56 protein-coding genes and 2 rRNA genes (2 of these 58 running past the window's edge) are annotated in these 55724 nt (G+C 72.5%); 30 read left to right on the top strand and 28 right to left on the bottom strand.

Translation table 11 applies throughout. The features are described from left to right. The 3 genes from STTU_RS14635 to STTU_RS14625 form a co-directional block, all read left to right on the top strand. A 23S ribosomal RNA gene (locus STTU_RS14635) occupies positions 1-1159 on the top strand; it begins 1966 nt to the left of the window's first position. Between the two features lie 101 nt (positions 1160-1260). Then, a 5S ribosomal RNA gene (rrf, locus tag STTU_RS14630) occupies positions 1261-1377 on the top strand. Between the two features lie 73 nt (positions 1378-1450). Beyond that, the gene (locus tag STTU_RS14625) at positions 1451-2026 is read left to right on the top strand and encodes a GNAT family N-acetyltransferase (protein WP_007824164.1); all 576 of its coding nucleotides are present in this window, start codon (positions 1451-1453) and stop codon (positions 2024-2026) included. A 4-nt stretch (positions 2027-2030) separates the two neighbouring features. Here the strand turns inward: STTU_RS14625 and STTU_RS14620 are convergent, their stop codons facing one another. The 6 genes from STTU_RS14620 to STTU_RS14595 all read right to left on the bottom strand — a co-directional run bounded on the left by STTU_RS14620 (position 2031) and on the right by STTU_RS14595 (position 9622). Then, positions 2031-3581: a type VI secretion protein gene (locus tag STTU_RS14620; protein ID WP_043255227.1), complete on the bottom strand. Its 1551-nt coding sequence runs from the start codon at positions 3579-3581 to the stop codon at positions 2031-2033. 130 nt (positions 3582-3711) lie between these two features. Continuing rightward, a complete protein-coding gene (locus STTU_RS14615) occupies positions 3712-5103 on the bottom strand; it encodes an ATP-binding protein (protein ID WP_007824160.1) in 1392 nt (463 codons plus the stop codon). A 272-nt stretch (positions 5104-5375) separates the two neighbouring features. Further along, a complete protein-coding gene (locus STTU_RS14610) occupies positions 5376-6929 on the bottom strand; it encodes an SCO6880 family protein (RefSeq protein ID WP_043255225.1) in 1554 nt (517 codons plus the stop codon). Next, positions 6926-8230, bottom strand: a complete 1305-nt coding sequence (locus STTU_RS14605) for a membrane protein (RefSeq protein WP_043255224.1) — start codon at positions 8228-8230, stop codon at positions 6926-6928. Before STTU_RS14605 ends, STTU_RS14610 begins: the two co-directional genes overlap by 4 nt. Further along, a complete protein-coding gene (locus tag STTU_RS14600; RefSeq protein WP_043255222.1) occupies positions 8220-9068 on the bottom strand; it encodes a hypothetical protein in 849 nt (282 codons plus the stop codon). Before STTU_RS14600 ends, STTU_RS14605 begins: the two co-directional genes overlap by 11 nt. Positions 9069-9313: 245 nt before the next feature. After that, a complete protein-coding gene (locus STTU_RS14595) occupies positions 9314-9622 on the bottom strand; it encodes a hypothetical protein (RefSeq protein ID WP_008746622.1) in 309 nt (102 codons plus the stop codon). 450 nt (positions 9623-10072) lie between these two features. Here STTU_RS14595 and STTU_RS14590 point away from each other — a divergent pair, with 450 nt between their 5' ends. Beyond that, positions 10073-11329, top strand: coding sequence for an NlpC/P60 family protein (locus STTU_RS14590; protein WP_007824151.1), 1257 nt, complete (start codon positions 10073-10075; stop codon positions 11327-11329). Between the two features lie 427 nt (positions 11330-11756). After that, on the top strand, positions 11757-12494 hold the full coding sequence (locus STTU_RS14585) for a phosphatase PAP2 family protein (protein WP_007824149.1): 738 nt from the start codon (positions 11757-11759) through the stop codon (positions 12492-12494). A 126-nt stretch (positions 12495-12620) separates the two neighbouring features. Here the strand turns inward: STTU_RS14585 and STTU_RS14580 are convergent, their stop codons facing one another. Then, the gene (locus STTU_RS14580) at positions 12621-12803 is read right to left on the bottom strand and encodes a hypothetical protein (RefSeq protein WP_007824147.1); all 183 of its coding nucleotides are present in this window, start codon (positions 12801-12803) and stop codon (positions 12621-12623) included. A 319-nt stretch (positions 12804-13122) separates the two neighbouring features. Here STTU_RS14580 and STTU_RS34930 point away from each other — a divergent pair, with 319 nt between their 5' ends. Continuing rightward, entirely contained in the window at positions 13123-13299 is a 177-nt protein-coding gene (locus tag STTU_RS34930) for a hypothetical protein (RefSeq protein ID WP_010277754.1), read from the top strand. A 224-nt stretch (positions 13300-13523) separates the two neighbouring features. On the opposite strand, the gene STTU_RS14575 is transcribed toward STTU_RS34930, so the two are convergent. Beyond that, on the bottom strand, positions 13524-13901 hold the full coding sequence (locus STTU_RS14575) for a metal-sensitive transcriptional regulator (RefSeq protein WP_007824143.1): 378 nt from the start codon (positions 13899-13901) through the stop codon (positions 13524-13526). Between the two features lie 336 nt (positions 13902-14237). Between STTU_RS14575 and STTU_RS14570 the strand changes: the two genes are divergently transcribed. The 3 genes from STTU_RS14570 (at position 14238) to STTU_RS14560 (ending at position 17041) form a co-directional block, all read left to right on the top strand. Continuing rightward, complete coding sequence (locus STTU_RS14570) at positions 14238-14858, top strand: DUF47 domain-containing protein (RefSeq protein WP_007824141.1); 621 nt, start codon at positions 14238-14240, stop codon at positions 14856-14858. A gap of 4 nt (positions 14859-14862) precedes the next feature. Further along, positions 14863-15861 (top strand): inorganic phosphate transporter, encoded by a 999-nt coding sequence (locus tag STTU_RS14565; RefSeq protein ID WP_043255219.1) that lies wholly within the window; start codon positions 14863-14865, stop codon positions 15859-15861. 172 nt (positions 15862-16033) lie between these two features. Next, positions 16034-17041, top strand: coding sequence for an SDR family NAD(P)-dependent oxidoreductase (locus STTU_RS14560; protein WP_007824139.1), 1008 nt, complete (start codon positions 16034-16036; stop codon positions 17039-17041). Positions 17042-17464: 423 nt separating this feature from the next. On the opposite strand, the gene pstB is transcribed toward STTU_RS14560, so the two are convergent. The 10 genes from pstB to STTU_RS14510 form a co-directional block, all read right to left on the bottom strand. Then, on the bottom strand, positions 17465-18241 hold the full coding sequence (gene pstB, locus STTU_RS14555) for a phosphate ABC transporter ATP-binding protein PstB (protein ID WP_007824138.1): 777 nt from the start codon (positions 18239-18241) through the stop codon (positions 17465-17467). A 104-nt stretch (positions 18242-18345) separates the two neighbouring features. Further along, positions 18346-19455 (bottom strand): phosphate ABC transporter permease PstA, encoded by a 1110-nt coding sequence (gene pstA, locus STTU_RS14550; protein WP_043255217.1) that lies wholly within the window; start codon positions 19453-19455, stop codon positions 18346-18348. Further along, positions 19452-20504, bottom strand: coding sequence for a phosphate ABC transporter permease subunit PstC (gene pstC, locus STTU_RS14545; protein WP_007824134.1), 1053 nt, complete (start codon positions 20502-20504; stop codon positions 19452-19454). The genes pstA and pstC overlap by 4 nt, the downstream gene beginning before the upstream one ends. A gap of 122 nt (positions 20505-20626) precedes the next feature. Further along, positions 20627-21781: a phosphate ABC transporter substrate-binding protein PstS gene (pstS, locus tag STTU_RS14540; RefSeq protein WP_007824131.1), complete on the bottom strand. Its 1155-nt coding sequence runs from the start codon at positions 21779-21781 to the stop codon at positions 20627-20629. 470 nt (positions 21782-22251) lie between these two features. Further along, positions 22252-23691, bottom strand: a complete 1440-nt coding sequence (locus tag STTU_RS14535) for a DUF2993 domain-containing protein (RefSeq protein WP_043255215.1) — start codon at positions 23689-23691, stop codon at positions 22252-22254. A gap of 149 nt (positions 23692-23840) precedes the next feature. Then, positions 23841-25295, bottom strand: coding sequence for a HAMP domain-containing sensor histidine kinase (locus tag STTU_RS14530; protein ID WP_009067601.1), 1455 nt, complete (start codon positions 25293-25295; stop codon positions 23841-23843). Further along, a complete protein-coding gene (locus STTU_RS14525; protein ID WP_009067602.1) occupies positions 25292-26026 on the bottom strand; it encodes a response regulator transcription factor in 735 nt (244 codons plus the stop codon). The genes STTU_RS14530 and STTU_RS14525 overlap by 4 nt, the downstream gene beginning before the upstream one ends. Positions 26027-26145: 119 nt before the next feature. Beyond that, the gene (locus STTU_RS14520) at positions 26146-27216 is read right to left on the bottom strand and encodes a S1C family serine protease (protein WP_007824124.1); all 1071 of its coding nucleotides are present in this window, start codon (positions 27214-27216) and stop codon (positions 26146-26148) included. A gap of 133 nt (positions 27217-27349) precedes the next feature. Further along, a complete protein-coding gene (locus STTU_RS14515; RefSeq protein ID WP_007824122.1) occupies positions 27350-28372 on the bottom strand; it encodes a LacI family DNA-binding transcriptional regulator in 1023 nt (340 codons plus the stop codon). A gap of 146 nt (positions 28373-28518) precedes the next feature. Continuing rightward, entirely contained in the window at positions 28519-29319 is an 801-nt protein-coding gene (locus STTU_RS14510) for a winged helix-turn-helix transcriptional regulator (protein WP_007824120.1), read from the bottom strand. A gap of 292 nt (positions 29320-29611) precedes the next feature. Between STTU_RS14510 and STTU_RS14505 the strand changes: the two genes are divergently transcribed. The 8 genes from STTU_RS14505 to STTU_RS14475 all read left to right on the top strand — a co-directional run bounded on the left by STTU_RS14505 (position 29612) and on the right by STTU_RS14475 (position 35309). After that, positions 29612-30742 carry an alpha/beta hydrolase gene (locus STTU_RS14505; protein ID WP_007824117.1) on the top strand — a complete coding sequence of 377 codons (1131 nt, stop codon included), beginning with the start codon at positions 29612-29614 and terminating at the stop codon, positions 30740-30742. 43 nt (positions 30743-30785) lie between these two features. Then, the gene (locus STTU_RS14500) at positions 30786-31040 is read left to right on the top strand and encodes a MoaD/ThiS family protein (protein WP_009067609.1); all 255 of its coding nucleotides are present in this window, start codon (positions 30786-30788) and stop codon (positions 31038-31040) included. A gap of 10 nt (positions 31041-31050) precedes the next feature. Next, a complete protein-coding gene (locus STTU_RS14495; RefSeq protein WP_007824111.1) occupies positions 31051-32415 on the top strand; it encodes a hypothetical protein in 1365 nt (454 codons plus the stop codon). 96 nt (positions 32416-32511) lie between these two features. After that, on the top strand, positions 32512-33246 hold the full coding sequence (locus STTU_RS14490) for a DUF2993 domain-containing protein (RefSeq protein WP_007824108.1): 735 nt from the start codon (positions 32512-32514) through the stop codon (positions 33244-33246). Between the two features lie 87 nt (positions 33247-33333). Then, positions 33334-33414, top strand: coding sequence for an Ms5788A family Cys-rich leader peptide (locus STTU_RS36195; RefSeq protein ID WP_356236317.1), 81 nt, complete (start codon positions 33334-33336; stop codon positions 33412-33414). A 195-nt stretch (positions 33415-33609) separates the two neighbouring features. Next, positions 33610-34455 carry a sulfurtransferase gene (locus STTU_RS14485; RefSeq protein WP_007824093.1) on the top strand — a complete coding sequence of 282 codons (846 nt, stop codon included), beginning with the start codon at positions 33610-33612 and terminating at the stop codon, positions 34453-34455. A 70-nt stretch (positions 34456-34525) separates the two neighbouring features. Continuing rightward, positions 34526-34813, top strand: a complete 288-nt coding sequence (locus STTU_RS14480) for a DUF1416 domain-containing protein (RefSeq protein WP_007824091.1) — start codon at positions 34526-34528, stop codon at positions 34811-34813. Positions 34814-35060: 247 nt separating this feature from the next. After that, positions 35061-35309 (top strand): DUF3099 domain-containing protein, encoded by a 249-nt coding sequence (locus STTU_RS14475; protein ID WP_007824089.1) that lies wholly within the window; start codon positions 35061-35063, stop codon positions 35307-35309. Between the two features lie 704 nt (positions 35310-36013). On the opposite strand, the gene STTU_RS14470 is transcribed toward STTU_RS14475, so the two are convergent. Beyond that, positions 36014-36376, bottom strand: coding sequence for a DsrE family protein (locus STTU_RS14470; protein WP_007824084.1), 363 nt, complete (start codon positions 36374-36376; stop codon positions 36014-36016). A 127-nt stretch (positions 36377-36503) separates the two neighbouring features. On the opposite strand from STTU_RS14470, the gene STTU_RS14465 reads away from it, so the two are divergent. The 6 genes from STTU_RS14465 to STTU_RS14435 all read left to right on the top strand — a co-directional run bounded on the left by STTU_RS14465 (position 36504) and on the right by STTU_RS14435 (position 41776). After that, positions 36504-37316: a hypothetical protein gene (locus STTU_RS14465; protein WP_007824082.1), complete on the top strand. Its 813-nt coding sequence runs from the start codon at positions 36504-36506 to the stop codon at positions 37314-37316. Next, positions 37313-38242 carry a hypothetical protein gene (locus tag STTU_RS14460; RefSeq protein WP_043255211.1) on the top strand — a complete coding sequence of 310 codons (930 nt, stop codon included), beginning with the start codon at positions 37313-37315 and terminating at the stop codon, positions 38240-38242. The genes STTU_RS14465 and STTU_RS14460 overlap by 4 nt, the downstream gene beginning before the upstream one ends. 277 nt (positions 38243-38519) lie before the next feature. Continuing rightward, positions 38520-39254: a hypothetical protein gene (locus STTU_RS14455; RefSeq protein WP_007824068.1), complete on the top strand. Its 735-nt coding sequence runs from the start codon at positions 38520-38522 to the stop codon at positions 39252-39254. A gap of 333 nt (positions 39255-39587) precedes the next feature. Further along, complete coding sequence (locus STTU_RS14445; protein WP_007824064.1) at positions 39588-40160, top strand: FABP family protein; 573 nt, start codon at positions 39588-39590, stop codon at positions 40158-40160. Positions 40161-40257: 97 nt separating this feature from the next. Next, entirely contained in the window at positions 40258-40761 is a 504-nt protein-coding gene (locus tag STTU_RS14440; protein ID WP_007824062.1) for a Fur family transcriptional regulator, read from the top strand. 34 nt (positions 40762-40795) lie between these two features. Beyond that, complete coding sequence (locus STTU_RS14435; protein WP_007824060.1) at positions 40796-41776, top strand: YgfZ/GcvT domain-containing protein; 981 nt, start codon at positions 40796-40798, stop codon at positions 41774-41776. A 10-nt stretch (positions 41777-41786) separates the two neighbouring features. On the opposite strand, the gene dtd is transcribed toward STTU_RS14435, so the two are convergent. After that, the gene (gene dtd / locus STTU_RS14430; RefSeq protein WP_007824058.1) at positions 41787-42212 is read right to left on the bottom strand and encodes a D-aminoacyl-tRNA deacylase; all 426 of its coding nucleotides are present in this window, start codon (positions 42210-42212) and stop codon (positions 41787-41789) included. Between the two features lie 320 nt (positions 42213-42532). Here dtd and STTU_RS14425 point away from each other — a divergent pair, with 320 nt between their 5' ends. The 4 genes from STTU_RS14425 (at position 42533) to STTU_RS14410 (ending at position 47594) form a co-directional block, all read left to right on the top strand. Beyond that, entirely contained in the window at positions 42533-43279 is a 747-nt protein-coding gene (locus tag STTU_RS14425; protein WP_043255209.1) for a hypothetical protein, read from the top strand. 98 nt (positions 43280-43377) lie between these two features. Next, positions 43378-44343, top strand: a complete 966-nt coding sequence (locus tag STTU_RS14420; RefSeq protein ID WP_007824051.1) for an asparaginase — start codon at positions 43378-43380, stop codon at positions 44341-44343. 53 nt (positions 44344-44396) lie between these two features. Continuing rightward, positions 44397-45623: a GNAT family N-acetyltransferase gene (locus tag STTU_RS14415; protein WP_007824049.1), complete on the top strand. Its 1227-nt coding sequence runs from the start codon at positions 44397-44399 to the stop codon at positions 45621-45623. A 129-nt stretch (positions 45624-45752) separates the two neighbouring features. Continuing rightward, complete coding sequence (locus STTU_RS14410; protein ID WP_007824047.1) at positions 45753-47594, top strand: bifunctional metallophosphatase/5'-nucleotidase; 1842 nt, start codon at positions 45753-45755, stop codon at positions 47592-47594. A 79-nt stretch (positions 47595-47673) separates the two neighbouring features. On the opposite strand, the gene STTU_RS14405 is transcribed toward STTU_RS14410, so the two are convergent. The 3 genes from STTU_RS14405 to STTU_RS14395 form a co-directional block, all read right to left on the bottom strand. Next, positions 47674-48399: a dienelactone hydrolase family protein gene (locus STTU_RS14405; protein ID WP_007824045.1), complete on the bottom strand. Its 726-nt coding sequence runs from the start codon at positions 48397-48399 to the stop codon at positions 47674-47676. Between the two features lie 178 nt (positions 48400-48577). Continuing rightward, a complete protein-coding gene (locus STTU_RS14400) occupies positions 48578-49012 on the bottom strand; it encodes a VOC family protein (protein WP_007824043.1) in 435 nt (144 codons plus the stop codon). A 43-nt stretch (positions 49013-49055) separates the two neighbouring features. After that, a complete protein-coding gene (locus STTU_RS14395) occupies positions 49056-49589 on the bottom strand; it encodes a PadR family transcriptional regulator (protein ID WP_007824042.1) in 534 nt (177 codons plus the stop codon). Positions 49590-49686: 97 nt separating this feature from the next. Between STTU_RS14395 and STTU_RS14390 the strand changes: the two genes are divergently transcribed. The 3 genes from STTU_RS14390 to STTU_RS36070 all read left to right on the top strand — a co-directional run bounded on the left by STTU_RS14390 (position 49687) and on the right by STTU_RS36070 (position 51434). Further along, positions 49687-50448, top strand: a complete 762-nt coding sequence (locus STTU_RS14390; protein WP_043255207.1) for an alpha/beta fold hydrolase — start codon at positions 49687-49689, stop codon at positions 50446-50448. 113 nt (positions 50449-50561) lie between these two features. Then, complete coding sequence (locus STTU_RS14385) at positions 50562-50894, top strand: hypothetical protein (RefSeq protein ID WP_007824040.1); 333 nt, start codon at positions 50562-50564, stop codon at positions 50892-50894. A gap of 339 nt (positions 50895-51233) precedes the next feature. Further along, on the top strand, positions 51234-51434 hold the full coding sequence (locus STTU_RS36070; protein WP_324607887.1) for a hypothetical protein: 201 nt from the start codon (positions 51234-51236) through the stop codon (positions 51432-51434). Positions 51435-51449: 15 nt separating this feature from the next. On the opposite strand, the gene STTU_RS14375 is transcribed toward STTU_RS36070, so the two are convergent. The 5 genes from STTU_RS14375 to STTU_RS14355 all read right to left on the bottom strand — a co-directional run. Next, positions 51450-52385 carry a serine/threonine dehydratase gene (locus tag STTU_RS14375; protein ID WP_007824036.1) on the bottom strand — a complete coding sequence of 312 codons (936 nt, stop codon included), beginning with the start codon at positions 52383-52385 and terminating at the stop codon, positions 51450-51452. Positions 52386-52473: 88 nt separating this feature from the next. Beyond that, positions 52474-52812 (bottom strand): NIPSNAP family protein, encoded by a 339-nt coding sequence (locus tag STTU_RS14370; protein WP_007824034.1) that lies wholly within the window; start codon positions 52810-52812, stop codon positions 52474-52476. A gap of 74 nt (positions 52813-52886) precedes the next feature. Then, positions 52887-53303 carry an NUDIX hydrolase gene (locus STTU_RS14365; protein WP_043255205.1) on the bottom strand — a complete coding sequence of 139 codons (417 nt, stop codon included), beginning with the start codon at positions 53301-53303 and terminating at the stop codon, positions 52887-52889. After that, positions 53300-54349 (bottom strand): CHAD domain-containing protein, encoded by a 1050-nt coding sequence (locus STTU_RS14360; protein WP_043255203.1) that lies wholly within the window; start codon positions 54347-54349, stop codon positions 53300-53302. Before STTU_RS14360 ends, STTU_RS14365 begins: the two co-directional genes overlap by 4 nt. Further along, a protein-coding gene (locus STTU_RS14355) for an RNA degradosome polyphosphate kinase (protein ID WP_043255202.1) crosses the window boundary here: on the bottom strand, positions 54330-55724 show its 3' portion. It continues 942 nt past the right edge of the window; the window shows 1395 of its 2337 coding nt (coding positions 943-2337); its start codon lies off the right edge, out of view; the stop codon is at positions 54330-54332. The genes STTU_RS14360 and STTU_RS14355 overlap by 20 nt, the downstream gene beginning before the upstream one ends.

Raw genomic sequence — 55724 nt, 5'->3', positions numbered from 1 at the left:
CCGCAGAGACCAGCGAGAAGCGACTGTTTACTAAAAACACAGGTCCGTGCGAAGCCGTAAGGCGATGTATACGGACTGACGCCTGCCCGGTGCTGGAACGTTAAGGGGACCGGTTAGCTGACTTTCGGGTTGGCGAAGCTGAGAACTTAAGCGCCAGTAAACGGCGGTGGTAACTATAACCATCCTAAGGTAGCGAAATTCCTTGTCGGGTAAGTTCCGACCTGCACGAATGGCGTAACGACTTCTCGACTGTCTCAACCATAGGCCCGGTGAAATTGCATTACGAGTAAAGATGCTCGTTTCGCGCAGCAGGACGGAAAGACCCCGGGACCTTTACTACAGTTTGATATTGGTGTTCGGTTCGGCTTGTGTAGGATAGGTGGGAGACTGTGAAGCGGCCACGCCAGTGGTTGTGGAGTCGTTGTTGAAATACCACTCTGGTCGTGCTGGATGTCTAACCCGGGTCCGTGATCCGGATCGGGGACAGTGTCTGATGGGTAGTTTAACTGGGGCGGTTGCCTCCTAAAGAGTAACGGAGGCGCCCAAAGGTTCCCTCAGCCTGGTTGGTAATCAGGTGGTGAGTGTAAGTGCACAAGGGAGCTTGACTGTGAGACCGACGGGTCGAGCAGGGACGAAAGTCGGGACTAGTGATCCGGCGGTGGCTTGTGGAAGCGCCGTCGCTCAACGGATAAAAGGTACCCCGGGGATAACAGGCTGATCTTCCCCAAGAGTCCATATCGACGGGATGGTTTGGCACCTCGATGTCGGCTCGTCGCATCCTGGGGCTGGAGTCGGTCCCAAGGGTTGGGCTGTTCGCCCATTAAAGCGGTACGCGAGCTGGGTTTAGAACGTCGTGAGACAGTTCGGTCCCTATCCGCTGTGCGCGTAGGAATATTGAGAAGGGCTGTCCCTAGTACGAGAGGACCGGGACGGACGAACCTCTGGTGTGCCAGTTGTTCTGCCAAGGGCATGGCTGGTTGGCTACGTTCGGGAGGGATAACCGCTGAAAGCATCTAAGCGGGAAGCCTGCTTCGAGATGAGTATTCCCACCTCCTTGAGAGGGTAAGGCTCCCAGTAGACGACTGGGTTGATAGGCCGGATATGGAAGCCCTGTAAGGGGTGGAGTTGACCGGTACTAATAGGCCGAGGGCTTGTCCTCAGTTGCTCGCGTCCACTGTGTTGGTTCTGAAACCACGAACAACCACACACTGCCCCCGCCTTTTGTGCGGTGTGGCGGGGTGGTTGACGGTTTTATAGTGTTTCGGTGGTCATAGCGCGTGGGAAACGCCCGGTTACATTCCGAACCCGGAAGCTAAGCTGCGTAGCGCCGATGGTACTGCAAGGGGGACCTTGTGGGAGAGTAGGACGCCGCCGAACAATTATTGTCGGGAAGCCCCGCACCATTCACTTGGTGCGGGGCTTTTTCGCGTTTACAGGTATCTTCGGCCGCATGAACGTCATACGCGTAGTGGGTGCCGACGACTGGCCGCAGGCGAAAGAGCTGCGGCTCGCCGCGCTGCGGGACCCCGTGGCCCACCTCGCCTTCCTGGACACGTACGAGAACGCTCTCGGGAAGCCGGACGTGCTCTGGAAGGAGCAGGCCGCGAACTCCGAGGCCGGGGTGAGCAGTCGGCAGTTCGCAGCTGTCGCGCCGGACGGGAGCTGGATGGGGTCGGTGGCCGGCATCGTCGAGGAGGCCGGGGCGCGGGATCACTTCGGGCTGCCCATCGAGGAGCGGCAGGCGCAGCTCGTCGGGGTGTACGTACGGCCCGAACACCGTGGTGGCGGGCGGGTACTGGGGCCGCTCGTCGCGGCCGTGCGCGAATGGGCCGCGGCGGTCGGGGCCGGGCGGTTGCGGCTCTTCGTGCACGCCGAGAACGGGCGGGCGGCGGCAGCGTACGAGAAACTCGGCTTCGTGCCCACCGGGCACCGGGTGCCGGACCAGACGGGGACGGGCGAGGAGCTGGAGTACGTGTGGGAGGGGCCCTTGGCCCGTACCGCCCCTGCCGCGAACGCCGACGGGTGAGGCGTCAGCCTACGAGGTCGGTGTCCGGCCACCTTGTGCGGGCCTGTTCCCGGGAGCGCAGGAGGGCCAGGGGGTGCAGTCCTGCGGCGGGGCCCGTCGTGAGGAGGGCCGGTAGCTCGGGGAACGGGGCGACCGCGGCGACGTCCTCCAGGACGAGGGTCAGTGGTGGGTCGAGCCGACCGGCGGGAGACCCTGCGGCCTCGCGGCGGCCGTGCTCGACCACGTCGGAGGCGAGCGCCGTCGTGAAAGGCATGGCACCGGGGTGCGCCTTGGGGTCCTCGACGGAGACGCCCACGAGGTAGAGCGTTCCCTCTTCGGCGAGGAAGGAATCCAGCCGGGCCGTGTCGGTGCGGTGCGGGGTGCAGGACTCGCGCAGGTGGACCTCGGTGAGACCGGAGAGGGCCCGAGCCGTCAGTTCCTGGGCCATGTCGCGGCGTTCCGGGTACGCGGTGAGCGCGGCCTCCAGCTCGCCCGCGGCACCGGGCGACGCGGTGGGGTGCGTGCGGAGGATGCGGACCGCCTCGTGGACGCGGGTGCCCTGGGCCCAGCGGTGGACGTGGGAGACCGGGCGGCCGTCCGTGTCGGCGGCGTGCAGGAAGCAGCGCAGGAGGGTCTCGGCCGTGTCGGCCGTCGCCGCGTCGAGCCGGGAGGCGGGGCGGACCGGGGCGAGGAGCGCTCTGGCCCGTACCGCAGCGGTCTTCGGGTCGACGCAGCCGGCGGACGGGGACCAGTGGAGTCGGTCGGGTGTGTCGCAGCGCAGCAGCGGGTCGTGGACGAGTACGGGGCCGAGCTTGGCGCGGGCGTCCTTCGTCTCCCGCCACAGCGCGGGCTGGGAGGTGACGACGAGGACGGGGCCCGCCGCCTCCCGTACCGCCTCGATCGCCTCGGCCAGACGGGCCGGGGCGTCGGCGAGGAGGAGCGGGGGGCGGCGCGGCGCGGGGACCGCGGGGGCCGCCAGCTCGGCGGGGGGTGACGGGGGCTCCTCCTTCGTGAGGTCGAGGGCCTCGCGACGGGTTTCGAGGGCCTTCTCGCGGCGACTGAGGGCTTCCTCCTCGCGGCGGGTGAGTTCCTCCTCCTCGCGGCGGAGGGCTGCCTCGCGGCGGCGCAGGGCCTCCTCCCGTATGCGCACGGACTCCTCCCCGGGGAGGAGCGCCGACTCGGGGGCGGCCTCCGGCGGGGGCGGATTCTTGCGGGCGGCGCGGAGGGCGCGGCGGCGGGCGAAGGCGGAGAGAACGAAGAGGACGAGGACGACGAGGACCATCGCGAGGCCGAAGAAGAGGCCCCAGAAGAGGCCGTAGCCGGAGAGCGCCGACGCGGGGGCGTCGGGCCAGGCGGCGTGGAGATCCTTCGGGTCCGTCAGCAGGGAGCGCAGGGCGAGCGGCGTGTTGCGGAGGCTGACCGCCGCGGGCCAGGCGCCGTGCGAGAAGAGGGCGGCGAGGCCGCTCGCGAGCCACAGCAGCAGCGTGATGCCGAGGGCCAGGACGAGGACGCCGAGGAGCACCCCGTCGGGGACACCGCCGGGGCGGCCCGGTGTCGCGTCCTTGCGGGGGCTCATCGGGGCTCGTCCTCTCGTACGACGCCGCTCCGTCTCCCGTACCACCGACGCGCGGACGAGGGACACGGGTGCGTACGACTCGCGTACGACCGTCTCCGGTACGACCCGGGTTCGTGCCGCTCGCGCATGGTCAGGCGACCCCGGAGTGGCGCTGTTCCATGAGTGCCGCGCGTTCGGCGGTCTCGCGTTCGGCGGCGAGGAGTTCCTCGGGGTAGGGCTCGGAGGACTCGGTCATGGCGCGGTCGGTGAAGACGAGGGGGCGTTCGGCCTCGGTGATGAGGTGTTTGACGACCTGGACGTTGCCGTTGACGTCCCACACGGCGATGCCCGGGGTCAGCGTGGGGATGATCTCCTGGGCCCAGCGGGGCAGGCCGAGGACGGTGCCGGTGGCGCGGGCCTCGTCGGCCTTCTGCGCGTAGATCGTGCGCGTCGAGGCCATCTTGAGGATCGCGGCGGCTTCCTTCGCCGCGGCGCCGTCGACGACGTCGGAGAGGTGGTGGACGACGGCGACGAAGGAGAGGCCGAGGCGGCGGCCGAACTTCAGGAGGCGCTGGAAGAGCTGGGCGACGAAGGGGCTGTTGATGATGTGCCATGCCTCTTCGACGAGGAAGATGCGCTTCTTGCGGTCGGGCCTGATCCAGGTGTGTTCGAGCCAGACGCCGACGATCGCCATGAGGATCGGCATGGCGATGGAGTTGCGGTCGATGTGCGAGAGGTCGAAGACGATGAGGGGCGCGTCGAGGTCGATGCCGACCGTCGTGGGGCCGTCGAACATGCCGCGCAGGTCGCCGTCGACGAGGCGGTCGAGGACGAGTGCGACGTCGAGTCCCCAGGCGCGGACGTCCTCCAGGGCGACGTTCATCGCCTCGGCGGACTCCGGCTCGGGGTGGCGGAGCTGTTCGACGATGTCGGTGAGGACGGGCTGGCGGCCGGTGACGGTCTCGTTGACGTAGGAGTGCGCGACCTTGAGCGCGAAGCCGGAGCGCTCGTCGAGGCCGTGGCCCATCGCGACCTCGATGATCGTACGGAGCAGGGCGAGCTGTCCCGTCGTGGTGATCGCGGGGTCGAGCGGGTTGAGGCGGATGCCCATGTCCAGGGCCGCGGTCGGGTCCAGGCGGATGGGGGTTATGCCGAGCTGCGAGGCGATGAGGTTCCACTCGCCGACGCCGTCCTCGCCCTGTGCGTCGAGGACGACGACCTGGCGGTCGCGGAAGCGCAGCTGGCGCATCACGTACGTCTTCTCCAGCGCCGATTTGCCGTTGCCGGACTCGCCGAGGACGAGCCAGTGGGGGGCGGGGAGCTGCTGACCGTAGAGCTGGAAGGGGTCGTAGATGTAGCCCTTCCCGCTGTAGACCTCGCGGCCGATGATGACGCCGGAGTCGCCGAGACCCGGGGCGGCGGTGGGGAGGTAGACGGCCTGGGCCTGCCCTGTCGAGGTGCGGACCGGGAGACGGGTGGTCTCGACCTTTCCGAAGAGGAATGCGGCGAAGGCGTCGGTGAGGAGGGTCAGCGGGTCCTTCATCTCGGGCTCCCGGGCGGTGGCGGGTCGTGCGATGGATGCCGGCGGGGCGGCGGGTCGGTCGCGGGATGGATGCCGGTGGGGCGGCGGATCAGTCGTGGGGCGGAGTCTGCGGCAGGACGGCGTTCGTACGGGGGAGGCGGGGAAATCCGTCCGGCGGGGGACGCCTGGGCGGGGGTGGGCGGTGGAGGATGGTCAGCGGTGGATGAGGGTGCGGGGGCTTTGGCGGGCGCGGGTGCGGGTGGCGGTGGTGGTGGTCGTGCTCATCGCGGGGGTCAGCGGCGGATGCCGGTGGCGAAGGGGAGGGTGTTGACGAAGGCGCGGTGGTGTTCGCGGTCGCACCATTCGAGCTTGAGGTAGGACTTGCCGGCGGAGGCGCGGATGGTGCGCTTGTCGCGGGCGAGGGCTTCGGGGTGACGGGAGGAGACGGTGATCCAGCCGACGAGGTTGACTCCGGCGGCGCCGCTGGCGAGGTCGTCGCCGCGCTGGTCGATACGGCCCGACGCGGCCATGTCGCGGGGGTCGACGGTGCGGTTGAGCTTGGCGGCGCGGCTGGCGTCGGCGGCGTCGTTGGTCTTCTCGGTCAGCATCCGCTCGATGGCGATCTCGGTGGGTTCGAGGTCCATCGTGACGGCGACGGTGCGGATGACGTCGGGGGTGTGGACGAGGAGGGGGGCGAGGAAGTTCACGCCGACCGGGGTCATGGGCCATTCCTTGACCCAGGCGGTGGCGTGGCACCAGGGCTCGCGGGTCGCGGACTCGCGGGTCTTCGCCTGGAGGTAGGTGGGCTCGGTGGCGTCGAGCTCGGCGGGCCAGGCGTTGCGGCGGGTCATGGCCTGGAGGTGGTCGATGGGGTGGTCGGGGTCGTACATGGAGTGGATGAGGGAGGCGAGGCGGCCCTGGCCGAGGGGCTGGCGGACGCGGATGTCGGCTTCCTGGAGGCGGGAGCAGATGTCGGTCAGCTCGCGGGCCATGACGATGGCGAGGCCCGCGTCGCGGTCGAGCTTGCGGCCGCCCTGGGGGCGCGCGGCCTTGGCCATGGCGTTCGCCTCGGCGGCGAGTTCGCGCCCGTAGTCCATGCAGGCGACGAGGTAGGCGCGGTGCTGCTCGCTGGAGGTGGAGACCATGGAGAGGAGCTGCTCGTAGCTGTCCTGGAGCCAGAGCGGGGAGCGCTGGTCGCCGCGCTGGCTGACGTCCTTGGCGTGGGCGTCGGGGTCGGCGGGGAGCGTGCGGGCGAGCATTTGCAGGCGGGTGACGAAGCCGTCGCCGTTGGCCACGTGCTTGAGGAGGGTGCCGAAGCGGTCGACGAGGGCTTCCTGGTCCTCGGAGTCGCGCAGGCCGACGCCGGGGCCCTCGATCTCGATGGCGGCGGTGACGGTGCGGCGGTCGGCGTGGAGGAGGACGGCGATCTCGTCGGGGCCGAAGGGGGCGGAGAGCCAGGAGATGCGGCCGATGCCGGGGGGCGGGCCGACCTCGATCTCGCGGCCGTCGATGCGGGTGCCGGCCTCGGCGGCGCCGGAGCGGTAGGCGGCCTGGCCACTGCGGTTGAGCCGCTTGAAGCTGCGGTTGATCTCGTACCACTTGTAGACGGTGCGACGCTTGTACGGGACGTAGACGGCGGCGAGAGCGATGAGGGGGAAGCCCATGAGGAGGACGAGGCGCAGGGCGAGGAAGGGGACGAGGAGTCCGCACATCATGCCGAGGAAGGCCCCGGCGATGATGAGGGCGAGTTCGCCGCTCTCGCGGTTGCGGCCGATGACGGCGTTGGGCCGTGCGCGGCCGATGAGATAGGTGCGGCGGGGCGCGTAGGTCTGTGGCGGGGTCGTCAACGCCCTTCACCTCCCGTGCTGTTGGTGCCCGTGCCTCGGTTGGACGCGTGCGGGGTCTGGGTGGCGGAGCGGGGGGCGGGGGCGGCTGCTTGCTGGGCGCCGCCGCGGGTGCCGTGGGCGGCGATGCCTTCGCCGACCGAGTGGGGGGCCTTGGAGCCGCCCTGGTTCTGGCCGCCGCCGGAGTTGCCGCCGCCGTCGTTGCGGGTGCTGTGGGTCTTGATGCCCTGGGCGACGAAGGAGGCGGGGGAGGAGAGGACGGCTGCGGCGCGGGACTCGGCGCCCTGCTGCATGCGGTTGGAGCGGGAGGCGACGAGTTCGTCGCCGAAGCCGGGGACGAAGCGGTAGATCATGGCGCTCGCGAAGATGGCGAGCAGGATGATCGCGAGGCCGGAGACGACGGCTGAGAAGGCGGAGGGGCCTTCGTCGCCGGCGAGGGCGCCGGCGAGGCCGAGGACGATGACGATGACGGGTTTCACGAGGATGACCGCGATCATGACGCCGGCCCAGCGGCGGACGTGGCCCCACATGTTCTTGTCGACGAGGCCCGCGTAGACGACGGTGCCGAGGAGGGCGCCGACGTAGAGGAGGGCGGCGCGGATGACCAGTTCGAGCCAGAGGACGCCGGCGGCGAGGATCGAGACGAGGGAGACGACGACGAGCATGATGGGGCCGCCGCCGATGTCGTCGCCCTGGTCGAGGGCCTTGGAGAAGGAGCCGAAGAAGACGTCGGTCTGGCTGCCGGTGGTGCGGGAGAGGACGGCGGTGATGCCGTCGGTGGCGGAGACGACGGTGTAGAGGATGAGGGGGGTGAAGGCGGAGGCGAGGACGGTGAGCCAGAGGAAACCGACCGCTTCGGTGATGGCCGTGGTGAGGGGGACACCGCGGACGGCTCGCTTGGCCACGGCGAGGAGCCAGAGGAGGAGGGTGAGGATGGTGGAGGCGGCGAAGACGACGGCGTACTGCTGGAGGAACTTGGGGTTGGTGAAGTCGACGTTGGCGGTGCTTTTGACGGCTTCGGAGAGTTTGTCGACGGTCCAGGAGGCGGCGTCGGCACAGCCGTTGGCGAGGGAGGCGAGGGGGTCGAGGGCGTCGGGAACTTTGGTGGAGGGCCCGCCCGAGTCGCCGCGCTCGCAGTAGGAGCGGGCGGCTGCTCGCAACTCGTCGCACGGGTTGTCGGACGGCTCGGGGGTGGGCGCCGCGGTGGCGCCGCGGGCGGCGGCGAGCGCGATCGTCTGAAGGAGGCCCAGCACTCCCGTCAGGCCCCAGACCCTTCGCGAGCGGAGGAGCGCGTTACCGGGCATAGGTGAATCCTCCGAACTGCTCCACGGCCTTCTGCATGTCCTCGGAGGAGGAGACCCGCTGATCACCATTGACCGGCGTCGGGCCTTCCTCCTGTTTGTCGTCGTCGACCTTCCAGTCCTGGCCCGTCCAGGTCAGCTCGAAAGTGGTCGTGTACCAGCTCTCGGTCACCGGGTGCTGCGTGGACTCCCCAGCGAAGCCGAAGAGTGTTGAGTACCAGACGGCGACGGACGCTTTGGTGTCGGAATAGCTCTCGGCCTTCGTGCCCAGCGGGCTGGAACGGGAGATGAAGGTGAGCCCGTCGGGCGCCGATCCGTCAGGGGCAAGGCCGATTCTGGCGAGGAAGTCCTTGTCGCTGTACACCTTGTCGAGGCGCGCGGTGCGCTGTGCGGCGACCTGCGAGGTGTAGACGGCGGTGAGGATTCCGGGACGTCGGTCCTTGTCGAACATCCCGTCCGACCCCAGTGCCACCGTGTAGTTCGCGGCAGCGCTCTGGGCGCCCTCTTTGGTGTGGGGGTAGCCCGCGGGGATTCCGGATTGGCTCGGGGGTTGGGTGGGTTTGGTGCCGGTGGGGGTGGTGGGGGCTGGGGCGGGGGCCTTGGCGGGGGTGGTGTCGGGGTGGGAGGGGGAGTCGTCGGTGTTCTGGTTCGCGAAGGCGATCGCCGCGATGAGGAGGGCGACGACGGCGCCGATGACGACGAGGCCGCGCGAGGGGCGGCGGGGGGCCGGGCCGCGCGGGGGGCCGGCGCGGTCGGGGAGGCGGGTGCGGGTCTGCCCGGTGCCGCCGTAGTCGTCGGGGAGCGGGGGCACCCCGTACCGGTGGTCGTCGCCCGTGCTCATGCCGCCTGCGCCCCCTCGGCCGTTGGGTGAACCCTCACGCGGCCCGCGGTGCGGTGCGCGTAGTACGAAGGTAGCCCGGTGGACGGCCGTTCGCGCGGGGTGTGGTGACTGGACATCAGGGACATCAGGGAGACGCAACCTCAGCCGGTGGCACGGGGGACAGGGGTGACGCGGGTGGCGTGCGGGGCACCCCCGTGGCCCCGGTCGTGCCGTCCCGCGACTGGACGGCGCAGCCGTGTGCGTGGCTAGACGGCCATGCCGTACACGATCGTGAAGACCGTGCCGAGGGAGCCGATGATGAAGACTCCGCTGAGCCCGGCGATGATGAGCCCCTTGCCCTGCTCGGCGCTGAAGGTGTCGCGCAGCGCCGTCGCGCCGATGCGCTGCTTGGCCGCGCCCCAGATCGCGATGGCCAGGCAGAGGATGATCGCGAAGGCCATGACCACCTGGATCATGACGCGGGCCTCGCTGCCGAGGCTCCCGAAGGGGCCCCAGTCCGGGGCGATCCCGCCGATGATCGTGTTGATGTCGCCCTTGTCGGCCGCCATAAGCATGTAACTCACCGCCCCTAACGGGTTGTTCCGTCCTCTGCTCGACACAGAGGTCTCGCTCATTGTCGCTGACTCCGGCGCCTGTGCATGTCGACTTGGCGTCAAACCTGGCCGAGTTTTGCCTTCTTTCCGCTCTTGAGAACCGGACCGAAGGGGTGGAAGGGGACACGCCCGCCCGCGTGATTACTCTGTGTATCATGCGATGTGACTGCGGGCAATGATGCGGGCGTGTCCCCGGCGGGTCGCTCCAACGGGTGAAGGAGCGGGAGGACGGGTGGGGGTGGGGTCACGTCAGGTGATGTGCAGTCATGTGATTGCTCCTCATACTGGCTGATCGTCCCGCTTCTGCCTACATCTCCGCGTGCTGCGATGAACGGCTCATATGGCTGGTACGCGCGCCCCGTGCTCCCGTACACCGTGGCGAAGCGCTCCCTCATGGGGGAGAGTTGACGCGTGCGCAAGTTCTGGCTGATCGGCTCGCTGCTCGCCGTCCTCGGGACGGGGTTCGTGGCGCTCCTCGTCGTCGGCGTCTTCGTCGTCGCCGGAAACCTCACCGGTGGTGGCGCGGGCCGCGCGACCGGTCTCGCGAAGGGCTCGGTGCCCGCCGCGTACCAGGCGCTCGTGCAGAAGTGGGGCAACCTGTGCCCCGCCCTCACGCCCGCGCTCCTCGCCTCGCAGCTCTACCAGGAGTCCGGTTTCAACCCGCGTGCCCGCAGCGCGGCGGCGGCCGAGGGCATCGCGCAGTTCATCCCGAGCACGTGGGCCTCGCACGGCGTCGACGGCGACAAGGACGGCGTGCGGGACGTGTGGAATCCGGCCGACGCGATTCCGTCGGCCGCCTCGTACGACTGCGAACTCGCCTCCTACGTCAAGAACGTGCCGGGCGACCAGTCGGCGAACATGCTCGCCGCCTACAACGCCGGTCCCGACGCGGTGATCCGGTACGGCGGAATCCCGCCGTACAGCGAGACGCGGAACTACGTGAAGACCATCCGCGGCCTGGAGGAGAGCTTCTCCGCCCCGGCCGGACGGCTCCAGCCCTCCGAGCAGGCCGCGGCGGCGATCTCGTACGCGCAGGGCAAGCTCGGCACGCCGTACCTGTGGGGTGGTACGGGGACGGCGGCGCAGCGCGGGCGCTTCGACTGCTCGGGGCTCACGCAGGCCGCGTACGAAAGCGTCGGTATCGATCTGCCGCGCGTCGCGAACGATCAGTACAACGCGGGGCCGCACCCCGCGCGGAACGAACTGCTCCCCGGTGATCTCGTTTTCTTCTCCGACGATCTGAGCAATTCGCGCGCCATCCGGCACGTCGGGATCTACGTCGGTGGCGGCTACATGATCGACGCGCCCCGTACCGGCGCCGTCATCCGCTTCGACCCGGTCGACACCCCCGACTACTTCGGCGCGACCCGCGTCACGCAGGCCGCCGCCGCCGCGCTCCCGGAACCGGGCGCGAGCGATTCGCTGCGGCCCGTCGACGAGGACCGCGAGGCGGCGAGGAAGAAGGCGGAGGCGAAGGAGAAGGCGGGGGCCGACGTGGGCGGCGTCGATGCGAAGGGGGCGAGCGCGGAGGACATGGGTGCGGAGGGTGGCGGGGCGGAGGCCGGTGGCGGGGCGGCCGTTGCCGGTGAGCCGTCCGGTGCCGCGTCGCCCTCGCCCGGGGCCGCCGCGCTGGCCGGTGCGGGGGTGGGGCCGCGACGCGCGGACTGACGGAGGGCGGCCCCGGACCCGTACAACAGGCCCGGCGGGCATCCGGCACGGCGGGGATCGCGTTTGCGGCGTCCCCCGCGTGGCGTACATCAGGCGTCGTACGCCGCGGGTCTCTCGTACGCGAGAGGGAGGTCGCTCCTCCTGAGGGGCCCGGCGCCCGGACCCACGGCCCTCGCGCCCCCCTTGTGGCCCTGTGCGCCCCCGCTCGCGGCGGGGGTCCTGAGCTGCGCGGACGCGTCTCTCTTCGATAACGTCTGGGTGATCATTCGGTGGAGTGCGGAACGCGGGGGCAGGGAGCAGGCGTTCCCTGTTCAGGACCACAGGTGTGTGCGCGAGCGGAGCGGTGCCGGCCGGTGCCGACCACGGGGGTTGGTGAGGGACGTACGCCGTGTGCGTCCCGGTACGAAAGACAAGGGGCCGCGGCACGATGGCTGGACTCGACACTTCCGGGTCGAACCCCGATGTCAGCCTGCTCTTCGACATCAACGGCCTCACCGAGCACTCCCCGAGCTGGTGCGATCAGGCCGTGCGCTTCCTCGGCGAGTACGGGCTGCCGGTGCTCGCCGTGCTGCTCGTGCTGTGGTGCTGGTGGGGCGTCAGGCGGCGCGACACCCTCGACGCGGCGGCCTCCTCCGTGGCCGCGGTGGTCTGGGCGCCGCTGGCCGCCGCGCTCGCGGTGGGCGTGAACATCCCGATCCGCGGTTTCGTCGAGCGGCCCCGGCCCTTCGTCGACCACAAGGGCCTTGAGGTCCTGGAGCCGGGCAAGACCGACTTCTCCTTCGTGAGCGATCACTCGACGCTGACGATGGCGATCGGCGTCTCGCTCTTCCTCGCCCACCGCAAGCTCGGTCTGGTCGGCATCGGGCTCGCGGTGCTGGAGGGGTTCTGCCGGGTCCTCATGGGCGTGCACTACCCCACGGACGTGGTCGGCGGCTTCGCGCTCGGCACGGCCGTCGCGCTGCTGCTCTCGCCGCTCTTCACGGCACTGTTCACCCCCGTGCTGCGCGCCGTGGGCCGCGGCCGCGCGGGGCGCCTCGTGTGGGCGGGCGGCGGTACGGACGGTACGGAGGACGAGCGCGGCGCCGCCGGGGAGCGGGAGCCGCGGGAGGCCGACGGGGCGGTGCGGCCCGCGCGGGCGGGCGAGGACCGGGACCTGGCGGCGTAGCCGGGTAACCGGAGACGCGACGGGACGGGGCCCGGGGCGAAGCCCGCGCTGTGGCCCGGGACGGGGTCTGCGGCGAGGCGAATCCGCTGACGTTTCGCCTGTCTCGTACGTTTCGCGGGGAGTCGGTTACGACCCCGTACGCGCTTCCGTTTCCGCGTCCCGCAGGTGCTCCGCCGCGTCCGAGCGGGCCTTGGAGCGGGCGCGGCGGGCGGGGCCGCGCCAGCCGCACAGGCAGGTGGCGGTGCAGAAGGGGCCGCGTTCCTGGGTCGTGGTGCGGTGGGCGTCGCCCTGGGTCTCCTCGGAGGTCACCTCTTCACGGTAGTCCTGGAGGACCAGACGTAGGCCCTGGGGCTGATTTCGTGGATTCCCAGGTGGGCGGCGTGACGGCCGTACCTATTGTTCGTTGACCCGATGAGTGCCCGGGTGGACGAGTGGGTGCGAGAGGTGGACACGCCGGGCTGCCGAGCGCCGGTCGTGCGCCGGGTGGATGACCCGTAAATGGTCCGTCCGTGTCATGCGCCCGGCGCACGCGGCTCCCTACGCTGGGCCGCGCGCCGTCCGGGAAGAGTGCCCGAGAAGGGGCCCGGAAAGGGCCTCGGAAGGGTCCGGGAGAAGGGGGTGAGCCAAGGTGACGACAGCTTTCGCGGTCGAGGACCCGGTGGCCCTCGCGGAGATCGAGCTCTGCGGGGAGCTGATGATCGCGGCCGTCTGCTCGTGCGAGGAGCGGCTGAGCGTCGAGCGGATCGACGAGGTGTTGCAGGTGAGAGGGACGGGCCGCGGTGACGTGAGCGGGTACGGCGGCTGAGTCGGCCGGGGCCGGACTGGCCCGGTAGGCCGGACGGGCCGGGGCGGTGCCGTGGGGGCGAGACCCCCGGCGCCTCGCGGGACGCGCGGGCGGCCGTGGACCCGTCGGCCGTACGGCCCTCGGCCCTACCGGCTCTCGGCCCGCCGCCCTTCGCGTGCGGCCCTCACGCGTACGGCCCCGCGTGACCCGGCCCCGCGTGACCCGGCCCCGCCCCTCGCGGTCCCTCACGTACGGAGCATCCGTGCGATGGCCCGTGTGGCCTCCGCGACCTTCTCCTCGACCTCGTCCCCGCCCCGTACCGCCGCGTCCGCCACACAGTGCCGCAGGTGCTCCTCCAGGAGTTGGAGGGCGAAGGACTGGAGGGCCTTCGTGGAGGCGGAGACCTGGGTGAGTATGTCGATGCAGTACTGGTCCTCCTCGACCATCCGCTGCAGGCCGCGGATCTGGCCCTCGATGCGGCGCAGGCGCTTGAGGTGCTCCTGCTTGTGGTCGTGGTAGCCGTGCACGGCGTGCTCGGCCGTGCCCGCGGGCACGGCGCCGGGCGTCTCGGGCGCCCCGGTGGGAGTCGCCGCTCCGGTGCCTTCGGCCTCGGTGGTCGTCATCGCGTCCTCCCGGTAGGGGGCCGTGGGGACCACGGCGCAGATGTGAGCTGTCCGACACCCCTCGCGGACCGCCGGGTCCCGGGGGGTTACGGCCAGTGTGGGGCAGGCTGCGCAGAAGCGTCGAGACGGGCGCTGAGCGGCCCCTCTATACCCCGCATGGGTATATTGTACCGATATTTCCGATCTGTTGGGATCGGTTCTGTTCCTCTTGGGCCGGTTGGGGCCCTGTGATGATCGCCCGCTTTCATGGGCGACACTGTGAAAGCCGGTTCGCCGTGGCCGGATGATGCGCCTAGCATCAGCCTGACCGAACCCAGAGGACACCGAGGACCCCACGTGCGTTTTCGTCTGACCCCCCGGGAGACGAGTTTCTACGACATGTTCGCCGCGTCCGCGGACAACATCGTCACGGGCTCCAAGCTCCTCATGGAACTGCTCGGGGCGGACCCCTCCGCCCGGGCCGAGATCGCCGAACGCATGCGGGCCGCGGAACACGCCGGGGACGACGCGACGCATGCCATCTTCCACCAGCTGAACTCCTCCTTCATCACGCCGTTCGACCGCGAGGACATCTACACCCTCGCCGGTTCGCTCGACGACATCATGGACTTCATGGAGGAGGCGGTCGATCTCGTCGTCCTTTATCAGATCGACCAGCTTCCCAAGGGTGTCGAGCAGCAGATCGAGGTCCTCCACCGTGCGGCGGAGCTGACCGCCGAGGCGATGCCCAACCTGCGGACGATGGACAACCTCACCGAGTACTGGATCGAGGTGAACCGTCTGGAGAACCAGGCGGACCAGATCCACCGCAAGCTCCTCGCGCACCTGTTCAACGGGAAGTACGACGCCATCGAGGTGCTGAAGCTCAAGCAGATCGTCGACGTCCTCGAAGAGGCCGCCGACGCGTTCGAGCACGTCGCGAACACGGTGGAGACCATCGCGGTCAAGGAGTCCTGACCCGGTGGACACCTTTGCTTTGGTCGTGACCGTCCTGGTCGCGTTCGCCTTCACCTACACCAACGGCTTCCACGACTCCGCGAACGCGATCGCGACCTCCGTCTCGACCCGGGCGCTCACGCCGCGCGCGGCGCTCGCGATGGCCGCCGTCATGAACCTCGCCGGTGCCTTCCTCGGCAACGGCGTCGCGAAGACGGTCAGCGAGGGCATCATCGACACCCCGCACGGCGACAAGGGGATGTGGATCCTGTTCGCCGCGCTCGTGGGCGCGGTCGTGTGGAACCTCGTGACCTGGTACTTCGGGCTGCCTTCCTCGTCCTCGCACGCGCTGTTCGGCGGGATGGTCGGGGCGGCGCTCGCGGGCGGGATCGGGGTCATGTGGTCCGGGGTGATCGACAAGATCGTCATCCCGATGTTCCTCTCGCCGCTCGTCGGTCTCGTCGTCGGCTACCTCGTGATGTGCGCGATCCTGTGGCTGTTCCGCAAGTCGAACCCGCACCGGGCCAAGCGCGGTTTCCGTATCGCGCAGACCGTCTCGGCCGCCGCGATGGCGCTCGGGCACGGGCTCCAGGACGCGCAGAAGACGATGGGCATCGTCGTGCTCGCGCTCGTCATCGCCGATGTCGAGGACCAGGGCGACGCGATCCCGGTGTGGGTCAAGATCGCCTGTGCGCTCATGCTCTCGCTCGGTACGTACGCGGGTGGCTGGCGCATCATGCGCACGCTCGGCCGCAAGATCATCGAGTTGGACCCGCCGCAGGGCTTCGCCGCCGAGACGACCGGCGCGTCGATCATGTTCACGACCGCGTTCCTCTTCCACGCGCCCATCTCGACGACCCACGTGATCACCTCGGCGATCATGGGCGTCGGCGCGACGAAGCGGGTCAACGCGGTGCGGTGGGGCGTCGCGAAGAACATCGTGCTCGGCTGGTTCATCACGATGCCGGCGGCGGCGATCGTGGCGGCGGTGTCGTTCTGGGTCGTGAACTTCCTGTTCTTGTGACCTCGTGATCTCGGGTGTGCGGGGTCTCGTCCCCGCCCCCGCCGCCAAGGCGCCTCCCTCTGCGGGGGGCGCCTTTTGCGTTGTCCCCCGCCCGGCGCCGTTCGCGAAACGGAACCCTGTTCCGTACAGTGGGCGGAACGAGGTTCCGTTTCGATCGGGAAGGCGTGTTCCCATGTCGCAGCAGTCGCAGCAGTCGTGGTCGTCTCAGCAGCACCCCATCGGTTCGCCCTTCGGGGCCGCCGCCACCGCGGGGGAGGTGCTTGCGGGGGTCGATCTGCGGGGGAGGAGCGTGGTGGTCACCGGGGGGCACCAGGGGATCGGGTTCGAGGTGACGCGGGCGCTCGCGGGGGCCGGGGTGGAGGTGCTGGTCGGGGCGCGGAGTCCGGAGCGGGCCGCGGAGAAGGTCGCGGGGATCGCCGGGGTGGAGGTCGACCGGCTCGATCTCGTCGACCCGGGGTCCGTGGACGCGTTCGTCGGGCGGCGGCTCGCCGCCGGGCGGCCCGTCGACGTGCTCGTCAACTGCGCCGCCGTCGCCCCGCCCGCCGAGCGGACCCTCGACGCGGACGGGCACGAGATCCAGTTCGCGACGAGTCACCTCGGGCCCTTCCGGCTCACCCTCGGGCTGCTCCCCCTGCTGCGCGCCGCGCGAGGGGCGCGGGTCGTCAACGTGTCCTCCGGCGCGCAGCGGATGGGGGCGATCCGCTGGGACGACCCCGACTTCACGACCGGCTACCACCCCGGTGCCGCCTACGCGCAGGCCAAGCGCGCCAACGTGCTCTTCGCCGTCGAGCTGGACCGGCGCTGGGCCGCCGGGGGCGTGCGGGGGTACGCCGTGCACCCGGGGGTCGTGATCGGGACGAGTCTCAACAACCGTCCCGAGGACCGGGAGGCGTACCGGGCGCAGGGGCTCCTGGACGAGGAGGGCAGGCCCGTCATCGATCCCGAGACCGGGAAGAAGACGCCCGCTCAGGGGGCGGCCACCGTCGTCTTCGCCGCCGCGAGCCCGCTGCTCGACGGGATCGGCGGCGTGTACCTGAAAGACTGCGAGGTGTCCGTCGTGGACGGGGAGGACCGGCCGCTCACCGCCGACAGCATCCCCGCCGAGGTCCACCCCGACTCGATCGACCCCGAGGCGGCGCGGAGGCTGTGGGAGCTGACGGAGCAGATGCTCGCCCGCTGAGCCGGTCGCTGAGCCGCCCGGGGTCCGCGCCGGGCCCGCGCCGGGCCGACGCCGGAGACCGGGCGGCGCCGACTCCTGCCCCGGCCCGCACCTGGCTCGCCACGTACAAGGCCCGCCCGCCACCGGAGAGGCCCGCTCGCCGCCTACGAGGCCCGCGCCAGGCACGAGGCCCGCCGGCCCCGCGAAGGCCCTCCGGCTCCGCGAACGGCTCTCCCGCCCCGCGAACGGCCCTCCGGCTCCGCGAACGGCGCTCCCGCCCCGCGAACGGCTCGCCCGCCCCGCGATCCGCCCCGCGATCCGCCCCGTACGAGACGCCCCCCGCAGGGAAGAGCCCGCCCCGGCCTGTCGTCGGGGCGGGCTCCTCGTGTCCTCCGTGGTGGCACCGCCATGCAGCACCGCGAAGGGGTCCGGTGGGCCGGCGGCTCAGCCGAAGCGGCCCGAGATGTAGTCCTCCGTCGCCTGGACCGAGGGGTTGGAGAAGATCCGCTGGGTGTCGTCGATCTCGATGAGGCGGCCGGGCTGGCCCACCGCCGAGAGGTTGAAGAAGGCCGTGCGGTCCGAGACGCGCGCCGCCTGCTGCATGTTGTGCGTGACGATCACGATGGTGAAGCGTTCCTTCAGCTCGCCTATCAGGTCCTCGATCGCGAGCGTCGAGATCGGGTCGAGCGCCGAGCAGGGCTCGTCCATGAGGAGGACCTGCGGCTCGACCGCGATCGCCCGCGCGATGCACAGGCGCTGCTGCTGGCCGCCGGAGAGGCCCGCGCCCGGCTTGTTGAGGCGGTCCTTGACCTCGTTCCAGAGGTTGGCGCCCTGGAGCGACTTCTCGACGACGTCGTTCAGCTCGGACTTCTTGTAGGAGCCGTTGAGCTTGAGGCCCGCCGCGACGTTGTCGAAGATCGACATCGTCGGGAAGGGGTTCGGGCGCTGGAAGACCATGCCGATCGTGCGGCGTACCGCGACCGGGTCGACCTGGTTCCCGTACAGGTCCTCGTCGTCCAGGAGGACCTTGCCCTCGACGCGACCGCCCGGGGTCACCTCGTGCATCCGGTTCAGGGTCCGCAGGAAGGTGGACTTGCCGCAGCCCGAGGGGCCGATGAAGGCCGTGACGGAGCGGGGCTCGACGGTCATCGAGATGTCCTCGATCGCCTTGTGGGCCCCGTAGTACGCGGTCAGTCCGCTGACATCGATGCGCTTGGCCATGGGTTCACTGCTTCTTTCGTACGGGGCGCGCCGGGCCGGGCGCGCGGGGGGCGCTCACCACGCCCCCGGGGAACGGCCGCCTCGGCGACCGGAGGTCTGCGTGGTCAGCGACCGGAGGACTGGGGGGCCTTCCACCGGGCGAGCGCGCGGGCCGCCAGGTTGAGGACCATCACGAAGGCGATCAGCGTGAGGGCCGCCGCCCAGGCGCGGTCGTAGGAGGCTCCGTAGCCGCCGCTCGTCGCGTACTGCTGGTAGATGTACAGCGGCAGGGAGGACTGGCCGCCGTGGAAGGGGTCCATGTTGATGTACGAGGAACCCCAGACCAGGAGCAGGACGGGCGCGGTCTCGCCCGCGATACGCGCGATCGCGAGCATGACGCCGGTCGTGATGCCGCCGATCGACGTGGGCAGCACGACCTTCAGGATCGTGCGCCACTTCGGCACGCCGAGCGCGAGGGACGCCTCGCGCAGCTCGTTCGGCACGAGCTTCAGCATCTCCTCCGTCGAGCGGACGACGACCGGGATCATCAGGATCGCCAGCGCGAGGGAGCCGGCGAAGCCGAAGGGCTCCGCCTTGAGGAGGAGCATCAGGCTCAGGATGAACAGGCCCGCGACGATCGACGGGATGCCCGTCATGACGTCGACGAAGAAGGTGACCGTCTTGGCGAGCTTCCCGCGTCCGTACTCGACGAGGTAGACGGCGGTGAGCAGCCCCACGGGCGCGGCCATGACCGTCGCGAGGCCGACCTGCTCGACCGAGCCGACGATCGCGTGGTAGATGCCGCCGCCCTCGTCCATCGAGCTGATGTTGACCATCGAGTGCGTCAGGAAGTACGGGTCCAGGACCTTCACGCCGCGCTTGACGGTCTCCCACACGAGCGAGGCGAGCGGGATGAAGGCGGCGAGGAAGGCCACCCAGACGACGCTCGTGACGAGGCGGTCCTTCGCCTGGCGGCGGCCCTCGACGCGGGCGGCGAGCGCGTAGCCGCCGAAGACGAAGAGGAGCGCGGCGATCAGGCCCCACTGCACCTTCGAGTCGAGTCCGGCCGCGACGCCGACGAGGCACGCGAGGAGGACCGAGGCGGCGGCGACGGCGAGGTCGGACCAGCGGGGCAGGCGCGCGGCCCGCAGCGAACCGGTCCGCTCGCTCCGTCCGTGCGTGCCCGTGTGCTGCGGCGCGGACTGGCCGCCCGCCGGGTTCTGGTCGTGGCTCATGCGTCGGCCCCCGAGTACTCCTTGCGGCGGGCGATGATGGCCCGCGCGGCTCCGTTGACGAGGAGCGTGATGACGAAGAGGACGAGCCCGGAGGCGATGAGCGCGTCACGGCCCTCGACGCTGGCCTCGCTGAACTTGCTCGCGATGTTCTGCGCGAAGGTGCCGCCGCCCGGGTCGAGGAGGCTCGACTGGATGGTGAAGCCCGGCGAGAGCACGGTCGCGACGGCCATCGTCTCGCCGAGCGCGCGGCCGAGGCCGAGCATCGACGCGGAGATCACGCCGGAGCGGCCGAAGGGCAGGACCGCGGTGCGGACCACCTCCCAGCGCGTCGCGCCGAGCGCGAGCGCGGCCTCCTCGTGCGCCTGCGGGACCTGCCGGAAGACCTCGCGGCTCACGTTGGTCACGATCGGCAGGATCATGATCGCGAGCAGGATGCCGACGGTCAGGAGTGAGCGCGGCGCGCCGCCCTGCCAGGAGAAGATCCCGGTCCAGCCGAGGTACTGGTCGAGCCAGCCGAAGAGCCCGTTGAGGTGCGGCACGAGGACGAGGGCGCCCCAGAGTCCGTACACGATCGACGGCACGGCGGCGAGCAGGTCGATGACGTAGCTGATGGGGCCGCGCGCGGCGCGGGGGGCGTAGTGCGTGAGGAAGAGCGCGATGCCGACCGAGACGGGCACGGCGAGGGCCATCGCGATGACCGAGGAGACGACCGTGCCGAAGGCGAGCACGGCGATGCCGAAGACCGGCGGCATCGCGGTCGGGTTCCACTCGAAGGTCGTGAAGAAGTTGCCGTGGTTCTTCGTGAGGATCAGCGAGGAACGGTAGGCGAGGAAGACGGCGATGGCCGCCATCACGACGAGGAGGAGGATGCCGGAGCCGCGCGAGAGGCCGAGGAAGACGCGGTCGCCGAGGTGGCGGGAACCGCGCGCCTTCCCGGGCTCCGCCCTCCTGCCGTCGTCCTTCGGACGGACGGGGCCGGGCTGCGGGGCTGCGGGAGTCGGTGGGGCGGCGGGCGGGCCGCCGGGGGCGGGGGTCGTGGGTATGTCCATGGGGTTTCTCCGGTCTGCGGACCCGCTCCCGGCGAGGATCACGTCTCACGGGGGAGGGGGCTTGCTGGCGGCGGTGCACCGGACGGTGCGGGCGGCCCGGTGGGGGCCGCCCGCACGCGGGGTCAGCTGAGGGAGGTGATGGTCTCGCGGACCTTGGCGATGATCGCGTCCGGGATCGGGGCGTAGCCGGCGTCGGCGAGCTGGCCCTGGCCGTCCTCGCTCGCGATGTAGTTGAGGAAGGACTTCGTGGCGGGCAGGCTCTCCGCCTTGTTGCCCTTCTCGCAGGCGATCTCGTACGTCACGAGGGTGATCGGGTAGGCGCCGTCGGCGGAGGGGTTGTAGTCCAGCTCCAGGGCGAGGTCCTTGCCCTTGCCGGCGACCTTAGCGGCGGCGATCGCCTTCGAGGCGTTCTCCGTCGTGGCCTTGACCGGCTCGGCGGCCTTCGTCTTGATGTCGACGGTCTTGATGCCGTCGGTCGCGTAGGACAGCTCGAAGTACGAGATCGCGCCGGCCGTCTGCTTGACCTGCTGCGCGAGGCCGGAGGAGCCCTGGGCGGACTGGCCGCCCTTGGCCTGCCACGCCTTGCCGCCCTCGTACTTCCAGTCACCGGGGGCGACGGCCTTCAGGTACTTCGTGAAGTTGTCCGTCGTGCCGGACTCGTCCGAGCGGTGGAACGCCTGGATCTTCGTGGACGGGAGCTTCGCGTCCGGGTTGAGGGCCTTGATCTCCTTGTCGTTCCAGGTGGAGATCTTGCCGTCGAAGATGTGCGCGAGGGTCTTCGCGTCGAGGACGAGGTTGTCGACGCCCGGGACGTTGTAGCCGATCGCGATGGGGCCGCCGACCATGGGCAGGTCGATGGCCTGCGAGTCCTTGCAGACGTCGGCGGACTTGGTGATCTCCTCCGGCTTGAGCGCGGAGTCCGAGCCGGCGAAGGCGGTACGGCCCTGGAGGAAGGCGGTCACACCGGCGCCCGAGCCGTCCGGGGAGTAGTTGATCCGCACGTCCTTGCACGCGGCCGTAAAGCTCTTCACCCAGGCGTCGATCGCGTTCTGCTGCGCGCTGGACCCCGAGGCGAGCAGCTCGCCCTTGGCGTCCGAGCAGTCGATGTCCGAGGACGAGGAGGGCGCGGCGGCGGCCGAGCTGTCCTTGCTCGTGTCGCCGTTGCCGGGGCCGCTGCTCGTGTCGTCCGAGCCGCACGCCGTGAGGGCCAGGGCGCCGGACACGGCGACGACGCCGAGGGAGAGCGCCCGCAGCCGGTTCTTGCGCTGAAGCTTCACTGTTGGGGTGTTCCTTCCGGGAGCCGGGACCCTGCGGAAGGGCTCGGCGGTGGCTTGGTCGGGGTCTTTGCGAACCTCGTGAGGCCGAAAGTAGGCAGCGGAAGTGACCAGGCGTTCCGGGAAGAGTGAACGGGAGTTGAACCGTGAAGGTATGGCGGGTTGCCCCTGGCGGGGCAGGTCGCGGGCGGTTCGCGAACGGGTCGCCGACGGTTCGCCGACGGGAGGGGGAGTGGGGCGGGGGACCGGGTGGGGTGCGGTACGGGGCTCTGGCGGGACGCGGTCAGGGCTCTGGCGGGACGTGGTCCGGGGGCGTGGCGCCGACCGGGGGCGGCGGCCAGGCGCGAGCCCGGGGCGTGGCGCCGACCGGGGCGGCGGTCTGGCGGGGCTGGGGGGTGATGCCCCGCGTCCCGCCCCGCCCCGCCCGGCGCTGAGCCCGCGTCCCGCCCTGCTCGGCGCCCAGCCCCGCCCCGTTACTTCGTGCTCACCCCCACGCCGTCCCCCTCCAGACGGACGTGGATGCCCTCCTTCGTCACCCGGACGTCGGAGAGGTTGACGTCCCCCGTCTGCGTCGGCAGCTCGGGGAGGTGGAAGCCGAGGGTGAGCCGGTCGGCGAGCTGGGGGCGGGTGAGGGTGGAGAGCGAGGTGAGGAGCCCGGGGTCGAGACCGAGGCGGCGCAGGAGCTCGGGGTGGTCGAGGGCCGCGTCGACGAGGTTGATCCGCATGAGGTCGTGGACGAAACGGGGCGTGCCCGTCACCTCGTGCAGCTTGTCGTCGCTGCGCAGCGCGGCGCCGACCGCCGAGGGCGGGACGCCGAGGCGGCGGGTGATCTCGCGCACCCCGAAGAGCGCCTTCACCTTCGCGGTCTGTTCGCGCAGCGCCTGCGCGCTCTTCTCGGTCAGGTGCAGCCCGTCCGCCGGACCCGTGCCCGGCCGGAACGTGGCCAGGTCGCCCAGGCTGAGCCGGATGCCGCCGATCTCCGTGCGGATGCCCCGGGCGCCGTCGCGCGTGATGCGGGCGTCGGCCCGTACCCGTACGTCGTGGCCCGCGACCGGGAGCGTGCCGCGCGCGAGGACGCGGTCACGGCCGGTGCCGGAGAAGGTGACCTGACTGGCGCCGAGTTCGCGGTTGAGGTCGTCGAAGGAGAGCAGCACCTCGCCGCGCACCTTGCCCGCGAACGCGCCCTTCAGGCTCGTCGGCAGATCCCCGCTGAGACGGATGTCGTCGGCCGTCGCGCTGACCTTCGCGAGCGAGACGCGGTCGGCCGCCACGTCCGGGACCGTCACCGTGACCGAGCCGAGGTGCTTGCCGAGCACCTGTGTGACGAACGGGAACCCCCCGATGCTCACCTCGGGCGTCGCCTCCAGGTGCATCGCGTCCTTCAGCTTCTCCGCCGCCGTGTGCTCCGCGTACAGCACGGCCCAGCGGTCGCCGAGCGCGAGGAAGGCGAGCAGCGTGACGAGCGCGATGACCGCCTTGAGCGCGAAGGGGATGCCCGCGAAGCGGAAGAAGAGGCGGGGCCTGCGGCGGTGGTCGGGCGCGGACCAGGGCGCCCCCTCGTCGTCCGCGCCCGCGAACGGCGGCTCCTCGGGACGGAGGAAGTCGTCCAGCGGCCCGGCCAGCTCGCCGAGCTCCTCGTACGGGTTCGGAGCCGCGCGGCCCCCGTACGGATGGGGGGCGGCCGGGCGCTCGCAGGGAGCGGGAGCGGTCCGGGACTCGTACGGACCGGGGGCGGCCTGGCGCTCGTACGGACCGGGAGCGGCCTGGTGCCCGTACGGAGCCGGAGCGGCCTGGTGCCCGTACGGACCGGGGACGGTTTCCAGCCGCCGCGTGTCCGGGGTGGGGGGCTCGTGCGCGGGCTCGGACGGGTGGTCAGGGGTGGTGCGGTCGGTCATGCGGTGGGGGGAACGCATCGGCGCAGTCCACCACAGCGGCGGGTGGCGGTCGCAAGTGCGCTTCCCCCGTTGTCCGCATATGCCGGGTGCTTGTGCGCGGAGTCGTCACGAGGTCTTCGCGGCTCGTACGGAACCATGGCCGAATCCGCGCGGCGGGGCCGTCGCCGCTACTCCGCCTCCCCCGGCGGGCGGACCGGAGCCCCCGGGATGGTGATCGTCGCGAGAGTGCCGGGCTCGCCGTCCGGGGCCGGGGCGAGCGTGACCGTACCGCCCACGTCCTGCACCGTGCGGGCGACGATCGACAGGCCGAGGCCCGAGCCGGGGAGGGAGCGGGCGGAGGGCGAGCGCCAGAAGCGGTCGAAGACGTGCGGCAGGTCCTCGGCGGGGATGCCGGGCCCGTGGTCGCGCACCGTCAGCGCGCCGCGCTCCAGGCGGACGCGGATCACACCGCCCTCCGGGCTGAACTTCACCGCGTTGTCCAGGATGTTGACCACGGCGCGCTCCAGCGGGGCCCGGTGCGCGCGCACGAACCACGGGCCCAGCTCGGCGTCGATCGTCAGGTGCGGGCCGCGCAGCCGCGCGCGGGCGAGCGCCGTCTCGGCGACGTCGTGCAGACCGACGATCTCCAGGGGCCCCTGCTGGCGCGCGTCCGGCCGGGACAGCTCCTGGAGGTCGCCGATGAGAGCGGCGAGTTCCGTCATCTGCGCCTTGACCGATTCGAGCAGTTCGCGGCGGTCGTCCGGCGGGATCGCGCGGCCCGTCTGCTCGCTGCGGACGAGGAGTTCGATGTTGGTGCGCAGCGAGGTCAGCGGGGTGCGCAGCTCGTGGCCCGCGTCCGCGATGAGCTGGCGTTGCAGCTCGTGCGAGGCCGCGAGCGAGGCCGTCATGCTGTTGAACGAGCGCGACAGGCGCGCGATCTCGTCGTCCCCCTCGACGGGGATACGGGTCGTGAGGTCCTCGGTGCGCGCGATGTGCTCGGCGGCGCGGCTCAGATCGTCCACCGGGCGCAGCCCCGTCCGCGCGACCCACAGCCCGGCGGCCCCCGCGCCGATGACGCCGACGCCGGAGACGAGGAGCAGGATCAGCGCGAGTTCGTTGAGCGTGTCGCGGGTGTCCTTGAGCGGGACGGCGATCTGCACGGCGCGCCCGGCGAGCAACTGCTGGCTGTTCAGCGCGACCGGGAGGGTCAGGACGCGCACGTCGCGGCCGTCCGTCGTGGTGCCGTCGCGGGTCTGCGGGCGACGGCCCTCGGGGTCGGCGGCGAGGTCGCGGTCGGCGGCGGTGACGCGCACGACGCCCGTCGAGCCGTCGGCCACGCACGGGTGGTCGGAGTCGACGCTCACGATCTGGAGGTACATCGGCGCGGACGGCGGGCGCTGCGAGGAGTCCTGCGCGGGCGGCTCGGAGTTGCAGGGGCCCGCGACCGTCTGCACCCACGACAGGTGCACCCGGCCCGCCTGGTCCTTGAGCTGCGAGTCGACCTCGTCGTACAGCTTGCCGCGGACGAGGAACCAGCAGGTCACCGACACGGCGGCGACCGCGAGGGCCACGGCGGCGGCCGACAGGAGGGACAGCCGCGAGCGCAGCGGGAGCGCGCGGAAGCGGCGGACGACGCGGTTCACTCGCCGCCGCCGCGCAGCACGTAGCCGACGCCGCGCACGGTGTGCACGAGGCGCGGCTCCCCGCCCGCCTCCGTCTTGCGGCGCAGATACATGACGTAGACGTCGAGGGAGTTGGAGGACGGCTCGAAGTCGAAGCCCCACACGGTCTTGAGGATCTGCTCGCGCGTGAGGACCTGGCGCGGGTGGGCGAGGAACATCTCCAGGAGCGTGAACTCGGTACGGGTCAGCTCGACGGCGCGGCCCCCGCGCGTCACCTCGCGCGTCGCGAGGTTCATGCGCAGGTCGCCGAAGGCCAGGGTCTCCTCGTCGTCGGCGGCCTGCTGCGCGACCGCGTACGAGGAGCGGCGCAGCAGGGCGCGGATGCGGGCGAACAGCTCGTCCAGCTCGAAGGGCTTGACGAGGTAGTCGTCGGCCCCGGCGTCGAGACCGGTCACGCGGTCGCCGACCGTGTCGCGCGCGGTGAGCATCAGGACGGGCACGGTCGAGCCGGTGGCGCGCAGGCGGCGGGCGGCGGTGAGGCCGTCCATGCCGGGCATCTGGATGTCCAGGACGACGAGGTCCGGCGGGGTCGCGGCGGCCTTCTGGAGGGCTTCGTGCCCGTCGGCCGCGACCTCGACGCCGTACCCCTCGAAGACGAGCGAGCGGCGCAGCGCCTCCCGGACGGCGGGTTCGTCGTCCACGACGAGGATGCGCTGCTGCCGCTGCTCGCGGTCGCCTTCCTGCGGACTCATCGCTTCCTGCTCCTCGGTCTGCTCGGTTCCTGTGCGCGGGTGGGTGCGCGGGGTCGTCACGGTGTACGCGCCGGTGACGACGGCGCCCAGCCTGCCACGCCAGGGGCCGGGCGGGCCGTTCAGTCCTGTGCGCCGGAGCGCAGCTTGGCCAGGTCGGCCTTCACGGTGTTGACGGGGATCGCGAAGCCGAGGCCGACGCTGCCGGCGTCCGAGGAGGAGGACTGACCGCCGCTCGACGCGGCCGAGTACATCGCCGAGTTGATGCCGACGATCGCGCCGTTCATGTCGATGAGGGCGCCGCCCGAGTTGCCCGGGTTGAGCGAGGCGTCGGTCTGGATCGCCTTGTACGTGGTCGTGCTGTCGCCCGTGTCGCCGTTGAACTGCTCGCCGCCGAACTGGAAGGGCCACGAGTCGTCGCCGCCGCTCCCGAAGCCCTGGCCCTGCCGGCCCTGGCCCTGGCCCTGGCTCTGGCTCTGGCTCTGCGAGCCGCCGCTCTCCTTCGCGACCGTGACGTCGCGGTCGAGCGCCGAGACGATGCCGCTGGTCACGGTGCCGCTCAGGCCCTCGGGGGAGCCGATCGCCACGACGTTGTCGCCGACCTGGAGGTTGTCGGAGTTGCCGAGCGTCGCGGCCTTGAGGCCCGAGGCGTTCTTCAGCTTGATGAGCGCGAGGTCCTTCGAGCTGTCCGTGCCGACGACCTCGGCGGTGTAGCTCTTGCCGTTCTTCAGCGCGACCTTGATCTGCTGGGCGCCGGAGATGACGTGGTTGTTGGTGACGATCTCGCCGTTCGACGTGATGACGACGCCCGCGCCCGTCGACTGGCCCGCGTTCGAGGTGGCGCTGATCTCGACGACGGCGGGGCTCACGGCGGAGGCGACGCCCGCGACCGTGCCCTTGCTCGACTCGGAGACCGTCGTGCCGCTCACCGTCGTGACGGTGTTGCCGCCGTCGCCGCCGCCGAGCTGCTGGAGCCCGTACGAGGTGGCGCCGCCGACCACCGCGGCGGCGACCGCGACGGCCGTGAGGATGCCGCCGGGCCCGCGCAGCCGGAGCCGCCTGCGGGAGCGGGCCGGGGCCGCGGGGGACTCGACCGGGTAGGCGTAGGGATCGGGCTCGTACGCGGGCGGCGGCGGGTACGAGGCCGGGTTCGCTGCGGACGGGGTGCTGGGGCCGTACGAGTTCTCGGTCATGTGTCCCAGCGTGTCCGCGGATCATGAGAGGTCCCTGAGACGGGACTGAGAAGGACGGCAGAAGCCTGTTTGCCCGATGTAAAGGTGTGCCCCGTCCGCGTCCGTCACCGCTTCCGGGCCGGCGCCGCAGGTGTCAGTGGCACCCGCACGAGCGTCGGATCACCAGTCGGGACGGGTACACCTTCAGCCGTTCGCGGCGGGGGGAGGTGACGCGGAGGGCGTCGTCGAGGACGAGGTCGACGGCCGCGCGGGCCATCGCCGTGCGGTCGGAGGCGACCGTGGTCAGGGGCGGGTCGGTGAGGGCCGCCTCCTTGACGTCGTCGAAGCCCGCCACCGCGAGTTCGCCGGGGACGTCGATGCGCAGTTCGCGGGCCGCGCGCAGGATGCCGATCGCCTGGTCGTCCGTCGCGCAGACGAGGGCCGGGGGCCGGTCCGGGCCCGCGAGGAGTTCGAGGCCGACCTTGTAGGCGTCGTAGCGGTTGTACGGGCTCTGGAAGAGGCGGCCCTCGGTCGGCAGGCCCGCCTCCGTCATCGCGCGGCGCCAGCCCTCGATGTGGTCCGAGACCGGGTCGCCCTCGGCCGGGGTCTGCTCCGTACCGCCGAGGCAGGCCACGTAGGGGGCGCCGTGTTCCAGGAGGTGGCGGGTCGCGAGCTGCGCTCCGCCGACGTCGTCGGTGACGACCGCGACGTCGTCGATCGGGGAGGGGCGGCGGTGCAGCAGCACGATCCGCGCGTCCCACGCGTCGATCTCGGCGGCGGCGGTCTCGCTCGGCCCCTGCGAGACGAGGATGAGCCCCGCGACGCGCATCCCGAGGAAGGCCCGCAGGTAGTGGACCTCGCGGGCGTCCGCGTAGTCCGAGTTGCCGACCAGGACCATCTTCCCGCGCTCGGAGGCCGCCTGTTCGACCGCGTGCGCCATCTCCGCGAAGAACGGCTGGCGCGCGTCCGGCACGATGAGCCCTATGAGGTCGGTGCGGCGCGAGGCCATCGCCTGCGCGACCCGGTCGGGCCGGTAGCCCAGCTCCTTGATCGCGGCGAGCACCCGCTCGCGTGTTGCCGGGGCGACCGGCCGGGGTCCGTTGTTGATGACGTAGCTCACGACGGCGGTCGAAGTCCCCGCCCGCCGCGCCACGTCGTCCCGCGTCACCTTGGCCACGCCGGGCAGTCTACGCGGGGTGAAAGCGCTGCCCAGGGCCCGGAGAGGACCGCCCGGGAGCGCAAAAAGGACGTAAACCCCCGTGGTGGGGGCGGCCTTCCGGAGGAGACCGGAGGGCCGCCCCCACCACGGGGACGCGGAGCGGTTCAGCTCTTGGCCGGGGCCGTGGCCCTGACCTCGCTCTTCTCGGCGGCGTCGGCCTCGTCCCGCGCGCTCGCGGCCCCATCCGCCACGGACGGCCCGGCGGCGCTCTTCTCCGTCCGTTCGCGTTCCGGCTTCTCAGGAGTCACGAAGCGGTATCCCACATTGCGGACAGTGCCGATGAGGGATTCGTGCTCGGGGCCGAGCTTGGCGCGCAGCCGCCGCACGTGGACGTCCACGGTGCGGGTGCCGCCGAAGTAGTCGTACCCCCACACCTCCTGCAGCAGCTGGGCGCGCGTGAAGACGCGCCCCGGGTGCTGCGCGAGGTACTTGAGCAGCTCGAACTCCTTGAAGGTCAGGTCGAGGACCCTGCCCTTGAGCTTCGCGCTGTAGGTGGCCTCGTCGACGGAGAGGTCGCCGTTGCGGATCTCCATGGGGCTGTCGTCGGCGGCGTTCTGGCGGCGGCCCGTCGCGAGCCGCAGCCGCGCCTCGACCTCGGCGGGGCCCGCCGTGTCGAGGAGGACGTCGTCGACGCCCCAGTCCGCCGTGACGGCCGCGAGGCCGCCCTCGGTGACGACGAGCAGGAGGGGACAACCGGGCCCGGTGGACCGCAGGAGCTGGCACAGGGAGCGCACCTGCGGCAGGTCGCGGCGGCCGTCGACGAGGATCACGTCGGCGCCCGGGGTGTCCACGAGCGCGGGCCCCTCGGCGGGCGCGACGCGGACGTTGTGCAGGAGCAGGCCCAGCGCGGGCAGGACCTCCGTGGACGGCTGGAGGGCGTTGGTCAGGAGGAGCAGGGAACTCATCGGAGGCCACCTGCCTCCGTGGTCGTGCGGGGCCGGCTGGAATGGTGTGCGTCTCGCTCGCCCATCACAGGTTCCTCCTCGGTACCGATGGGTCCCCGGCCGGTGAGCGGCCGGGATATGCGGCACTTCTTCGTACGGGGAAGCCGCGGGCCCCCGCGTCCCCGGGGAGCCCCGTGCCCTCGCGGCCCGGTGTACACACCCGGTGGGGGCCGGTCGTATACAACGCGCCGGAAAGCACGAAAGGACCCGGGGGCTTCGCTGCCCAGGTCCTCTGCCGAGGAGAATAGCCCACATGAGCGCGACGACGGCAGGTTCCGGACCTGTAGGACCGGTCACGGAGGGGGCCGGGGCGCACGGCCCGCGCAGGGCGCGCGCCAGTCTGCGGGCGGCCGACGGGGTACGGATCGACGCGGCGTACGAGCCGGGTCCAGGGCCGGTCGGGGGACCCGTCGTCGTCCTCGCGCACGGCTTCACGGGCGATCTGGACCGGCCCCACGTCCGGCGCGCCGCGCACGCCCTCGCCCGCCACGCGGCGGTCGTCACCTTCTCCTTCCGGGGCCACGGGCGCTCCGGGGGCCGTTCGACGGTGGGCGACAGCGAGGTGCTCGACCTCGCCGCCGCCGTCACCTGGGCGCGTTCGCTCGGACACAGCCGCGTCATCACGCTCGGATTCTCGATGGGCGGCTCCGTCGTCCTGCGCCACGCGGGCCTGCACGGGCTCGCGCGGCTGAGGGCGGAAGCGCCCGGAACGGCGCGCGGAACGGGGCCGGGCACGGCCGGAGCGGCGCCCGGCACGGCCGGAGCGGCGCCCCTCGCGGGGGGAACGGCGCCCGGTACGAACGAGGGGCGCACAGAAGCGCGGGGCGGGGCACAGGGGGCGGAAACCGCTCCGGAGGCCCCCGCCGGGCCGCAAGCCCCGCCGGGACCGGGCTCCGGACCCGTACCCCCCGTCGCGCCCGCCGCCCTCCCCGTGCCCCTCTCCGAGGCCGACCGCCTCGTCTTCGCCGGGGGCCGCGCCGACCGCACCGATCTCGTCATCGCCGTCAGCTCCCCGGCCCGCTGGTACTACCGGGGTACGGCGCCCATGCGGCGCCTGCACTGGCTCGTGACCCGGCGGCTCGGGCGCACCGTGGGACGGCTCGGCTTCCGGACCCGGATCAGGCCGGGCGACTGGGACCCCGTACCGCTCTCGCCGACCGCGCTCGCCCCGTACATCGCCCCCGTGCCGCTGCTGCTCGTGCACGGCGACCGCGACCCCTACTTCCCGCTCGACCACCCGCGCGCGCTCCAGCGGGCCGCGGGGACGCACGGCGAGCTGTGGATCGAGCGCGGGATGGGGCACGCGGAGAACGCGACGGACGAGGCGCTGCTCGGGCGGCTGTGGCGGTGGGCGGAGCGGACCGGGGGCGGGGCCGGGGCATGATGGGAGCCCCGCGCGTGCGGGGTGGAGCGGAGAGGGGCGCGGCGTGGCAGTGGGCACGGTGCGGTACTGGGCGGCGGCGAAGGCCGCGGCCGGGACCGCCGAGGAGCCGTACGAGGCGACGACGCTCGCGGAGGCCCTGACGGCGGTCCGCGTCCGCCATCCGGGAGAGCTGGTCCGGGTCCTGGACCGCTCCTCCTTCCTCGTCGACGGGAATCCCGTCGGGAGCCGTCCGCATGAGACGGTACGTCTGGCCGAGGGCGGCACGGTCGAGGTGCTCCCGCCGTTCGCAGGAGGGTGAACCCCACACCATGAGCAATCAGCCGTACGACCCCTACGGGCCCGCGCAGCCCCGGCCCCAGGAGCAGTGGCCCACCGGCGAGCAGCCCGGACAGGGGCAGCAGCAGGGCGACATGCAGCAGACCCAGACCTGGCAGGCGCCGACCTGGGAGACCTCCGTGCAGCCGGTGGTGCCGCCCGAGTCGGCGGCCGAGGCGACGGCGTACCTCCCGCCCGTGCCGCCCGCCGAGCCCGTCCGGCCCGCCCCGCCCGCTCCGTTCGTCCCGCCCGCCCAGGCCGCCCCGCCCGTCCCGTACGAGGAGCCTTCGCCGGGACCGTACGGGAGCGATCCCTACGTCTCGCAGGGCGGGACCGGTCTCCCGCAGGGCGGACCCGGCTTCGCGGCGTACGGGCAGCCGGAGACGTACGGGCAGCAGGGGCAGGGGCCGGAGCAGGGGTACGCGTACGGGGCGTACACGCCGCCGCCCGGACCCTCGCCCGTGCCGCCCGCCGCGCCGGTGACGGAACCGCCCGTGCCGGCCGCCGCTCCCGCGGAGCCTCTTGCCGCTCCCGCGGAGCCCCTCGCCGCCCCGGCGGGGGCCGGACCCGGCTTCGGGCCCGCGACGCTCGCCGGGAACACGCGGATCTCCGACGCGCAGCGCGCCCGCGCCGAGGGCCGCTCGCCGATCATCTATCCCGGGACGCAGCCCGCCGCGCTCACCGCCGCGCTCGCGCTGCTCCTCGCGGGCGGCGCGGCGCTCGGCTCGTACGCGCTGCTCCTGCCGCTCGTCGTGCTCCAGGCCGTCACGGCCGCCGGGTGGTTCCGGCTCAACGGGATGTGGCCCGCGCGGCAGGGCATCGCGCTCGCCTTCCTCGGCGGGGTCGTCGCCGACATCGGGGTCCTCTCGGCCGACTCCGGGCCCGGCGCGATCATCGGCGCGGCCGGGGTGTGGGTGCTGCTGTGCGTCGTGCTCCAACTGCGCAGCCACGCCTCGCCGGACGAGCGGCTGTACGGGCTCATGGCGACCGTCGTCTCCTCCGCGCTCGCCGTGTGCGGGGCGGGGTTCCTCGCGGCGGACTCGGGGGCCGTGGTCGCCGGGGCCCTCGGGGTGGCGGGGGCGATCGTGGCGCGCGGCGTGCGGTTGCCGCTGCCCGCGTCCTTCCTCGCGGCGGTCGTCGTGGGGGTCGTGGCGGGCGTACTCGGCGGGGCGGTCGGCGGCCTGGGGGCCGGGGCGGGCGCGGTGGTCGGGCTCGCGGCGGCGCTCTGTGCGGTGGTGGGGCACCGGGTGGCCTCGTACGACTACCCGTCGCGGTTCGTGCACATGACGGCGGGGGTCGCTCTGCCGTTGGCCGTGGCGGCGCCGGTCGTGTGGTGGCTCGGGGCGCTTGTGGCGTGAACCGCTGCCGGAGCGGCTCGATTCTGATGCGGCCCGACTGGTGCGCGGTCCGGATTGGGTGGCGGGTCGGATGAATCCTGGGGGTAACCGTTCGTCATGCGTCTTCTGCGAATAGTCGTCGTGCTCGTCGTCCTCCTCGGTGGGGGCGGTCTTCTCGCCGACCGGTGGGCGCACCACCGGGCCGAGGCGGAGGCCGCCGAGCGGGTCCAGGAGCGGGAGGGCGTCGAGAGCGCCGACGTGGGCATCCGGGGGTTCCCGTTCCTCACGCAGGTCGTCTCCGGGCGGATGGAGCGCGTCGATGTCCGCATGGACGGGTACCGGGCGCGGACCGAGCAGGGGCGGGTCAGGGTCGCGCGGATCGATGCCGCGCTGCGCGGGGTGCGGTTCGAGGACGACTACGAGCGGGCGCGGGTCGAGAACGTGTCCGGGAGCGCCCGGATCTCGTACCGGGACCTCGTGAAGTCCCTCGGCGGCGAGGAGATACCCGTCGCCTCCGGCGTCACCGCGAAGGTCGCCTCGCTCAAGGACGGCGGCAAGGGCCGGATCGCCGTCGGCGTCGAGGGCAGCGTCCTCGGCCACGAACTCCCGGGGGCCTTCACCGTGCTGTGCACCGTCTCGCTCAAGGGCGGCGACCGCTTCGTCCTCCACGCCGACAGCCTCCCCGACCTCGGCATCCCGCTGCCCGGCAAGGCCGGGCAGGCCCTCGACATCGAGCAGAAGGTCAGCGACCTGCCCGAAGGGCTGCGCCTGGACTCCGTACGGGCCGCGAGCGACGGCATGCGCGTGCGGTTCTCGGGGAAGGACCTCGACCTGCGCGAGGACGCGCGCTGAGCTGCGATGCCCGCATGGCGGACGACATCGTCTCATCATGCGAACGGACGGTGACATGTCCCGGAATCGGTCCCTACGATCGTTCCCATGACGCACCAGGCGGACCTCACGAAGCGGCGGGCAGTGGACCTGTGCCGCGTCGCCGCCATGCTCTGTCGCCTTTCCTGACGCCCGCGCGGGCCGCGATCCCGTTCCGAGGGCCCCGAAGCCGTACGCGACAACAGTGCGCGACGCCTCCGGCCCCGCCCCTCCCGCGCGATCCGCGCTCCCGCCCGTACGGCCGCACCGCCCCGTACATCCCGCACTTCGCGCACCCCTGCCGGGCACAGCCCGCCCGCATCCCGCACGACGGAGGAGAAGAGTATGAGCCGCAGTGACGTCCTGGTCGACGCCGACTGGGTCGAGGCCCACATCGACGACCCGAAGGTGGTCGTCGTCGAGGTCGACGAGGACACCTCGGCCTACGACAAGAACCACATCAAGAACGCCGTCAAGATCGACTGGAAGACGGACCTCCAGGACCCGGTGCGCCGCGACTTCATCGACCAGGAGGGCTTCGAGAAGCTGCTCTCCGCGCGCGGCATCGCGAACGACGACACCGTCGTCCTCTACGGTGGCAACAACAACTGGTTCGCGAGCTACGCGTACTGGTACTTCAAGCTCTACGGCCACCAGGACGTCAAGCTCCTCGACGGCGGGCGCAAGAAGTGGGAGCTGGACTCCCGCGACCTCGTCGACGGCTCCGAGGTCCCGGCCCGCCCGGCGACGACGTACACCGCGCGGGCGCAGGACACCTCGATCCGCGCCTTCCGCGAGGACGTCGTCAGCGCGATCGGCGCCGAGAACCTCGTCGACGTGCGCTCGCCCGACGAGTTCAGCGGCAAGCTGCTCGCCCCCGCGCACCTGCCGCAGGAGCAGTCGCAGCGTCCGGGCCACGTGCCGAGCGCCCGCAACATCCCGTGGTCGAAGAACGCCAACGACGACGGCACCTTCAAGTCGGACGAAGAGCTGAAGGCCCTCTACGCCGAGGAGCAGGTCGACCTCGACAAGGACACGATCGCCTACTGCCGCATCGGCGAGCGCTCGGCCCTCACGTGGTTCGTCCTGCACGAGCTGCTCGAGGTCCCGAACGTCCGCAACTACGACGGTTCCTGGACCGAGTACGGCAGCCTCGTCGGCGTGCCGATCGAGCTCGGCGCCGCGAAGTAGTCCCCGGGGACCACGCACTCCCGCGTGGTCCTCACGTACCACCCACCCCGACCCGCTACAGGAGTAGTTCATGTGTGGAGCGAAGGCCGGCGGCCCCGACGCCTCGACGATCAAGCCCGGTGAGACGACGATCCAGGGGCAGGTGACCCGCGACGGCGAGCCCGTCGCCGGGTACGTGCGGCTCCTCGACTCGACGGGCGAGTTCACCGCCGAGGTCCCGACCTCCGCGACCGGGCAGTTCCGCTTCTACGCGGCCGAGGGGACCTGGACCGTGCGCGCCCTCGTCCCCGGCGCCACGGCGGACCGTACCGTCGTCGCGCAGCAGGGCGGGCTCGCGGAGGTCGCGATCGCGGTCTGAGCGGGCTGAGCCCGGCCGAGCGGACTGAGCGGTCCGGGTCGGCTGAGCGGTCCGGGTCGGCCGAGCGGTCCGAGCGGTCTTGAGCAGGCGGTACGGCCCCCGCGGGTGACGCGCGGGGGCCACGAGTCGGCCGGAGGGCCGTGCCCCAGGGGGTTGGACGCTTCCTGACAGTCCGGGCACGGCCCTTCGCGCCGTCCGGGGGCCCGCCGCGCGTGCCGTCCTCCTCCGGGCGTCCTACCGTGGAGGGATGTACACGCGACGGCGACGGGCCTACTTCCTCATGATGGGGATCTGCCTCGTCCTCTTCGTCTCCGCCTGGGCCTTCGTCCGCATCTGGTCCGTCCCGGCGGCCATCGGCATGTGCGTCGTCGCCCTCGTCATCCCGCCCGTCGCAGCCATCGTCGCCAACCGGCGCGGCCCCGAGGACCGCTGGTGGGACGAGAAGGACGGGGAGGACGGGAAGGAGGACGAGGACCCGCGCCGCCGTCGCCGCTGAGCCCGCTCCCCCCATGGTGGGCACACCGCCCGGTGAGGGTCCGCACTGCGGTCGCGCTGACGCCCGAGGCGCGGTCAGGCCTGCGGGAGTTCGTGCGCGTGCTGGCCGAGGAGGCGGGGACCCGCGCCCCGGCATGCGTCCTGCTCACCGCCGACGTCAACGCGGCCGTCAGCGAGCGCGCGCGGCTGCTCGGCCTCGTACCCGGGCCGCGCGCGCTGTATCTCGGGCTGGCGCTCCTCCAGGCCAGGAGTTCGCGGCCGACCGGCTCGCCGCGCGCCTCGCGGGCCGTACCGCGACCGCCTCGGCGCTGCGCGAACTCCCCGCGCTCGAAGGCTCTTCGCCTACCACCTCGACCGCTACGCCCTCGCCGGCACCGATCGGGGACTGCTCCCGCCGCGCGGCGAAGTCTTCGGCGGGTACGGGCGGCTGCTCGACGCCCGGCAGCTCGAACTCGTGCACATGAGAACCGAGTTGCCCGACGAACCGGCCTCGCCGTACGACTCGCACCCGCCGCTCGCCGCGCGCGTGCGCCATATCGAGGAGCTGCCCGAGGACGGGCGCACCGACGAGGGCAGGCCGGGACGGGCTCACCGCGCGTGGCACTGGGCCGGGGCGGGACGGGCTCACCGCGCGTGGCGCCGGGCCCCGGCGGGACGGGCTCACAGCGCGTGGGTCCCGTCCCGCTCCGTGCTCGCCGGGCCTGATCAGTACACGAGCGCCTGGACGCCGTCCTTCATGATCTCGCTCACGAAGACCTGCGCCCCCGCGATCCGCACGCCCTCCAGGACGTCCTTCTGCCCGATGTCCCTGCGCGCCGCGCACTGCGTGCACAGCGTGATCGTGCCGCCGGCCAGGATCGCCTCGATCAGGTCGGGCAGCGGTGCCGAGTGCGGGAGTGCGAACTCCGCCGCGCGGCCCGGCAGCGCGAACCACGCCGACTCGCCCGTGAGCCACAGCGAGACCTCGACCCCGCTCGCCGCCGCCACCGAGGCGACCGTGAACGCCTGCGAGCAGCGCTCGGGCGCGTCCGCGCCCGCCGTCACCTTGATCACCAGCTTTTTTGCCATGGCCGAATCGTAACCGTGCGGTGTACAACTCCCCCGGGGAACTGTGGGTCTTCTGTGCGCGGAGTCGCACAGTGCATCCACTGTTTCTGACGAGAACCCACTTTTTCCGACACCTTGGGGGGATCGCGTGAACCTGCGCGGACGCAGGCAGCGAGACGAAGAGGGGGAGCCGGGCACGCCCGCGGCTCCCGGCAGCCGCCGCCCACGCGGAGCGACCACGCTGCTGCTCGTCGCCGCCGCTGTACTCGGCCTCGGCGGCGGTACGGCCTACGGGTACCACGTCCAGGCGGACCGCCACCCGAAGCCGCTCCCGCCGCTGGCCCAGTCCGGGCTGAGCTACCCGAAGAAGGCGCTCCCGGCCGACGCGAAGGGCTCCCACCCGCCCCTGGAGGAGAACCAGGACCACCAACTCGTCTACCGCGGCGGCCTGGACCGGCTCCTGCTGCCGCTGCCGAAGGGGTGGCGGCAGGACGAGGAAGGACACAAGACGTTCGGCGAAGGCTTCGACCGCTCGGGCGACCTGGCGCTGAACGTTTACGACTACGTGTACCCGGCCGAGGTGCTTGAGGAGGAACTCGTCCGCGGGTTCGCCCGCATCGCGGGTGACGACTGGAGCGGGCCCGGCGAACTCAGCGGTCAGATAAGGCTGGTGGACTACGCGCCCCGCTCCCGGGCGCAGGCGAGAAACGTCGCGTCGGACAGGGCCGGGGGCATCACGATGGACGAGACCTACCAGGACGTCAGGACCCTGAACGGGCCGCCCGGGGTCCGGATCTTCACCTGGAAGGAGCCCGCCGAGGCGGGGTACGCCCCCTCCTGGTCCGGCAGGGTGATCGGTTCCCGGGGCTCCGTCCTCATCGACCTGACGTTCTGGGACAACAAGCCGCTCGACGAAAAGCTGCTCATGGGGCTCGCGAAGAAGCAGTGGGAGCGGCTGTGAACGACTACGAGAAGAACGAGATCGGCGTGACCGGCGAGGCCGCCGACAACGGTGACACCGGAACGGCTCCCGGGCCTGCGGAAGTGAACGTCGCGCACAGTGCCACGCCGGAGCCCGCCCCCGTACCGGCGCCCGACCCGGCCGGGCCCACCGATCCCGCACCACCCGTCGGCTCCGCCTCCCGCCGCCCCCGTCTCCGTACCGCCCTCACCTACGCCCTTCCCGTACTCGTCCTCCTCGGTTCCGGCATCGGTTCCCTCGCCTACGCGAAGTCGAGCGCCGACGGCGCGGATCGCACCGTCGTCACGAATTTGTGGGATCGCGAGGAGGAAGGCCCCGCGAGGCCGGAGAGCGACTTCGGCAAGGGCAGTACCCACGGGCAGTTGCGGCGCCAGCTGCTGCCGGTGCCGGACGGCTACGCGCTCGGCCCGTACGTGAGCAAGGACGGGAACGATGTCGAACTCGGCTCCCGCCAGATCGGCGATCTCCTCTCCTCGGTTGGGGACGACCCCGAGAGCAAGCGTCTCGAGAAGCTGCTGCGCGAAGCGGCGCCGCGCGCGCTTGCGATGCGCAGCTACGTGACGCCCGAGAAGGACGCCGTCTACTTCGTCACGCTCTCGCAGAGCAAGGAGGGCAGCTCGGCGGTCGCCAATCTGGCGGCGACGACGAAGGCCCTGAAGGGCGCACAGACCAAGGGACCGAAGGTGCCCGGACACGCTCAGGACGCCGCGTGCTTCGTGGTACCCGAGAAGGAGAACTGGAAGGGCGTGAAGAGCGGCGTCGGCGGGTTGACCTGCCTCGGTACGCACGGCGATCTCGTCGCCTCCCTGGAGGTCACGGGCTCCACCCCGCTCGACAAGAGCGCCGCCACCCGCTTCTTCGCCCGCCAGCTCGACCGCCTCAAGTCCACGGGGACCGCCGTATGACCGACCAGCTCCACTCGCCCGTCCCGGCCGAGCCGAAGGCCGAGCCCGCCACCACCGGGCCCGCCACCACCGTGCCCGCGCTCGCGGAGCCCGCGTCCGCCGGGCCCGCGTCCGCCGGGCCCGCGCCCGCTGAGCCCTCTGCCGAACCTTCGGCCGTCTCCGCCGAGCGCGGGGACGAGCGGACGACCGAGGCCGCCGAGCCCCAGGTCGTTCCCGTCGAGCCCCCCGCGACCCCCCCCGTATCCCGCTGCGCGAGCGTCGCGGGCCGCGCGCCGCCGTGCGCTGGGGCCTCGCCGTCGTGCTGTGCGCGGGCCTCGCCGGCGGCTCCGCCGCGTACGTCACTTCGCTCCACCGCGCGGACGTGCCGGGGCTCTCGACGAAGAGCGACGGCCGCTGGGACTACTCCGAGCTGTCGCTGCCCGCGCTGCGCACCGACGAGCCGAAGCCGGGAGACCGCGCCAACACGGCGGGGACCCACTTCGCCGATCCTCGCGACCTGCTGCTCCCCGCTCCTGCGGGCGCGAAGACGGACAAGGCGCTGCCCGGCGGCGTCGTCCCGGTGGACCGCTTCCTCACGGAATACGGGAAGGACGAACGCGCCACGCTTCGCGACGCCCTCGACGTGACCGGGCTGCGCCAGGTCACGGCGCGCGGCTGGACGATGCCCGACGGCACTCACGCGCGGGTCTACCTGCTGCGTTTCCCCGGAGCCGGATACGCGGCCTCCTTCCTCGGCGAGGACCTCGGTGCGAGGGCGCAGGCCCCCGCCATCGAACCGCGCGGGTCCTCGCTCAGTACGCGTGATCCCGGCTGGGAGCCCTTCCCGGCGGCATACGAGGCGGGCTCGGGGATGGCGTATGCGGAGGAGGCCCCCTTCGGCGCCCGCCAGATCCGGCACGGTTACCTGCGGATGGGGGACACGGTCGCCCTGATGATCACCGACCACCCCGGCCGCACCCCCGCCGTCCCCTTCCGCCAGATGATGATCCTCCAGGGCCAGCTCCTGGCCTGAGCCGTGCGAGGGCGGCCGATACCGCCACCCGGCCGCCCTCGCCCCCACCCCTGCCCGCGCCTCCGATTAAGCTGAGTGCCGCCCGACCACCGGGCCCCGCGCGCACGCGGTCAGCCCCTCCCAAGGAGCACTCCATGCTTGAGGCCATCTACACGACTCTCCTCGTGCTCGTCTGCGTCGGCGTCCTCGCCTTCGCCGGCCTCTCGCTGAAGAAGCTGTACCAGGGCCAGCGCTGACCGCGTCCCGCCACCGCCGCGCACGGGCCGCACCGCCCGGTGCGCAGGGCACCCCGAGCCACCGCCGTACACCGAGAGATCGCTGAGCACGCACGCCATGATCGAGATCCCCTCCGACCTCCACCGTGACCTCGTCCCCCTCGCCTGGCTCCTCGGCGACTGGGCCGGCGCGGGCGTCTTCGACTTCCCCGGCGCCGAGAAGTGCAATTTCGGGCAGGAGCTCTCCTTCAGCCACGACGGCAGGGACTTCCTGGAGTACACCTCGCACAGCTGGGTCCTCGACAAGGACGGCAACAAGGTGGGCCCGCTGGAGTCCGAGTCGGGTTTCTGGCGGATCGGCAAGGACCGCCAGGTCGAGACCGTCATGACGCGTGACACCGGGGTCGTCGAGGTCTGGTACGGGCAGCTCGCCGAGGGCAAGCCGCAGATCGACCTCGTCACGGACGCCGTGGCCCGCGTCGAGGCGGCCGAGCCGTACAGCGGCGGCAAGCGCCTGTACGGGTACGTCAACGGCGACCTGCTGTGGGTCGGCGAGAAGCAGACCCCCGAGGTCAGCCTGCGCCCGTACATGTCCGCGCAGCTCAAGAAGGTCGTGAGCCCCGAGCAGGTCGCCGAGATGGCCCGCAACCTGCCGGACATGCCGGACGACGGCATCGCGTTCTTCAAGTAGGCCCCGCGGCACTCCCGCCCGCGGTCCGTCGCACGGGGCCGGGACCGCCTTTTCGCGGTCCGGTCCCGCTTCGCGCGCCCGCGCCTACACTGGTCGTGTGGTGAGCACCGACTGGAAGAGCGATCTCAGGCAGCGCGGTTACCGGCTGACGCCGCAGCGCCAGCTCGTCCTGGAGGCCGTCGACGCGCTCGAACACGCGACGCCCGACGACATCCTCTGCGAGGTGCGCAAGACGGCCTCGGGCATCAACATCTCGACGGTCTACCGCACGCTGGAGCTCCTGGAGGAGCTGAAGCTCGTCAGCCACGCGCACCTCGGCCACGGCGCGCCCACCTACCACCTCGCCGACCGGCACGACCACCTGCACCTCGTGTGCCGCGACTGCGCCGACGTCATCGAGACCGAGGTCTCCAGCGCCGACGCGTTCGCGCGCAAGCTCCGCGAGGAGTTCGGCTTCGAGACCGACCTCAAGCACTTCGCGATCTTCGGCCGCTGCCGCAACTGCCGCGAGGACCGCGAGCGGACCCCCGGTGAGCACACCGAGCACGCCGGGCACGCATCCGGTGACCGCGCCGAGCACAGCCGCTCCCTGCCGGAATAACCCGGGCCGTGCCGGGGTCGTACCCTTCGTGGATATGAAGACGACCGAGTCGCAGAGCCCGCTCCTCACCCTTCCCGGAGCCGTCGCCGCCGAAGGCGTGGACGCCGGGGTCGCCGCGCACTACGGCGACCTCTTCCGCGAGCAACGCGCCCTCGCGGACGGGCGCGGCTTCGTCGATCTCTCCCACCGGGGCGTGCTCACCGTCGAGGGGCCCGAGCGGCTCGCCTGGCTGCACCTGCTCCTGACGCAGCACGTCAGCGAGCTGCCCGCCGGGCAGGCCACCGAGGCCCTCGTCCTCTCCGCCAACGGCCACGTCGAGCACCACCTCTCGCTCGTGGACGACGGCACCACGACGTGGCTCCACGTCGAGCCCGGCACGCGCGAGGCCCTCGCGGGCTACCTGGAGAGCATGAAGTTCTTCTACCGCGTCGAGGTCGTGGACCGCACGGCGGAGTACGCCGTTGTGCACCTGCCCGCCGGGTCGATCACGCCGACGCCCGAGGGCGCCGCCGTACGGGAGACCCCGGACGGCCGGGACGTCTTCCTGCCCCGTACGGACCTCGCCGCCTTCGCGGAGGCCGCCGGGCCCGCGATCGGGCTGCTCGCCCTGGAGGCGCTGCGTGTCGAGGCGCAGCGCCCCCGGCTCGGCTTCGAGACCGACCACCGCACCATCCCGCACGAGGTCGGCTGGCTCGCGAGCGCCGTCCACCTCGACAAGGGCTGCTACCGGGGCCAGGAGACCGTCGCGCGCGTCCACAACCTGGGGAAGCCGCCGCGCCGCCTCGTCTTCCTCCACCTCGACGGCAGCGAGGTCCACCTCCCGCCGCACGGCGCGCCGCTGCGTCTCGCGGCGGACGGCCCCGAGAGCCGCGTCCTCGGCTTCGTGACGACCTCGGCCCGCCACCACGAACTCGGCCCGATCGCCCTGGGCCTCATCAAGCGGAACGTGCCGGTGGACGCCCCGCTGCTGGCGGAGGAGACGGCCGCGGCGCAGGAAGCCGTGGTCGCCCCGTAGCCCTGCGGGCTCACATCTCCAGCAGGACCGTGAAGGGGCCGTCGTTCGTCAGCGAGACCCGCATCGAGGCGCCGAAGCGGCCCGTCTCGACGTGCGCCCCGAGGTCGCGCAGGCACCGTACGACCTCGTCCACGAGGGGCTCGGCGACCTCGCCGGGAGCCGCCGCGTTCCACGTGGGGCGGCGGCCCTTGCGCGCGTCGCCGTACAGCGTGAACTGGCTGACGACGAGGAGCGGGGCGCCGGTGTCGGAGCACGACTTCTCGTCGTTCAGCATCCGCAGGGACCACAGCTTCCGCGCGAGCTGGGCCGCCTTCGCCGGGGTGTCCTCGTGCGTCACCCCGACGAGGACGCACAGCCCCTCTCCCTTGATCTCCCCGACGACCTCGCCCGCGACGACGACATCGGCCCCGTCCACCCTCTGCACGACTGCACGCATGCGCCCCATTGAACCGTGCCGCCCCGCACGGGGAACGTGAAGGGGGGCGCCCGGGGGCGCACACGCCCCGGTCCCGGCCGCCCCCCTGTGCCGCCCCCGCTCCACCTCGTACGCCCTCGTGCGCTGCGCTGGATGGCTGCATCCCGCCGGGCGTCCTTCCCCCTCGATCCCGCTCCGGACGTGCGCACATAAAGCGGTCGCTAATGGTTCAACGTCCCGCGAATGCGGCCAGTTGGACACAACGGCCGCCTCGCGGGAGCAGAATGCAACCAGCGCCGCGAGGCGCTGTCGAGGGGACGGAACACATGAACAGCTCAGCCATGAGACACCCCGGGGCCCTCGCGGCCCCGACCACGCGCACCGAGGGCACCGCCCACGTCTGGGCCACGGCCCGCGCGCCGCGCCCGCGTGAGGACGAACCCGAGGAGCCCGCGGCCCGCCTCGGGCGGCTCACGCTGCCCGAACTGCGCGAACTGCGGCGGGTCTCGGGCCGCGAGGAGGCCGAACTCAGCTACGTACGGCGGATACTGCACGGCCGCATCGACATCCTCACGGCCGAGATCCGCGGGCGCACCGCCGCACCGGCACCCGCCGCCGAGCAGGCGTCCGCCGCTCAGCAGGCGTCCGCCGCACGGCAGGCGCCGACCGCCGAACAGCCGCCCGCTGCCGTACCGGCGCCCCCCGCGCCGCAAGCGCCCCCCGTCCCGCGCCCCGCGCCCCCCGCCGTCGCGGGCCCCGGGGACGCCGATGTCGTGGCGCGGCTCGCGGACATCCTGCGGGACGGCCCGCCCCGGCACCGGTCCTCGGTCCGGCACCTCGGCGTCGTGACACCGGACGGCGTGGAGGCCGACCGGCTCGCGGGCACGATGCTCCAGGAGGTCGCGCTCTCGGACCTCGCGGCCCGCACCGACGAGGAGTTGTCGCGCGGCCGGGCCCGCCTGCTCGCGTACGAGGCGGACGTCTCGCGCCGCCGTCTCGCCCTCCAGCGCACCGCCGACGGGTGCAGCGCGGAGATCGCCCGCAGGTACCGTGAGGGAGAAGCGCAAGTAGACGACCTGCTCCTGTGACGAGGCGGTGATCCCGCCGTCCCCGGCCGTGCCCCCCGCGGGGCGCGGCCGGGGACCGAGGGGGCGGGCCGCCCGCCCGGAAGGCCGTACCACCCCCCATGAGCACCACCCCCTCGCACTCCGTCGTCGCCCCCGTACTCGCCGAGGTCGTACGGTCCGGCTTCCCCGAGAGCAGGCACCGCGGCAGCCTCGTCCTGCTCGCCCCGGACGGCTCGGTCCGTACCGCCCTGGGCGATCCGGCCGCGCCGGTCTTCCCGCGCTCGGCGAACAAGCCGATGCAGGCGGCGGCCGTGCTGCGCGCCGGGCTCGACCTGGAGGGCCCCCGGCTCGCCCTCGCGGCGGCCAGCCACTCCGGAGAGCCCTTCCACCGTTCCCTCGTACGGACGATGCTCGACGAGTACGGGCTTGACCCCGACCAGCTCCAGTGCCCGCCCGACCTGCCGCTCGACGCCGAGGAGGCGGAGGCGTACCTCGCGGCCGGCGAGGTCAGGGCCCGTGTCACCATGAACTGCTCCGGCAAGCACACCGCGATGCTCGCCGCCTGCGAGGCCGCCGACTGGCCGACCGACTCCTACCTCGACCCCGGGCACCCGCTCCAGCTCCTCGTGCGCGACTGCGTCGAGGAGGCGGCGGGCGAGGAGATCTCCGCGCTCGGCATCGACGGCTGCGGCGCGCCGCTCATGGCGCTGACCCTCACGGGCCTCGCGCGCGCCTTCCGCTCCTTCGTGCTCGCCGAACCGGGCAGCGCGGAGGGCCGCGTCGCCGCCGCGATGCGCGCGCACCCGGAGTACGTGGCGGGCACGCGCCGCCCGGACACCTGGCTCATGCGGGCGGTCCCCGGGGTCCTCTCCAAGATGGGCGCGGAGGCCGTGCAGGCGGTCGCCCTCCCCGACGGCTCCGCGCTCGCCTTCAAGATCGACGACGGCGGCGGCCGGGCCCTGCGCGCCGTCCTCGCGCGCGCCCTGGAACTGCTCGACGTGGACGACCCGGTGGTGGACCGCATCGGCGACCTGCCCCTGACCGGCGGCGCGGTGGCGGTCGGGGAGATCCGGGCGACGTTCTGAGCGGCCGGGGAAACCGGATGGCTCCGGGCGGGCACCCGGCCTAGCCTGCCCCCATGCCCCTCGACGTACGCCCGCTCACCGGCCCCGACGAACTCCCCTCCTGGCTCAAGGTCGTGCGCACCGCCTTCCTCGAACCCCCCACCGTCCCGGCCGAGCGGCTCGCCGAAATCGTCGGCTCCTTCGGCGAGTCGCGCTTCACCGGGGCCTTCGAGGACGGCGGCTGCGTCGGCACCCTGCGTTCCTTCCCGCAGCGCGTCACGGCGGTCGGCGGCGGGCAGGTCGCGGCCAACGCCGTCACCGGCGTGTCCGTCGCGCCGACGCACCGCAGGCGCGGCATCCTCAGCCGCATGATGGGCGCGGACCTCGCCGCCGCGCACGCGCGGGGCGACGCCGTCGCGACGCTCATCTCGGCCGAGTACCCCATCTACGGCCGCTTCGGCTTCGGCCCCGCGACGCACTCGCTCGACTGGCGCGTCGACGTCGCGGCGACGGGGATCGACCGGCAGCGCGCGCTCCAGCCCGGCGACGGGCGGCTCGCCCTCGTCGACGCGGAGACGGCCCTCGCGGAGGGACCGGCGCTGCACGCCCGGTTCCTCGCCGGGCAGCCCGGCGCCCTCAGCAGGGACGCCGCGTGGTGGCGCGCCCTCACGGGCACCGGGCGGCGCGACCCGGGCTGGAAGGAGCCGGTGTACGTGCTCCACCGGGACGCGGACGGCACCCCGGCGGGCCTGCTCTGCTACGAGGCGGACGACACCTCCCGCACCGCCAAGGTCCACGACCTCCTCGCCACGACCGCCGCCGCCCGGCGCGCGCTGTGGACGTACCTGTGCACGATCGACCACGTCTCGCACGTGGAGACGTACCACCGCCCGCCGGACGACGTCCTCCCGCTCCTGCTGCCCGACCCGCGCGCCGCGAAGGTCACGCGCCTGACGGACTTCCTGTGGGTACGGGTCCTGGACGTCGTCGTGGCCTTCGAGGCGCGGACGTACGAGGCCCCCGGCAGTCTCGTCATCGGCGTGGCCGACCCGAGCGGCCCGGCGGGCGGCACGTACCGGCTGACGGCGGACGCGGACGGTACGGGGCAGGTCAAGCGGACCGAGGAGGAGCCCGAACTCAGCCTTGGCGTCAGCGATTTGGCGCGGCTGTGGCTCGGTGACGGCTCGCCGCTCGCGCTCGCGGAGGCGGGGCTGCTCGACGTACGTACGGAGGGAGTGGCGGCCCGTGCCGAACAGGTGCTGCGCACCGCCCGCCGCCCCTGGTGCCCCGACGGTTTCTGAGCCGTACCGCTCCTCGTCACCCAATCCCTCGCCGTGCTACGCGCGTTGACCGTATCCTGCCGCCCGTACGGGCACCGCGTCCGTACAGGCTCCGCACAGCGAATCTCCCGAGCGCACGAGGGGACCCCTATGCCCGCCACGCCACCCCGCCCGCCCCGAAGAGGCCGTCGGCTGCTGACCGTTGCCGCCGGACTCGCCACCGTCGCCGCGCTGACGGCGGCGAGCCCGGCGGCGGCACACGGCAGCCCGTCGCACGGCGGCCGGTCGCACGGCCACCCGTCGCACGGCCACCCGGGTCACGGCCACAACTCCCGTACCGTCGATGTCCAGTTGCTCTCCTTCAACGACTTCCACGGCAACCTCGAAACCCCGGCCGGTTCCTCCGGCTCCCTCTCCGAACTCCAGCCGGACGGCACGACGAAGACGGTCGCGGCGGGCGGCGTCGAGTACCTCGCCTCCTCGCTCCGCACCGCCCGCAAGGGCCACCCGTACTCGGTGACGGCGGCGGCCGGTGACCTCATCGGCGCGAGCCCCCTGCTCTCCGGCCTCTTCCACGACGAGCCGACCATCGAGGCGATGAACAAGCTCGATCTCGACGTCACGAGCGTCGGGAACCACGAGTTCGACGAGGGCGCCGCGGAGCTGGCCCGGATGCAGAACGGCGGCTGCCACCCGACCGACGGCTGCTACGAGAAGGGCAAGAAGTTCCGGGGCGCCGACTTCCCCTACCTCACGGCGAACGTGACGAAGGAGAAGACCGGGAAGCCGCTCCTCAAGCCGTACTGGGTGTGGAAGAAGAACGGCGTGAAGGTCGGCTTCATCGGCGTCACGCTCGAAGGCACCCCGGACATCGTCACGGCGGAGGGCGTCAAGGGCCTCGCGTTCCACGACGAGGTCGAGACGATCAACAAGTACGCCAAGGAACTCGACAAGCAGGGCGTGAAGTCGATCGTGGCGCTCATCCACGAGGGCGGACTGCCCGCGAGCGGCGCGTACAACTACGACTGCGACTCGCCCGCGGCGGGCGGCGGGGTCTCGGGCCCGATCGTCGACATCGCGAAGGGCATCACGCCCAAGGTGGACGCGCTCGTGACGGGCCACACGCACAACGCGTACGTGTGCACGATCCCCGACCCGGCGGGGAACCCGCGCCTGGTCACCTCGGCCTCGTCCTTCGGCCGCCTCTACACCGACACGACCCTCACCTACGACCGCCGCACGCGGGACATCGTCCGCACCAAGGTGGGCTCCGCGAACCACGTGGTGAGCCGCACGCAGCCGAAGGCCGCCGACATGACGGCCCTCATCGGCCGCTGGAACACCCTGGCCGCCCCGGTCGCGAACCAGGCGGTGGGCTGGATCGCGGCGGACATCCCGCGCGGCACTGGCCCGGAGCAGCCGCTCGGCGACCTGATCGCGGACGCCCAGCTCGCGCACGCGAAGACCCTCGACCCGAGCACGTCGCTCGCGCTCATGAACCCGGGCGGCATCCGCGCGGACCTCGTGCACGCGGCGAGCGGGGCGGAGGGGGACGGCGTCGTGACATACGGCGAGGCGTTCACGGTGCAGCCCTTCAGCAACACGGTGAACCTCGTGACGCTGACGGGCGCGCAACTCGTGAGCGCGCTCCAGGAGCAGGTCAGCGGCCCGAACGAGGCGTCCCCGAAGATCCTCCAGGTCTCGGACGGCCTGACGTACACCCTGGACCTGACGAAGTCGGGAGCGGCCCGGGTGGACACGTCGTCGATCCGCCTGAGCGGCGCGGCGATCGACCCCGCGGCCTCCTACCGCGTGGCGATGAACAGCTTCCTCGCCGGCGGGGGCGACGGCTTCACGTCCCTCGGCAAGGGGACGAGCCCCCTCGTGGGCAGCGACGACCTGAAGGCGTTCAACGACTACCTGACGGCCAACTCCTCCTCGGCCACCCCCCTGGCCCCGCCGAAGGCGGACCGGATCACGGTGGTGAAGTGACGGCGTAGCCCCCGGGCGGCCGACCGGGCCCCGCACCCTCCGCCTTCCGCGGGGGTGCGGGGCCCGCTGGCGTCCCCGGTCAGTCCGTCACCGGCAGGCACTCGCCGAGCAGGTCCACGAGGTCGCGCCAGGCGCGCGGGGCGTGCACGGGGTGGAAGGCGACGGCGGGGACCGTGGGGTGGTCGACCGGGGGGTAGGGGAAGGCGTGGCGGGCGCCGCCGTAGACGGTGAGGCGCCAGTCGGTCCCGGCCGCCTGGAGTTCGGCGGCGAAGGCTTCGCGCTGGGCGGGCGCCATGATCGGGTCCTCGGAGCCGACCCCGGCCCAGACCGGGCAGCGGATGCGGGCCGTCTCGGCGATCCCGCCCGTCATCAACGCGTTGACCGTCCCGATGGCCTTCAACGGCGCCCCGTCGCGGCCGAGTTCGAGCACGACGGCCCCGCCGGTCCCGTACCCGATCGCCCCGATGCGCCCGAGGTCGGTACGGGGCTCGGCGGTCAGGACGTCGAGTGCCGCGCGCCCGATCCCGCGCGGCCGCCCGGGATCGGCGAGGAGCGGCAGGCAGCGGTCGAGCATGTCCTGCGGCTCGCGGAAGTACCTTCCGCCGTGCAGGTCGAACGCCAGCGCCACGTAGCCGAGTTCGGCCAGCGCCTCGGCTCTGGCCCGCTCGACGTCGCTGAGCCCGGTCCCCTCCGGCCCCACCAGCACGGCGGGGCGCGGCCCCGTGCCCGCGGGAAGCGCGAGGTGGCCGGTCATGTCCAGCCCGTCGGCGGTGTACGGGACGCTGCGCGTGCGGACTGTGGTCATACGCCGGACCCTACGAGCCGCACGCCTGGCCCGCGCGCGGGTTCACCGAGGGCGGACGACCTCGCCGCCCGCCCGTGCGGCTGCCAGGTTGCGACGCGCGCGCCCGGTCAGGGCGAGACCGCGCGCGCCCGGTCAGGGCGGGACCGCGCCCGCTCGCTCCGGGCCGCAAGGCGCTCGCTCAGTCCAAGCAGAACTCGTTGCCCTCGGGGTCCTGCATCGTGACGCACGACTCCTCCTCGCCGTCCGCGAGTTGGGTCCACAGGTGGACCGCGCCGAGCGCTTCCAGGCGGGCCTGCTCCCCCTGGAGCGTCGCGAGGCGCTCCTCGCCGACGAGGCCCTTGCCCGCCCTTACGTCGATGTGCACGCGGTTCTTGACCGTCTTGCCCTCGGGAACGCGCTGGAAGAGGAGGCGCGGGCCCACGCCCGTCGGGTCGGCGCACGCGAAGTAGGCCGGCTGCTCCTCGGGCGGCAGCGAGCGGTGGTACTCCTCCCAGCTCGCGAAGCCCTCGGGAACCGGGGGGAGGACGTAGCCGACCGCCTCGCACCAGAAGGCCGCGAGGAGGGCCGGTTCGGCGCAGTCGATGGTGATCTGGAGCTGGCGGAGCGTAGGCATTGGCGCACCGTAGCAGGGGGCCGGGCGGGCGGTCGCGCGGTTTTCACGCGCGCTCCAGCTCGGCAAGTGTCGCGTTCAGCCAGGTCAGTTCGGCCTCGCTCGTGGCGCGGGCGATGCGGAGGAGGCCCCGGCGGAAGGGGTCGGGGAACTCCTCGGCGCGCAGGGGGCGTTCGTCCTCGTCCCTGTAAAAGAAACTGCTCGGCTCGGTCAGGAAGGCCAGGCGGCGGCGGAGCACGGCGGCCTGTCCGGCCGGGGTGGGGAGGTGGCGGAGGAAGGCCAGGACGGTGAACCAGTGGTTCTCGTCGGTCAGCGCCGTGCCCTCGGTGGCACGGAGTCGGCGGCGGAGTTCGGCGCGGCCCGTCTCGGTCAGGGTGAGGACGTGACGGGGGGCGGCGCGGGTGCCGGGTTCCGTGCGGCGGGTGAGGAGGCCCGCGCGCTCCAGGCGCTTGATCGCCGGGTAGAGGGTGCCGTCCGAGAGGGGGCGCACGTGACCGGTCAGCCGGGCCACGCGACGCTTCAAGTCGTAGCCGTGCAGGCCCTGTTCGTACAGGAAGCCGAGGATGGCGAGTTCGAGCACGGGGTCTTCTTCTCTCGTCCGGGGTGGCCTGGTACCTCGATGACGAGGTATAGCTTAGGCGAGGTATTTTCGTCGTTCGTCACGGGGGAGTTCTGTCGTGCGCGCAGTTCAGGTGACCGCTGCCGGTGACCGGGTCCGGTGGATCGAGATGCCAGGGGCCGCGCGGCCCGCGCGGGTGTACGTGCACGGGCTCGGGGCCGCCTCGGGCCCGTACTTCACCGAGGTCGCGCTGCACCCGGCGCTCGCCGGGCACCGCTCGCTCCTCGTGGACCTGCCCGGCCACGGGATCAGCGACCGGCCGACGTCGCTCGCCTACACGATGGAGGAGCACGCGGACTTCCTGGCCCGTGCGCTGGAGGCCGCGGGGGTGCGGGGCGCGTACGTCGTCGGGCACAGCATGGGCGGGACCGTCGCGGTACTGCTCGCCGCGCGCCATCCGCACCTCGTGGGGCGGCTCGTCCTCGTCGACGCCAACCTCGATCCCGTACGGCCCGAGGCGGAGACGCCGGGGAGCAGCGGGCTCGCCGCGCTCGGCGAGGAGGAGTTCCTCGCCGGGGCGTGGCGGGAGGTGCGGGACCGGGCGGGGGCGCACTGGTGGGCGACGATGCGGCTCGCGGGGCGCGAGGCCCTGCACCGCAGCGCGGTGCACCTGGCGCGTACGGAGGTACGGGGCGTCCTCACGCGGCTCGCCGTCCCCCGCGCGTACCTCCACCCCGAGGCGGACGGGCCCGTCGCCGGGGCGGAGGCGCTGCGCGCGGCGGGCGTCACGCTCCGGTCCGTACCGGACTGCGGGCACAACATCATGCTCGACAACCCGGAGGGGTTCGCGCGGGTGGTGGGGGAGTTCTTCGGCAACTGACGTGTGGCCCCTGGGAGTCGCGTGGGCTCCAGGGCCCTCGCGCACTGGTGGAACCGGAGCGTGCCGGACTAGCTTCGTCGCGCAGCGGCCAACGGGGGACTTTGGGGGGACGGATGGGAACGGAAGGCGCCAAACCGAAGGTCGACAATCCGGACCGGACCCGACTCGGCGACCCCCTCGGGCAGTTGAAGGGAGACCGCTCGGCCTTCGTCGGGGCCTTCGAGCCGGCGGCGAAAGAGGTCGGCAAGGGGAGCGCGACCGCCGCACTGGCCTGGGTGGGCGATACGGCCGAGCGCTGGCACACCGACGTGGCGGGCCACCGCAAGAAGGTGCGGGAGCGCATCGACGTCGTACTCAGCGACGTACAGCGCCACATCAACTCCATGCCCGCCCAGGTGACTCCGGAAGAGGCGGCGGCGATGAACCGCAACCGGCGGATGCTCTGAGAGAGGGGGCCGGACCACATGGACCCGGACGCCACCTCGGGCAGCTTCTTCGGGGTGGGGCGGCCGTGATCGCCAGGCGCACATGGGTGATCGGGGGTGCGCTCGTGGTGGTGGCCGTCGGCGCGGGGCTCGGTGTCGCGGCTTCGCAGGGGGCCTGCTCCCCGCGCGGGGACATCGCGGCGTCCGATGTCTGCTCGAACGTCCCCGACCGCGCGAAGACCGCCGAAGTTCCGCGCTCCGTTCTGCGCGAGGAGTCCTCCTCTTCCTTGCGGGCTCAAGCGGGACGGGCTTGAGCCGTACCGGGCCGGTGAGAGGGCATGGGCCGGCTCCCGGGCGGTGGTGATCGGGGTTCCTTGCTGGCCTGCCGAGGCGCCGGGCGAGGCGGTGCGCGACCTCGCGGTGTCGGTGCAGGCGAGCGAACCGCTCGATACCGGGAGCGGGAACGCGCGCAAGGTTCTCCTCACGCTCGCCACCGACTTCGCCCGGCAGGCGCACAAGGACGCCCGGTGCGATCTGCCCGCGCGTCTGCCCGGGGGCTGAGCGGCGCGCGAGGGTTCAGCGGTTGTCCGAGAGGGTGGCCGGGTCGGTGTTGGCACCGCAGAGGATGACGGCGACGCGTTCGTCCGGGTGGGGTGTGTAGGCGGAGGTCGTCAGGGCGGACAGGGCCGTCGCCGCCGCGTGTTCGACCGCCAGGCGGTGGTGGTCCCAGAGGTCGCGGCGGGCGCGGATGATCGCCTCGTCGGGGACGGTGAGGAGCGCGGACAGGGGGTCGCGGGCGGCGTGCAGGGCCAGCTCCGTCGCCCTGCGGGCGCCCAGGGAGTCCGCCGCGACCGAGTCCGGGACCACGTCGACCACTTCGCCCGCCTTCAGCGCCTCCGCCAGCGCCGCGCACTGGGCCGGCTCCACGCCCACCGCACGGATGCCGTGGTGGTGCGCCGCCGTCGCGACCCCGGCGAACAGGCCGCCTCCGCCGACCGCCACCACGACCGTCGTCAGACCGGGGACCTGCTCCCGGACCTCGTCGAGCAGCGTGCCCGCGCCCGCCGCGATGAGCGCGTCGTCGTAGGCGTGCGAGAGCAGCGCGCCCGAGTCGGCCGCGTACTCCGCGCAGGAGGCCGCCGCCTCCGCGTACTCCCTGCCCACCAGGCGCACCCGCGCCCCGTACTCCGCGAGCCGGTCGACCTTCACGCGCGGCGCGTTCTGCGGCAGGAACACCGTCGCCGGTACGCCCGCCTCGCGCGCCGCCCACGCGCACGCGAGCCCCGCGTTGCCGCCCGAGGCGATCGTCACCCCGGCGTCCGGAAGCGTCCCCGCCTCGCGGTGCGCCGCGACGAAGTTCCACGCCCCGCGCGCCTTGAAGCTCCCCGTGTGCTGCGTGAACTCCAGCGCGTTCCACACCCCGGGCGCGAAGGGCGCCACGACGGTGGGGCGCACGTGCCCGGCGATCCTGTCGCGCGCCGTCTTGATGTCGTCGTACGTCAGCGGGGGCATGGGTCTCCTGGCGAGCGGGCGGGGCACGGGGGTGGTACACGGCCAGTCTGCCGTGCCGGTACCACCCGGCGCACGCCCTTCGGGCTCCTCAGGCCCCGGGCGCCTGTGTCCAGGGGGTCTCGGGGTGGTCGAGGGGGGCGAGGAAGCGGCGCTCGTAGCGGCGGATGCAGCGCGTCGTACGGGCGAGGTCGAGCGCGGCCCGGCTCTCGGGGTCCTCGGCGCTCCGCTTGCGGTAGCGCTCGTAGCTCGCGAAGTCGGGGAAGGTGAAGAGGGCGTACGCGATGTCGCTGTCCCCCTCGCTCGGCAGGAAGTACCCGTGGTGGACGCCGCCGAAGCGATTGACCAGGGTGATCCAGCGGCGCCCGTACTCGGCGAAGTCCTCCACGCGGTCGGGGTCGATCTCGTACTTGAGGTGGACGGTGATCACGGGGCTCCCTCGGTGAGTGGGCAGGTGACGCGTTGCCGGTCCGGCGAGCGTACGGGTCCCCGCTCAGCCCCGGCTCAGCCCCGGCTCAGCGCCAACTCCCGCACCGCTTGGGCCAGCAGCGCCCGGTCCCGCGCCTCCGTGAGCAGCTCCGCCGCCGCCGCGGTCGGCAGCCAGCGGATCTCGTCGATCTCCTGGTTCGGCGTGAACGTGCCGCCCGTCTCCTCCGCGAGCCAGTAGTCGACCGTCTTCCGGCGGCCGTCGTGGGTCCGGTAGTGGACGCGCGGGAGGCGGGTCGTGGGGCGGCACGTACGGCCCGTCTCCTCCTCGACCTCGCGCAGGGCCGCCGCCAGCTCCGTCTCCCCGTGCTTGAGCTTCCCCTTAGGAAGCGACCAATCGTGCCATTTAGGACGGCTGACGAGGCAGAACTCGACGCCGTGCGCGGGCGAGCGGCGCCACAGGACGCAGCCCGCCGCGCGGACCGGGGTGCTCATACGCGTACCGCCTCTCGCCACACGCGCTGGAAGGTGTGGCGCGCCGCCTCCACCTCCTGGCGCTGGACCGCGTGCAGGACACCGAGCGCGTACGCCGTCGGCGGGGCGATGCGCGGGGTGCGGGCCGCCGCCGCTGCCGCCGTCGCCGCGTCCGCCGCCTCCCGGTGCCGGTCCAGGGCGTGCGCCCCCGGGGCGGTACGGGCCTCCGGCGCGGCGCCGAGCGCCTCCGCCGCGTACACCCGCACCCGCAGCAGGCCCCGCACCCGGTGCCAGGGCGCGTCCTGCGGCTCCCCGCCGGGGGCGGCGCTGCCGAGCGCCGACGCCTCGGCGTTGTACGGGGCGCCCGCGCGGTCGAGCGGAAGCGCGGCGATCGCGTCGGCGAGCCGGTGCGAGGTCAACGAGGCCAGGGCGCCGATGACTTCGGGATCGTGCGGGGAGGTGCCGCGACGGTAGGGGACCTCGCTCGCGAGGACCGCGACCGCGTCCGCGACCGCGTGGAAGCGCGCCGAGCCGAGCGCGTCGAGCGCCGCCGAGTGCGCGCGGTTGCGGGCGAGGGTCAACTGCCGGTCGAGGAGCGCGCCCGCGCGTGCCGCGCCCATGGGGAGCGGCCCTTCCGGGTGCCCCTGGGCGGGCACGGCGGCGGCCCGTGCCCCCTCCTCGTCCCGCAGCCTCCGCAGCGCGCCGAGGAGCCGCCCGAGCCGGTGCGCGCACGCGTACTCGCTGCCCAGCACCGCCGACAGCCAGTTGAGTTCGCCTTGCAGGTGCTCCGCCCACTCCGCCTCCAGGAGCGGGCGGAAGGTGTGCAGGGTCGCCTCCACGCGGTGCGCCGCGCCGCGCAGGGCGTGCACCGCCGCCTCCGTCTCCGGCGCCGAGGTGCCCGACTCGCGGCGGGCGCGCAGGGCGCGGAGGAACGCGGCGGCCTGCTCCTGGAGGTAGGCCGTGACGGGGTGGCCGGGCGAGCCGGGGGCTCCGGGCGCGCCGGGGCCCTGGGGGGCGCGGACCGGCGTGCCCTGCGGCCGGGCCTGCTCAGGGGGTCGAGGTGCCACGCCTCCGCCTCCGCGCGTCGATCAACAGTTCCTGCACGTTGGGAAGTTGCTGTCCGTCCGCGTCGGTCGAGTGCCGGTTCCACTCGCCGTCGGGGCCGAGGTGCCACGAGGCCGTCGAGTCCGACATGCCGGTCTCCAGGACGCGCGCGAGCGCCGCGCGGTGGGCGGGGTCCGAGACCCGTACCAGCGCCTCGATCCGGCGGTCCAGGTTGCGGTGCATCATGTCGGCGCTGCCGAACCACACTTCGGGTTCGCCGCCGTTGCCGAAGGCGAAGACCCGCGAGTGCTCCAGGAAGCGGCCGAGGACCGAGCGGACGCGGATGTTCTCGGAGAGCCCGGGGACCCCGGGGCGGATCGCGCAGATGCCCCGCACCCACACGTCGACGGGGACGCCCGCCATCGAGGCGCGGTAGCAGGCGTCGATGATCGCCTCGTCCACCATCGAGTTGACCTTGAAGTGCACGTGCGCGGGACGGCCCGCGCGGTGGTGGCGCACCTCGTTCTCGATGCGCTCGATCAGGCCGTCGCGCAGCGAGCGCGGGGCGACGAGGAGACGGCGGTACGTCTCGCGCCGCGAGTACCCCGAGAGCCGGTTGAAGAGGTCGGAGAGGTCCGCGCCGACCTGCGGGTCGGCGGTGAGAAGGCCGAGGTCCTCGTAGAGCCGGGCCGTCTTCGGGTGGTAGTTGCCCGTCCCCACGTGGGAGTAGCGGCGCAGCGTCTCGCCCTCCTGGCGGACGACGAGCGAGAGCTTGCAGTGGGTCTTGAGGCCGACGAGCCCGTAGACCACGTGGCAGCCGGCCTCCTCCAGCTTCCGCGCCCACTTGATGTTCGCCTGTTCGTCGAAGCGCGCCTTGATCTCGACGAGGACGAGCACCTGCTTGCCCGACTCGGCCGCGTCGATGAGCGCGTCCACTATCGGCGAGTCGCCCGAAGTCCGGTACAGCGTCTGCTTGATGGCGAGCACGTCCGGGTCGGCGGCGGCCTGTTCGAGGAACGCCTGCACCGAGGTCGAGAAGGAGTCGTACGGGTGGTGCAGCAGCACGTCCCGTTCCCGTACCGCCGCGAAGATGTCCGGCGCGGACGCCGACTCCACCTCGGCGAGGTCGCGGTGCGTGCCCGCGATGAACTTCGGGAACTTCAGCTCGGGACGGTCGAGCGAGGCGATCCCGAAGAGGCCCGTGAGGTCGAGCGGCCCCGGCAGCGGGTACACCTCGACGTCCGAGATCTTCAGCTCGCGCACGAGCAGGTCGAGGATGTACGGGTCGATCGACTCCTCCACCTCGAGACGGACCGGCGGCCCGAACCTGCGGCGCATCAGCTCCTTCTCCAGCGCCTGGAGCAGGTTCTCCGCGTCGTCCTCCTCGACCTCCAGGTC

It is taken from the genome of Streptomyces sp. Tu6071, assembly GCF_000213055.1.
In the GTDB taxonomy this organism is placed as follows: domain Bacteria; phylum Actinomycetota; class Actinomycetes; order Streptomycetales; family Streptomycetaceae; genus Streptomyces; species Streptomyces evansiae.
This window is presented reverse-complemented; position numbering and strand designations above follow the sequence as displayed.

What these genes read in the sequence shown, in the direction of transcription:
- STTU_RS14620 (WP_043255227.1), bottom strand. Translation starts at nt 3,581, where the DNA reads ATGAGCCCCCGCAAGGACGCGACACCGGGCCGCCCCGGCGGTGTCCCC.
- STTU_RS14490 (WP_007824108.1), top strand. Translation starts at nt 32,512, where the DNA reads ATGCGTCTTCTGCGAATAGTCGTCGTGCTCGTCGTCCTCCTCGGTGGG.
- STTU_RS14410 (WP_007824047.1), top strand. Translation starts at nt 45,753, where the DNA reads ATGCCCGCCACGCCACCCCGCCCGCCCCGAAGAGGCCGTCGGCTGCTG.
- STTU_RS14480 (WP_007824091.1), top strand. Translation starts at nt 34,526, where the DNA reads ATGTGTGGAGCGAAGGCCGGCGGCCCCGACGCCTCGACGATCAAGCCC.
- STTU_RS14485 (WP_007824093.1), top strand. Translation starts at nt 33,610, where the DNA reads ATGAGCCGCAGTGACGTCCTGGTCGACGCCGACTGGGTCGAGGCCCAC.
- STTU_RS14525 (WP_009067602.1), bottom strand. Translation starts at nt 26,026, where the DNA reads ATGAGTCCGCAGGAAGGCGACCGCGAGCAGCGGCAGCAGCGCATCCTC.
- STTU_RS14375 (WP_007824036.1), bottom strand. Translation starts at nt 52,385, where the DNA reads ATGCCCCCGCTGACGTACGACGACATCAAGACGGCGCGCGACAGGATC.
- STTU_RS14600 (WP_043255222.1), bottom strand. Translation starts at nt 9,068, where the DNA reads ATGAGCACGGGCGACGACCACCGGTACGGGGTGCCCCCGCTCCCCGAC.
- dtd (WP_007824058.1), bottom strand. Translation starts at nt 42,212, where the DNA reads ATGCGTGCAGTCGTGCAGAGGGTGGACGGGGCCGATGTCGTCGTCGCG.
- STTU_RS14535 (WP_043255215.1), bottom strand. Translation starts at nt 23,691, where the DNA reads ATGCGTTCCCCCCACCGCATGACCGACCGCACCACCCCTGACCACCCG.
- STTU_RS14510 (WP_007824120.1), bottom strand. Translation starts at nt 29,319, where the DNA reads ATGAGTTCCCTGCTCCTCCTGACCAACGCCCTCCAGCCGTCCACGGAG.
- STTU_RS14605 (WP_043255224.1), bottom strand. Translation starts at nt 8,230, where the DNA reads ATGCCCGGTAACGCGCTCCTCCGCTCGCGAAGGGTCTGGGGCCTGACG.
- STTU_RS14385 (WP_007824040.1), top strand. Translation starts at nt 50,562, where the DNA reads ATGGGAACGGAAGGCGCCAAACCGAAGGTCGACAATCCGGACCGGACC.
- STTU_RS14575 (WP_007824143.1), bottom strand. Translation starts at nt 13,901, where the DNA reads ATGACGACCACCGAGGCCGAAGGCACCGGAGCGGCGACTCCCACCGGG.
- STTU_RS14435 (WP_007824060.1), top strand. Translation starts at nt 40,796, where the DNA reads ATGAAGACGACCGAGTCGCAGAGCCCGCTCCTCACCCTTCCCGGAGCC.
- STTU_RS14520 (WP_007824124.1), bottom strand. Translation starts at nt 27,216, where the DNA reads ATGACCGAGAACTCGTACGGCCCCAGCACCCCGTCCGCAGCGAACCCG.
- STTU_RS14425 (WP_043255209.1), top strand. Translation starts at nt 42,533, where the DNA reads ATGAGACACCCCGGGGCCCTCGCGGCCCCGACCACGCGCACCGAGGGC.
- STTU_RS36195 (WP_356236317.1), top strand. Translation starts at nt 33,334, where the DNA reads ATGACGCACCAGGCGGACCTCACGAAGCGGCGGGCAGTGGACCTGTGC.
- STTU_RS14475 (WP_007824089.1), top strand. Translation starts at nt 35,061, where the DNA reads ATGTACACGCGACGGCGACGGGCCTACTTCCTCATGATGGGGATCTGC.
- STTU_RS14400 (WP_007824043.1), bottom strand. Translation starts at nt 49,012, where the DNA reads ATGCCTACGCTCCGCCAGCTCCAGATCACCATCGACTGCGCCGAACCG.
- STTU_RS14405 (WP_007824045.1), bottom strand. Translation starts at nt 48,399, where the DNA reads ATGACCACAGTCCGCACGCGCAGCGTCCCGTACACCGCCGACGGGCTG.
- STTU_RS14595 (WP_008746622.1), bottom strand. Translation starts at nt 9,622, where the DNA reads ATGCTTATGGCGGCCGACAAGGGCGACATCAACACGATCATCGGCGGG.
- STTU_RS14560 (WP_007824139.1), top strand. Translation starts at nt 16,034, where the DNA reads ATGTCGCAGCAGTCGCAGCAGTCGTGGTCGTCTCAGCAGCACCCCATC.
- STTU_RS14365 (WP_043255205.1), bottom strand. Translation starts at nt 53,303, where the DNA reads ATGAGCACCCCGGTCCGCGCGGCGGGCTGCGTCCTGTGGCGCCGCTCG.
- pstA (WP_043255217.1), bottom strand. Translation starts at nt 19,455, where the DNA reads ATGAGCCACGACCAGAACCCGGCGGGCGGCCAGTCCGCGCCGCAGCAC.
- STTU_RS14445 (WP_007824064.1), top strand. Translation starts at nt 39,588, where the DNA reads ATGATCGAGATCCCCTCCGACCTCCACCGTGACCTCGTCCCCCTCGCC.
- pstB (WP_007824138.1), bottom strand. Translation starts at nt 18,241, where the DNA reads ATGGCCAAGCGCATCGATGTCAGCGGACTGACCGCGTACTACGGGGCC.
- STTU_RS14625 (WP_007824164.1), top strand. Translation starts at nt 1,451, where the DNA reads ATGAACGTCATACGCGTAGTGGGTGCCGACGACTGGCCGCAGGCGAAA.
- STTU_RS14615 (WP_007824160.1), bottom strand. Translation starts at nt 5,103, where the DNA reads ATGAAGGACCCGCTGACCCTCCTCACCGACGCCTTCGCCGCATTCCTC.
- pstC (WP_007824134.1), bottom strand. Translation starts at nt 20,504, where the DNA reads ATGGACATACCCACGACCCCCGCCCCCGGCGGCCCGCCCGCCGCCCCA.
- STTU_RS14505 (WP_007824117.1), top strand. Translation starts at nt 29,612, where the DNA reads ATGAGCGCGACGACGGCAGGTTCCGGACCTGTAGGACCGGTCACGGAG.
- STTU_RS14415 (WP_007824049.1), top strand. Translation starts at nt 44,397, where the DNA reads ATGCCCCTCGACGTACGCCCGCTCACCGGCCCCGACGAACTCCCCTCC.
- STTU_RS14470 (WP_007824084.1), bottom strand. Translation starts at nt 36,376, where the DNA reads ATGGCAAAAAAGCTGGTGATCAAGGTGACGGCGGGCGCGGACGCGCCC.
- STTU_RS14420 (WP_007824051.1), top strand. Translation starts at nt 43,378, where the DNA reads ATGAGCACCACCCCCTCGCACTCCGTCGTCGCCCCCGTACTCGCCGAG.
- STTU_RS14585 (WP_007824149.1), top strand. Translation starts at nt 11,757, where the DNA reads ATGGCTGGACTCGACACTTCCGGGTCGAACCCCGATGTCAGCCTGCTC.
- STTU_RS14495 (WP_007824111.1), top strand. Translation starts at nt 31,051, where the DNA reads ATGAGCAATCAGCCGTACGACCCCTACGGGCCCGCGCAGCCCCGGCCC.